Source organism: Nocardioides sp. Leaf285 (assembly GCF_001422955.1).
GTDB classification, from domain to species: domain Bacteria; phylum Actinomycetota; class Actinomycetes; order Propionibacteriales; family Nocardioidaceae; genus Nocardioides; species Nocardioides kribbensis.
Genome location: NZ_LMNH01000001.1, coordinates 342,007 through 398,465, shown reverse-complemented (window position 1 = coordinate 398,465; position 56,459 = coordinate 342,007). Strand labels below are relative to the sequence as shown.

53 protein-coding genes (2 of these 53 only partly in view) are annotated in these 56,459 nt (G+C 75.3%); 15 read left to right on the top strand and 38 right to left on the bottom strand.

Annotated elements, in window-relative coordinates:
• The 5 genes from ASF47_RS01885 to ASF47_RS22060 all read right to left on the bottom strand — a co-directional run.
• Window positions 1–310: the 5' portion of a FecCD family ABC transporter permease gene (locus tag ASF47_RS01885; protein ID WP_082499903.1), read on the bottom strand. The gene continues 836 nt to the left of window position 1, outside the view; 310 of the gene's 1,146 nt are visible here — the first part of the coding sequence; it begins with the start codon at window positions 308–310; its stop codon lies off the left edge, out of view.
• Window positions 307–1,287, bottom strand: coding sequence for a FecCD family ABC transporter permease (locus ASF47_RS01880; protein ID WP_235558578.1), 981 nt, complete (start codon window positions 1,285–1,287; stop codon window positions 307–309). Before ASF47_RS01880 ends, ASF47_RS01885 begins: the two co-directional genes overlap by 4 nt.
• 283 nt (window positions 1,288–1,570) lie before the next feature.
• Window positions 1,571–2,659 (bottom strand): branched-chain amino acid aminotransferase, encoded by a 1,089-nt coding sequence (locus tag ASF47_RS01875; protein WP_056862313.1) that lies wholly within the window; start codon window positions 2,657–2,659, stop codon window positions 1,571–1,573.
• A 172-nt stretch (window positions 2,660–2,831) separates the two neighbouring features.
• Window positions 2,832–3,929 (bottom strand): 3-isopropylmalate dehydrogenase, encoded by a 1,098-nt coding sequence (locus ASF47_RS01870; protein ID WP_056862312.1) that lies wholly within the window; start codon window positions 3,927–3,929, stop codon window positions 2,832–2,834.
• Window positions 3,930–3,939: 10 nt separating this feature from the next.
• A complete protein-coding gene (locus ASF47_RS22060) occupies window positions 3,940–4,065 on the bottom strand; it encodes a hypothetical protein (protein ID WP_264674828.1) in 126 nt (41 codons plus the stop codon).
• Window positions 4,066–4,516: 451 nt separating this feature from the next.
• Here ASF47_RS22060 and ASF47_RS01865 point away from each other — a divergent pair, with 451 nt between their 5' ends.
• Window positions 4,517–5,086 carry an O-methyltransferase gene (locus tag ASF47_RS01865; protein WP_056862311.1) on the top strand — a complete coding sequence of 190 codons (570 nt, stop codon included), beginning with the start codon at window positions 4,517–4,519 and terminating at the stop codon, window positions 5,084–5,086.
• A 19-nt stretch (window positions 5,087–5,105) separates the two neighbouring features.
• On the opposite strand, the gene yczE is transcribed toward ASF47_RS01865, so the two are convergent.
• Complete coding sequence (gene yczE / locus ASF47_RS01860) at window positions 5,106–5,801, bottom strand: membrane protein YczE (RefSeq protein WP_056862887.1); 696 nt, start codon at window positions 5,799–5,801, stop codon at window positions 5,106–5,108.
• Window positions 5,802–5,862: 61 nt separating this feature from the next.
• On the opposite strand from yczE, the gene yczR reads away from it, so the two are divergent.
• Window positions 5,863–7,377: a MocR-like transcription factor YczR gene (yczR, locus tag ASF47_RS01855; protein ID WP_082499902.1), complete on the top strand. Its 1,515-nt coding sequence runs from the start codon at window positions 5,863–5,865 to the stop codon at window positions 7,375–7,377.
• A gap of 22 nt (window positions 7,378–7,399) precedes the next feature.
• Here yczR and serA read toward each other — a convergent pair whose 3' ends face one another.
• Window positions 7,400–8,986, bottom strand: coding sequence for a phosphoglycerate dehydrogenase (serA, locus tag ASF47_RS01850; RefSeq protein WP_056862310.1), 1,587 nt, complete (start codon window positions 8,984–8,986; stop codon window positions 7,400–7,402).
• A gap of 308 nt (window positions 8,987–9,294) precedes the next feature.
• On the opposite strand from serA, the gene ASF47_RS01845 reads away from it, so the two are divergent.
• A complete protein-coding gene (locus tag ASF47_RS01845; RefSeq protein ID WP_235558577.1) occupies window positions 9,295–10,953 on the top strand; it encodes an ATP-binding cassette domain-containing protein in 1,659 nt (552 codons plus the stop codon).
• Here the strand turns inward: ASF47_RS01845 and ASF47_RS01840 are convergent.
• The 10 genes from ASF47_RS01840 to ASF47_RS01795 all read right to left on the bottom strand — a co-directional run bounded on the left by ASF47_RS01840 (window position 10,932) and on the right by ASF47_RS01795 (window position 22,601).
• On the bottom strand, window positions 10,932–11,891 hold the full coding sequence (locus ASF47_RS01840) for an esterase/lipase family protein (protein ID WP_056862309.1): 960 nt from the start codon (window positions 11,889–11,891) through the stop codon (window positions 10,932–10,934). The genes ASF47_RS01845 and ASF47_RS01840 overlap by 22 nt on opposite strands.
• Window positions 11,892–11,993: 102 nt before the next feature.
• Window positions 11,994–12,707 (bottom strand): DsbA family oxidoreductase, encoded by a 714-nt coding sequence (locus tag ASF47_RS01835; RefSeq protein WP_056862308.1) that lies wholly within the window; start codon window positions 12,705–12,707, stop codon window positions 11,994–11,996.
• Window positions 12,708–12,873: 166 nt separating this feature from the next.
• Entirely contained in the window at window positions 12,874–13,902 is a 1,029-nt protein-coding gene (gene ilvC, locus ASF47_RS01830; RefSeq protein ID WP_056862307.1) for a ketol-acid reductoisomerase, read from the bottom strand.
• Between the two features lie 52 nt (window positions 13,903–13,954).
• On the bottom strand, window positions 13,955–14,509 hold the full coding sequence (gene ilvN, locus ASF47_RS01825; RefSeq protein ID WP_056862306.1) for an acetolactate synthase small subunit: 555 nt from the start codon (window positions 14,507–14,509) through the stop codon (window positions 13,955–13,957).
• Entirely contained in the window at window positions 14,506–16,260 is a 1,755-nt protein-coding gene (locus ASF47_RS01820) for an acetolactate synthase large subunit (RefSeq protein WP_056862305.1), read from the bottom strand. The genes ilvN and ASF47_RS01820 overlap by 4 nt, the downstream gene beginning before the upstream one ends.
• A 753-nt stretch (window positions 16,261–17,013) precedes the next feature.
• A complete protein-coding gene (locus ASF47_RS01815) occupies window positions 17,014–17,778 on the bottom strand; it encodes a 4a-hydroxytetrahydrobiopterin dehydratase (RefSeq protein WP_082499901.1) in 765 nt (254 codons plus the stop codon).
• Window positions 17,775–18,191, bottom strand: coding sequence for a VOC family protein (locus ASF47_RS01810; RefSeq protein ID WP_056862883.1), 417 nt, complete (start codon window positions 18,189–18,191; stop codon window positions 17,775–17,777). Before ASF47_RS01810 ends, ASF47_RS01815 begins: the two co-directional genes overlap by 4 nt.
• 129 nt (window positions 18,192–18,320) lie before the next feature.
• A complete protein-coding gene (locus ASF47_RS01805) occupies window positions 18,321–19,562 on the bottom strand; it encodes an FAD-binding domain-containing protein (protein ID WP_056862882.1) in 1,242 nt (413 codons plus the stop codon).
• A gap of 639 nt (window positions 19,563–20,201) precedes the next feature.
• Window positions 20,202–21,209, bottom strand: coding sequence for a S66 family peptidase (locus ASF47_RS01800; RefSeq protein ID WP_056862304.1), 1,008 nt, complete (start codon window positions 21,207–21,209; stop codon window positions 20,202–20,204).
• Between the two features lie 174 nt (window positions 21,210–21,383).
• Entirely contained in the window at window positions 21,384–22,601 is a 1,218-nt protein-coding gene (locus ASF47_RS01795; protein ID WP_056862303.1) for a kynureninase, read from the bottom strand.
• A gap of 70 nt (window positions 22,602–22,671) precedes the next feature.
• Between ASF47_RS01795 and ASF47_RS01790 the strand changes: the two genes are divergently transcribed.
• Entirely contained in the window at window positions 22,672–23,937 is a 1,266-nt protein-coding gene (locus ASF47_RS01790) for a GNAT family N-acetyltransferase (protein WP_056862302.1), read from the top strand.
• Between the two features lie 243 nt (window positions 23,938–24,180).
• On the opposite strand, the gene ASF47_RS01785 is transcribed toward ASF47_RS01790, so the two are convergent.
• The 3 genes from ASF47_RS01785 to ilvD all read right to left on the bottom strand — a co-directional run bounded on the left by ASF47_RS01785 (window position 24,181) and on the right by ilvD (window position 28,204).
• Window positions 24,181–25,350: an FUSC family protein gene (locus tag ASF47_RS01785; protein WP_235558576.1), complete on the bottom strand. Its 1,170-nt coding sequence runs from the start codon at window positions 25,348–25,350 to the stop codon at window positions 24,181–24,183.
• Between the two features lie 143 nt (window positions 25,351–25,493).
• Window positions 25,494–26,519, bottom strand: coding sequence for a hypothetical protein (locus tag ASF47_RS01780; protein WP_056862301.1), 1,026 nt, complete (start codon window positions 26,517–26,519; stop codon window positions 25,494–25,496).
• Window positions 26,520–26,524: 5 nt separating this feature from the next.
• Window positions 26,525–28,204: a dihydroxy-acid dehydratase gene (gene ilvD / locus ASF47_RS01775; RefSeq protein ID WP_056862300.1), complete on the bottom strand. Its 1,680-nt coding sequence runs from the start codon at window positions 28,202–28,204 to the stop codon at window positions 26,525–26,527.
• 103 nt (window positions 28,205–28,307) lie between these two features.
• On the opposite strand from ilvD, the gene ASF47_RS01770 reads away from it, so the two are divergent.
• From ASF47_RS01770 to ASF47_RS01760, 3 genes are all read left to right on the top strand, one after another.
• Complete coding sequence (locus ASF47_RS01770; protein ID WP_235558575.1) at window positions 28,308–29,093, top strand: HAD family hydrolase; 786 nt, start codon at window positions 28,308–28,310, stop codon at window positions 29,091–29,093.
• The gene (locus ASF47_RS01765; protein WP_056862299.1) at window positions 29,090–31,717 is read left to right on the top strand and encodes a glycoside hydrolase family 65 protein; all 2,628 of its coding nucleotides are present in this window, start codon (window positions 29,090–29,092) and stop codon (window positions 31,715–31,717) included. The genes ASF47_RS01770 and ASF47_RS01765 overlap by 4 nt, the downstream gene beginning before the upstream one ends.
• 118 nt (window positions 31,718–31,835) lie before the next feature.
• On the top strand, window positions 31,836–32,330 hold the full coding sequence (locus ASF47_RS01760) for a DUF2505 domain-containing protein (protein ID WP_056862298.1): 495 nt from the start codon (window positions 31,836–31,838) through the stop codon (window positions 32,328–32,330).
• A gap of 29 nt (window positions 32,331–32,359) precedes the next feature.
• On the opposite strand, the gene ASF47_RS20920 is transcribed toward ASF47_RS01760, so the two are convergent.
• Window positions 32,360–32,656, bottom strand: a complete 297-nt coding sequence (locus ASF47_RS20920; protein WP_056862297.1) for a hypothetical protein — start codon at window positions 32,654–32,656, stop codon at window positions 32,360–32,362.
• Window positions 32,657–32,722: 66 nt separating this feature from the next.
• On the opposite strand from ASF47_RS20920, the gene ASF47_RS01750 reads away from it, so the two are divergent.
• On the top strand, window positions 32,723–33,832 hold the full coding sequence (locus ASF47_RS01750; protein ID WP_268778300.1) for an alkene reductase: 1,110 nt from the start codon (window positions 32,723–32,725) through the stop codon (window positions 33,830–33,832).
• 115 nt (window positions 33,833–33,947) lie between these two features.
• Here the strand turns inward: ASF47_RS01750 and pruA are convergent, their stop codons facing one another.
• The 3 genes from pruA to ASF47_RS01735 all read right to left on the bottom strand — a co-directional run bounded on the left by pruA (window position 33,948) and on the right by ASF47_RS01735 (window position 37,614).
• Window positions 33,948–35,576: an L-glutamate gamma-semialdehyde dehydrogenase gene (gene pruA, locus ASF47_RS01745; RefSeq protein ID WP_056862296.1), complete on the bottom strand. Its 1,629-nt coding sequence runs from the start codon at window positions 35,574–35,576 to the stop codon at window positions 33,948–33,950.
• 62 nt (window positions 35,577–35,638) lie between these two features.
• The gene (locus ASF47_RS01740) at window positions 35,639–36,055 is read right to left on the bottom strand and encodes a DUF6912 family protein (protein WP_056862295.1); all 417 of its coding nucleotides are present in this window, start codon (window positions 36,053–36,055) and stop codon (window positions 35,639–35,641) included.
• Window positions 36,052–37,614 carry a WS/DGAT/MGAT family O-acyltransferase gene (locus tag ASF47_RS01735; RefSeq protein WP_082499898.1) on the bottom strand — a complete coding sequence of 521 codons (1,563 nt, stop codon included), beginning with the start codon at window positions 37,612–37,614 and terminating at the stop codon, window positions 36,052–36,054. The genes ASF47_RS01740 and ASF47_RS01735 overlap by 4 nt, the downstream gene beginning before the upstream one ends.
• Window positions 37,615–37,885: 271 nt before the next feature.
• Here ASF47_RS01735 and ASF47_RS01730 point away from each other — a divergent pair, with 271 nt between their 5' ends.
• From ASF47_RS01730 to ASF47_RS01720, 3 genes are read left to right on the top strand one after another with little or no spacing between them, the layout of a single operon-like run.
• Window positions 37,886–38,332, top strand: a complete 447-nt coding sequence (locus tag ASF47_RS01730) for a hypothetical protein (protein WP_056862294.1) — start codon at window positions 37,886–37,888, stop codon at window positions 38,330–38,332.
• 2 nt (window positions 38,333–38,334) lie between these two features.
• Entirely contained in the window at window positions 38,335–39,732 is a 1,398-nt protein-coding gene (locus tag ASF47_RS01725) for a hypothetical protein (protein WP_228943282.1), read from the top strand.
• The gene (locus ASF47_RS01720; RefSeq protein WP_056862293.1) at window positions 39,729–40,568 is read left to right on the top strand and encodes a thioesterase family protein; all 840 of its coding nucleotides are present in this window, start codon (window positions 39,729–39,731) and stop codon (window positions 40,566–40,568) included. Before ASF47_RS01725 ends, ASF47_RS01720 begins: the two co-directional genes overlap by 4 nt.
• Before the next feature lie 75 nt (window positions 40,569–40,643).
• On the opposite strand, the gene ASF47_RS01715 is transcribed toward ASF47_RS01720, so the two are convergent.
• Window positions 40,644–41,981: an AAA family ATPase gene (locus ASF47_RS01715; RefSeq protein WP_056862292.1), complete on the bottom strand. Its 1,338-nt coding sequence runs from the start codon at window positions 41,979–41,981 to the stop codon at window positions 40,644–40,646.
• A 3-nt stretch (window positions 41,982–41,984) separates the two neighbouring features.
• Entirely contained in the window at window positions 41,985–42,581 is a 597-nt protein-coding gene (locus tag ASF47_RS01710) for a hypothetical protein (RefSeq protein WP_056862291.1), read from the bottom strand.
• 218 nt (window positions 42,582–42,799) lie between these two features.
• Between ASF47_RS01710 and ASF47_RS01705 the strand changes: the two genes are divergently transcribed.
• Window positions 42,800–43,039 (top strand): helix-turn-helix domain-containing protein, encoded by a 240-nt coding sequence (locus ASF47_RS01705; RefSeq protein ID WP_056862290.1) that lies wholly within the window; start codon window positions 42,800–42,802, stop codon window positions 43,037–43,039.
• A 49-nt stretch (window positions 43,040–43,088) separates the two neighbouring features.
• Here the strand turns inward: ASF47_RS01705 and ASF47_RS01700 are convergent, their stop codons facing one another.
• From ASF47_RS01700 to sigE, 3 genes are all read right to left on the bottom strand, one after another.
• The gene (locus ASF47_RS01700) at window positions 43,089–44,498 is read right to left on the bottom strand and encodes a S1C family serine protease (RefSeq protein WP_056862289.1); all 1,410 of its coding nucleotides are present in this window, start codon (window positions 44,496–44,498) and stop codon (window positions 43,089–43,091) included.
• 286 nt (window positions 44,499–44,784) lie between these two features.
• Complete coding sequence (locus tag ASF47_RS21420; protein WP_056862288.1) at window positions 44,785–45,393, bottom strand: zf-HC2 domain-containing protein; 609 nt, start codon at window positions 45,391–45,393, stop codon at window positions 44,785–44,787.
• Entirely contained in the window at window positions 45,390–46,025 is a 636-nt protein-coding gene (gene sigE / locus ASF47_RS01690; protein WP_056862877.1) for an RNA polymerase sigma factor SigE, read from the bottom strand. Before sigE ends, ASF47_RS21420 begins: the two co-directional genes overlap by 4 nt.
• A 548-nt stretch (window positions 46,026–46,573) precedes the next feature.
• On the opposite strand from sigE, the gene ASF47_RS01685 reads away from it, so the two are divergent.
• Window positions 46,574–47,215 carry an O-methyltransferase gene (locus ASF47_RS01685; protein ID WP_406603384.1) on the top strand — a complete coding sequence of 214 codons (642 nt, stop codon included), beginning with the start codon at window positions 46,574–46,576 and terminating at the stop codon, window positions 47,213–47,215.
• A 453-nt stretch (window positions 47,216–47,668) separates the two neighbouring features.
• Here ASF47_RS01685 and ASF47_RS01680 read toward each other — a convergent pair whose 3' ends face one another.
• From ASF47_RS01680 to ASF47_RS20475, 7 genes are all read right to left on the bottom strand, one after another.
• A complete protein-coding gene (locus ASF47_RS01680) occupies window positions 47,669–49,273 on the bottom strand; it encodes a leucyl aminopeptidase (RefSeq protein WP_056862287.1) in 1,605 nt (534 codons plus the stop codon).
• A 7-nt stretch (window positions 49,274–49,280) separates the two neighbouring features.
• The gene (locus ASF47_RS20480) at window positions 49,281–49,448 is read right to left on the bottom strand and encodes a DUF3117 domain-containing protein (RefSeq protein ID WP_082499897.1); all 168 of its coding nucleotides are present in this window, start codon (window positions 49,446–49,448) and stop codon (window positions 49,281–49,283) included.
• Between the two features lie 230 nt (window positions 49,449–49,678).
• Window positions 49,679–50,101, bottom strand: coding sequence for a hypothetical protein (locus ASF47_RS01675; RefSeq protein WP_056862286.1), 423 nt, complete (start codon window positions 50,099–50,101; stop codon window positions 49,679–49,681).
• Between the two features lie 15 nt (window positions 50,102–50,116).
• On the bottom strand, window positions 50,117–50,509 hold the full coding sequence (locus tag ASF47_RS01670) for a DivIVA domain-containing protein (RefSeq protein ID WP_056862285.1): 393 nt from the start codon (window positions 50,507–50,509) through the stop codon (window positions 50,117–50,119).
• On the bottom strand, window positions 50,509–51,240 hold the full coding sequence (locus tag ASF47_RS01665; RefSeq protein WP_056862284.1) for a TIGR00730 family Rossman fold protein: 732 nt from the start codon (window positions 51,238–51,240) through the stop codon (window positions 50,509–50,511). Before ASF47_RS01665 ends, ASF47_RS01670 begins: the two co-directional genes overlap by 1 nt.
• A complete protein-coding gene (dapE, locus tag ASF47_RS01660; protein ID WP_056862283.1) occupies window positions 51,237–52,349 on the bottom strand; it encodes a succinyl-diaminopimelate desuccinylase in 1,113 nt (370 codons plus the stop codon). The genes ASF47_RS01665 and dapE overlap by 4 nt, the downstream gene beginning before the upstream one ends.
• Window positions 52,350–52,637: 288 nt before the next feature.
• On the bottom strand, window positions 52,638–52,811 hold the full coding sequence (locus ASF47_RS20475) for a CsbD family protein (RefSeq protein WP_082499896.1): 174 nt from the start codon (window positions 52,809–52,811) through the stop codon (window positions 52,638–52,640).
• A gap of 149 nt (window positions 52,812–52,960) precedes the next feature.
• Here ASF47_RS20475 and ASF47_RS01655 point away from each other — a divergent pair, with 149 nt between their 5' ends.
• Together ASF47_RS01655 and ASF47_RS01650 are read left to right on the top strand one after the other, a co-directional pair.
• Window positions 52,961–53,590, top strand: a complete 630-nt coding sequence (locus ASF47_RS01655; protein WP_056862282.1) for a hypothetical protein — start codon at window positions 52,961–52,963, stop codon at window positions 53,588–53,590.
• Between the two features lie 175 nt (window positions 53,591–53,765).
• Window positions 53,766–54,581 (top strand): TetR/AcrR family transcriptional regulator C-terminal domain-containing protein, encoded by an 816-nt coding sequence (locus tag ASF47_RS01650; protein ID WP_082499895.1) that lies wholly within the window; start codon window positions 53,766–53,768, stop codon window positions 54,579–54,581.
• 10 nt (window positions 54,582–54,591) lie between these two features.
• Here the strand turns inward: ASF47_RS01650 and ASF47_RS01645 are convergent, their stop codons facing one another.
• Together ASF47_RS01645 and ileS are read right to left on the bottom strand one after the other, a co-directional pair.
• Entirely contained in the window at window positions 54,592–55,260 is a 669-nt protein-coding gene (locus ASF47_RS01645) for a VOC family protein (RefSeq protein ID WP_056862281.1), read from the bottom strand.
• A gap of 64 nt (window positions 55,261–55,324) precedes the next feature.
• Window positions 55,325–56,459 carry the 3' portion of an isoleucine--tRNA ligase gene (gene ileS, locus ASF47_RS01640; protein ID WP_056862280.1) on the bottom strand. It continues 2,183 nt past the right edge of the window, so 1,135 of the gene's 3,318 nt are visible here — the last part of the coding sequence; its start codon lies beyond the right edge, outside the window; the stop codon is at window positions 55,325–55,327.

The window sequence follows — 56,459 nt, the reverse complement described above, 5'->3', positions numbered from 1 at the left end:
CGACGAAGCGGGCGGCGAGGTCGTCGTCGCTGCCGACGAGGGCGCCCACGACCTGGCCCACCGAGAGGCGGAAGTCGCCGAGCATGAGGGCGAGCACCGACAGGGTGAGCGCGACGGCGGCCAGGGCCACGGTCACGACGGCGCGACGGCGCAGGCGCCGGCGGCGACTCGTGACCAGCCCCTGGCGCGCGACCTCCACCGGGCCCGGCGTCGACCCGTCGGGCGCGACCTGGCCCGCGGCAGCCCCGGACGGGCCCTGCGGCCGGCCCGCGGAGGCCGGGCCGGGGCGGGTGGAGGACGGGGCGCTCACGCCGCCACCGCCTTCGAGCGGCGCACGAGCGCGACGAGCACGGGGGCGCCGATGACCGCGACGACCAGACCGGCCTCGACCTCGCCGGGGCGGGCGACGAGACGGCCGACCACGTCGGCGAGGAGCAGCACGACGGGGCCCAGCACGGTGGAGAGCACCACGATCCACCGGTAGTCGGGACCGACCACCGCGCGCGCGACGTGGGGCACGACGAGCCCCACGAAGGCGATCGGGCCCACCAGGGAGACCGCGGACCCGCACAGCAGCACGACCGCGGTGACCACCAGCAGGCGGCCCCGGGTGACGTCCTGGCCCAGCCCGCGGGCCACGTCGTCGCCGAGCGCGAGCGCGTTGAGCACCCGACCGGCGGCCAGCGCCAGGGCGAGCCCGACGAGCACGAAGGGCAGGACGGTGGTGAGCACGTCGAGCGGGCGGTTGGCCAGCGAGCCGACCTGCCAGAAGCGGTACTCGTCGAGGGTGCGGCGGTCGGTGAGCAGCACGACGGTGATGACCGAGGTGGCCGTGGCGGTGAAGGCGGCGCCCACCAGCGCGAGCTTGACCGGGGTGACGCCCTCCCAGCCGAGCGAGGCGGCGCCGTAGACGACGAGCGCGGCGACGGCGGCACCGCCGAAGGCGAAGGGGAGGTAGGCGGCGGTCGAGGCCACCCCGAGTCCGGCGATGGCCGCGACCACGGCGAGCGAGGCGCCGGCGTTGATGCCGAGGAGGCCGGGGTCGGCGATGGGGTTGCGGGTGACGCCCTGCATGAGCGCTCCCGCCGCGCCGAGCGCGGCGCCGGCGGCGAGGCCGATCAGGGTGCGCGGCACCCGCAGGTCGCGCACGACGAGGTGGTCGTTGTCGCCGGTCACCGGGTCGACCAGCGCGCGCCACACCTGGCCCGGGGCCACGTCGCGCGCGCCCCACACCAGGCTGGCGAGGGCCACGACGGCCACGAGGAGCAGCAGGACGAGCAGCGCCACGACGCCGCGCAACGTCGTGCGGGGCGCCCGCGGGCCATCCTCGCGACGCTCCCCGCCACCTCGACCCTGCGGCGGTCCCTGGGGGGCGTGGGGCGCTGTGCCGGTCTCCGCGACGACGCTGATGGCTCGACCCTCCGCCGGTGCCCGCACCGTCTGCGCGAGCGACTTAGGTAAGGGTAACCTCACTCGGCAGCGCGCGGCCAGGGCGGTGCCCGCGTCGCGGACGCCGCACCCGGCGTCGGCCGCCGGCCGCCGGTCGGCCGGTCGGCCGGTCGGCCGGTCGTCAGACGATGCGGTGCATCCAGCCGAAGGTGTCCTCGGCGCGACCGAACTGGACGTCGACGAGGGCCTGCCGCACGGCGGTGGTGACCTCGCCGGCCTCGGCGGCGCAGGGCACCTCCCCGCCGTCCCACTTCAGGGCTCCGACGGGGGTGACCACGGCGGCGGTGCCGCAGGCGAAGATCTCGGTGATCTCGCCGCTGGCGACGCCCTCGCGCCACTCGTCGATGGAGAACCTGCGCTCCTCCACGACGTGGCCCATCTCCCGGGCCAGCTCGATGATGCTGGCGCGGGTGATGCCCTCGAGGATCGTGCCGGTCGCGGGGGTGACGATGCGCCCGTCGCGGTGCACGAAGTAGAGGTTCATGCCGCCGAGCTCCTCGACGTAGCGACCCTCCTGGGCGTCGAGGAAGACGACCTGGTCGCAGCCCTGGGCGATCGCCTCCTGCTGGGCGACCAGCGAGCTGGCGTAGTTGCCCCCCGTCTTGGCCGCGCCCATGCCGCCGCGACCGGCGCGGGTGTACTCCTCGGTCAGCCACAGGCTGACCGGCTTCACGCCGCCCTTGAAGTAGGCCCCGGCGGGGCTGGCGATGACCATGAAGGTGACGTGCTGGGCCGGGCGCACGCCCAGGAAGACCTCGGAGGCGAACATGAACGGTCGCAGGTAGAGGCTCTTCTCCCCCGCGCCGGGCGCGGTGGTGTCGGGCACCCAGCGCTGGTCGACCTCGACGAGGGCGTCGACGGCCTGCACGAAGTCGGCGGGGTCGAGCACCGGCAGCGCGAGGCGGTGGCTGGAGCGCGCCATGCGCTTCGCGTTCTCCTCGGGGCGGAAGGACCAGACCGAGCCGTCGGCGTGACGGTAGGCCTTCATCCCCTCGAAGGTCTCCTGCGCGTAGTGCAGCACCGCCGAGGCCGGGTCGATGCTCAGCGGCGCGTAGGGCTCGATGCGGGCGTCGTGCCAGCCGGCCTCGGGGGTCCACTCCACGGTGAGCATGTGGTCGGTGAAGAAGTTGCCGAACCCGGGGTCGCCCAGGATGCCCGCGAGGCGCGCGTCGTCGACGGGGGTGGACGTCAGGGTGGTGCTGATCTGCATGGGGCTCACGGTAGTCGACCTCGATGGTGGGGCCCGGCGCGGTGCGGGCGCGTGCGGGCGGGTGCGGGCGGGCGGGCTGGCACGGGGCGGCGTACGACGCGGTCGCGCGGCTCCGTGACGCGCGGACGCCTCCCCCCGGTCGGGAGGAGGCGTCCGGGAGCGGCGGTGAGGATCAGCCGCCGACGCGTGCGGCGATGGCGTCGCCGACCTCGGCGGTCGGGCGGGAGCCGCCGCGCTCGGCCAGGTCGGCGATGACCGCGGCCTCGATGACGGCGGCCGCCTGCGGGTGCCCGAGGTGGTCGAGCAGGAGCGAGGCGGAGAGGATCGCCGCGGTGGGGTCGGCCTTCTGCTGGCCCGCGATGTCGGGCGCGGAGCCGTGCACGGGCTCGAACATGCTGGGGGCGGTCCGGTCGGGGTTGACGTTGCCGGAGGCCGCGAGGCCGATGCCGCCGGTGATGGCGGCGGCCAGGTCGGTGACGATGTCGCCGAAGAGGTTGTCGGTGACGATCACGTCGAAGCGCGCGGGGTCGGTGGTCAGGAAGATCATGGCCGCGTCGACGTGCATGTAGTCGACGGTGACCTCGGGGAACTCCCGGGCGACCTGCTGGGTCAGGCGCCACCACACCGCGCCCGCGTGCACGAGGACGTTGGTCTTGTGGACCAGGGTGAGCTTCTTGCGGGGCCGGCGCTGGGCGCGGGCGAAGGCGTCGCGCACGACGCGCTCCACGCCGAAGGCGGTGTTGACCGAGACCTCGGTGGCGACCTCCGCCGGGGTGCCGACGCGCAGGGCGCCGCCGTTGCCGGTGTAGGGGCCTTCGGTGCCCTCGCGGACCACCACGAAGTCGACCTCGCCGGGGTGTGCGAGGGGCGACGTCACGCCCGGGAAGATCCGGGAGGGTCGCAGGTTGACGTAGTGGTCGAGCTCGAAGCGCAGCCGCAGCAGCAGGCCGCGCTCCAGGATGCCCGGGGGCAGGTTCGGGTCGTTGGGCTTGCCGCCGACCGCGCCGAGGAGGATCGCGTCGTGCTGGCGGATCTCGCCGAGCACGGAGTCGGGCAGCACCTCGCCGGTGGCGAGGTAGCGCTCGGCGCCGAGGTCGTAGTGGGTCTGCTCGAACGTCACTCCCGCGGGGGCGACCACGTCGAGGACCTTGAGGGCCTCGGCGGTCACCTCCGGCCCGATGCCGTCGCCGGGGATGACGGCGAGGCGCACGGTGCCGGTGGCGGGCCCGGAGGGTGCTCCGGAGGTGGGGGCGGCGTTCGGGTCGGTCATGCGCGGAAGGCTAGTTGTCGTCGGGCCGCTCGCCCCCGTCGTCCCGCTGGTCGAGCGAGCGCTGGAGGGCCTCGCGGCTGCGGGGGTTCTCGGGGTCGTGGCTGGCCGGTCCCCACTCGGGGTACATGTCGTACATCGGTCTCTCCTTCGGTCCTGGGTTCGTTCCCGGGCTCGTTCCCGGGTCGTGACCCGGTCGGTCGCGCCGACCGGCGGGGCGCCGGCCGACGGCGGTGGCGCCGTGCGGCTCGCGGCACGGCTGGAACGACGACACCCCACACGGGCGGGCGGGTCGGCTCGCGGATCGCACGAGGGACGGGCCGTGCGGGGGGCGGGTCGCGCGTGGCGCACGGGCCGCCCGGCAGGGACGTCATCGATCCAGCAGTGCCGAGAGACCACGTACGACGACCACCGCGGCGAGGTGGCCTCTCTGAGCAGATCTACTGCTGGGCCCCGCCGCGGCGCTCGATGAGTACGAGGATGCTCCGCATGGTGCGACCACGGTAGCCCCGCATTCCGGACGCCGGCCACCGCTTTCCGGAATCCGTCCGCGATCCGAGACGGCCGTCCCGCAGTGGGAGACTCGGCCCATGAGCGCCCCTCCCGACCTTCCCGACGTGGTCGCCCGCGCGTTCGCGGTCTCGCGGCGCGCGGGGTACGTGTCGTTCTGCCGCAACGAGACCGGCCGGCTGCTGGCGACGCTCGCCGCCACCCGCTCCGGCACCATGGCGGAGTTCGGGACCGGCTGCGGGGTGGGCACGGCCTGGCTGCGCTCGGGGGTGCGCGACGACGCCACCCGGATCGTCACCGCCGAGCTCGACCCCCGCCTGGCCGGCGCCGCCTCCGAGATCTTCGTCGACGACGGCCAGGTCGAGGTGCTGGCCGCCGACTGGTCGACCCTGCTCGACAAGGGTCCTTTCTCGCTGCTCTTCCTCGACTCCGGGGAGCCCACCGAGGTCGGCGTCGACGCCGTGGCCGACCTGGTCGAGGCCGGCGGCATCGTCGTCCTCGACGACTTCACCCCCTGCGAGGTCTGGCCGCCGATCAGCCACGGCCGCGTCGACACCCTGCGCGAGCAGTGGCTCACCGACCCCCGCTTCACCACCGTCGAAGTGATGGTGGCCTCCGACGCCTCCACCCTCATCGCCACCAGGCGCTGAGGCTCCCGCCCGCCGGACCTCAGGAGCCGCCGGCGGCGGGTCCGGGGGCGGGGGCGAGGCGCAGGTCGACCGTGAGGGACGGCAGCATCGCCTGGGTCAGCGGGCCGATCGCGAGCGCGTAGAGCACGGTGCCGAGCCCGAGCACCCCGCCGAGGGCCAGGCCGAGCAGCACGACGCTCACCTCGAGCCCGGTGCGCACCAGCCGCAGCGACAGCCCCGTGCGCCGGCTCAGCCCGGTCATCAGCCCGTCACGGGGACCCCGACCCAGCTGGGCGCCGATGTAGAGCGCGCTGGCGAAGCCGCACAGCAGGACGCCGCCGACCATGAGGGCGGCGCGGGCGGCCCAGCCCTGCGGCGCCTCGAGCACCGCCAGCGTGGCGTCGGCGGAGAGGCCGACCACGACGGCGTTGGCGACGGTGGCGAGGCCCGGCACCTCGCGCAGCGGCACCCAGGCGAGCAGCAGCAGGAAGCTCACCGCCACGATCACCTGGCCGAGGGTGAGCGGCACCAGGCCCGCCAACCCCGAGTGCAGCACGTCCCAGGGGGCCAGACCCAGGTCGCCGCGGACCATCATGGCCAGCGACACGCCGTAGAGCACCAGGCCGACGGCGAGCTGGGGCAGCCGGCGGCCCAGGCGCCCCGCCCGCAGCTGGGCGACGGGTCCGAGGTCGGCCAGGGCGGGTCGGGGGCGTCGCGAGGCGGTGGTCGTGGGCACCACCCCAGCCTGCGCCCGATTGGCCTGGGAACAAATAGCCAATCGTGGGACAGTGGTCTGCATGACCCAGGCCACCTCCGCCCGCAGCGCGCCCCACCGCCCGGCCGGGGCGCGGCGCTCCGACCCGGGCCCGCTGCCGCTGAGCGCCACGACCGTGTCGGCCTCGCGCCTGGCCGCGCTCGTGGGCGGCTTCGACCGCTCCCCGGCCTACCTCGGCCTCGCCGACGCCCTCACCCTGCTCATCGGCGACGGCCGCATCGGCTACGGCACCCGGCTGCCCAGCGAGCGAGACCTCACCGAGGCGCTGGCCGTCTCGCGCACCACCGTCACCCGCGCCTACGCCGCGCTGCGCGAGACCGGCTTCGCCGAGGCCCGGCAGGGCGCCGGCACCTTCGCCCGGCTGCCGGGCGGGCGCGGCCGGGCCCACGACCGCGCCCTGCTGCCCGGCCCCGACGACGCCGAGGCCCTCGACCTCAACTGCGCCGCGGCCAGCGCGCCGCCGGGCCTGGCCGCCGCCTTCGCCGAGGCCGCGGCACTGCTGCCGGCCCACCTCGGCGGTCACGGCTACTTCCCGGCCGGCATGCCGGCGCTCCAGGCCGCGATCGCCGCGTCGTACGCCGCACGGGGCCTGCCCACCGACCCCGAGCAGGTGCTGGTCACCCCGGGTGCGCTCTCCGCGGCCGCGATCGTGGCCCGGGCCTTCGCCGGGCCGGGCTCGCGGGTGCTGGTGGAGTCGCCGGTCTACCCCAACGCGACCGGCGCCATCCGCAACGCCGGCGCGCGGCTGGTGCCCTGCCCGGTGGACCCCGACGGGTGGGACCTCGACGCCGTCGCGGGCACCCTGCGGCGCAGTCGCCCGGCGCTGGCCTACCTCGTGCCCGACTTCCAGAACCCGACCGGCCTGCTCATGGCCGACGAGGAGCGCGAGCGCTACGCCTCCCACCTGCGCGCCGCGGGCACGGTCGCGGTGGTCGACGAGGCCCACCAGGCCCTGGCCCTCGACGGCCAGGCCATGCCCGCGCCCTTCGCCCTGCACTCCCCCGACACGATCACGCTCGGCAGCGCCAGCAAGTCCTTCTGGGGCGGGCTGCGGCTGGGCTGGATCAGGGCCCCGCACCGCCACGTGGAGGCCCTCACCCAGGCCCGCCTCGTGCTCGACCTCGGCTCCCCGGTGATGGAGCAGCTCGTGCTCACCCGGCTGCTGGCCGGCGGGCCGGTGCTGCCCGAGCACGTCTCCCGGCTGCGCACGCAGCGCGACGCGCTCGCGGCCTCGGTGCGCTCGCGCCTGCCCGGGTGGCGCTTCCGCCTGCCCGGCGGCGGGCTGGCGCTGTGGTGCGAGCTGCCGGCGGCCCGGGCCAGCGCCCTGGCCGACGAGGCGGAGCGCCGCGGCGTGCTCGTGGCCCCCGGCCCGGTCTTCGCCGCCGACGGCGGCCTCGACCGCTTCGTGCGGCTGCCCTGGTCGCGCCCGGCCGACGAGCTCGACGACGCCGTGGCCCGCCTGGCCGAGGCCTGGGACGTCGTCGCCCGCGGCCGCGGCCGCTCCCACACCGCCCGCGACCGCGTCACCGTCGCCTGAGGCCCACCTCGCCCGGGCGTCCTCAGGTGAGGTCGACGGCGCGCACGGAGACCGCGTCGATGGCGCGCCCCATGGCGGCGAGCACGTCGGCGGGCACGGCGGAGTCGACCGAGAGAGCGACGAGGGCCAGGCCCCCGGGGGCGTCGCGGGAGACCTGCATGCCGCCGATGTTGACGCCCGCGTCGCCGAGCACCCGCCCGACGGTGCCGACGACGCCGGGGCGGTCGGCGTAGGTGAGGAAGGCCAGGTGGTCGGTGGGCTCGATGTCGAGGGCGTAGCCGTTGACCTCCACGAGCCGCTCGCGCTGGCCGATGCCGACCAGGGTGCCGCTGACCGAGACCGTGGCGCCGCCCGCGAGGGTGCCGCGCAGGGTGACGAGGTTGCGGTGGTCGGGGCTCTCGGGGTCGACCACGAGGCGCACGGCGGTGCCGCGCTCGGCGGCCAGCAGCGGGGCGTTGACGTAGGAGACGGTCTCCTCGGCGATGTCGGTCAGCACGCCCTTGAGGGCGGCGAGCTCGAGCACGGTGACGTCGTGGTCGGTGATCTCGCCGCGCACCTCCACGTCGAGGCTGGCGGCGGCCTCGCCGGCCAGGGCGCTGAAGATCCGGCCCAGCCGCTCGGTCAGCGGGATGCCGGGGCGCACGTCGTGGGCGATGACGCCGCCCTGCACGTTGACGGCGTCGGGCACCAGCTCGCCGGCCAGCGCCAGGCGCACCGACCGGGCGACCGCCAGCCCCGCCTTCTCCTGGGCCTCGTGGGTGGAGGCGCCGAGGTGCGGCGTGGCCACGACACCCGGCAGCCCCAGCAGCGGGCTGCCCGTGGCCGGCTCGTGCTCGAAGACGTCGAGGGCCGCGGCGGCCACCCTGCCCTCGACGAGGGCGTCGTGGAGCGCGGCCTCGTCGACGACGCCGCTGCGTGCGGCGTTGACGACGATGACCGAGGGCCGCACCAGCCGCAGCTCGGCCTCCCCGATCAGCCCGGTGGTCTCGGGGGTGCGGGGCAGGTGCACCGAGACGACGTCGGAGTCGCGCAGCAGGGTGGCGAGGTCGACCAGGCGCACGCCGACCTGGGCGGCGCGGCCGGGCTGGACGTAGGGGTCGTAGGCCAGCACCTTCATGCCGAAGGCCGCGAGGCGCTGTGCGACGAGCACGCCGATGCGGCCCAGCCCCACCACGCCGACGGTCTTGTCGTAGAGCTCGGTGCCGGTGAAGCTCTCCCGCTCCCACCGCCCCTCCCGCAGCGCCTCCTGGGCCGGTACGACGCACCGGGCGGCGGCCAGCAGCAGGCCCACGGCCAGCTCGGCCACCGAGACCGCGTTGGAGGTGGGCGCGTTGACGACGACCACGCCCGCGTGGGTGGCGGCGCGCACGTCGATGGTGTCGAGGGCGACCCCGGCCCGGGCGACGACCCGCAGGCGGGGCGCGGCCGCCAGGACCTCGGCGTCGACCCGCGTCGCGGAGCGCACGACGAGCGCGGAGGCGTCGGCGACCTCGCGGAGCAGGCGTGCGCGGTCGGTGCCGTCGCAGGTGCGGACCTCGACGTCGGGGCCGAGGGCCTCGAGGGTGGCCGGGCTCAGCGGCTCGCAGATCAGGACGACGGGCTTGCTCACGAGCGGTGACCTCGCTGGTCCTCGACGGGGCTCCCCGGGGCGTGGCCGCGAGAGACGCGGGCCGCCGGGGCGGTGCGCGGCGCGGTCGCGGGACGACGGCGGGGACGGGACGGTGCACGACGCTGTGCGGCCCGCACCCTACCGGCCGCGGGCGACGGGAAAGCGGTGGCACCGCGCCACCGCGGCGACCTACCGTGGACCCGTCCCATCCCCTCCCCCACGGCAGGTCCGGTTGCTCCTCTGAGGCCCACGTCCCCGCGTCGGCGAGCCCCGCTCGCCCGCGATCCGTCACGTCCTCAGGAGGCCCCGTGCCCGCACCCACCCCTCGTACCCCCTCCCCGCCCCCGGACCCGGCGCCCGCGATCAGGCTGGCGGGGGTCGTCCACACCTGGCCAGACGGCACCCCCGCCCTCGGCGGCGAGACTCCGCTCGACCTCGCGGTGCCCCCCGGCCGCTCCGGCCTGGTCGGGGCCAACGGCTCGGGCAAGTCCACCCTGCTGCGGCTGGTGGCCGGTGAGCTGACGCCCACCTCCGGTCACGTCGCGGTGCGCGGGGAGGTCGGGCTGCTGCCGCAGGACCTCACCCTCGACGTCGGCGCGGCCGTCGCCGACGTGCTCGGCGTCGGGTCGGTGCGCCGCGCGCTGCGCGAGCTGGAGGCCGGCGCCTCCGACGAGCGGGCGACCCGGCTGGTGACCGAGGTCGGCGACGACTGGGACCTGCCCGACCGCGCCGAGGCCGAGCTCGACCGCCTCGGGCTGCCCGCCGGGGTGCTCGGGCGCCGCCTCGGCGAGCTCTCGGGCGGTGAGGTGGTGCGGCTCGGGCTGGCGCGGCTGCTGCTGCGCCGACCCGACGTGCTGCTGCTCGACGAGCCCACCAACAACCTCGACGCCGCCGCGCGGCGACGTCTCGGCGAGGTGCTGGCGTCGTGGACCCGGACCCTGGTCGTGGTCAGCCACGACCGCGCGCTGCTCGAGCAGGTCGACCGTGTCGGCGACCTCCGCGCGGGGCGGGTGCGGTGGTACGGCGGCGGCTGGTCGGCCTACGCCGCGCAGCTGCGCGCCGAGCAGGAGGCCGCCGCGGCCGCCGTCACCTCGGCCCGCTCCGAGGTGCGCCGCCAGCGGGCCGACCGGGTCGAGGCCGAGCGCGTGATCGCCCAGCGCCGGCGCCAGGGCGCGCGCGCCGCCCGTGCCGGCGGCATGGGACGCGCCGAGATCGACTACAAGCAGAACCGCTCGGAGCGCTCGGCCGCGGGCTACCGCACGGTCCACGAGGGGCGCCTCGAGGACGCCCGTGCCCGGCTCGAGGAGGCCGAGCGCCGGGTCCACGACGACACCGCGGTCAGAGTCGACCTGCCCGCCACCGCGGTCCCGCGGGGGCGGCGCGTGCTCGCCACCGCCGGGCTGGTGCTGCGCACCGGCGCCGCGGTCGACCTCGCCGTGCACGGCCCCGACCGGGTCGCGGTGGTGGGGCCCAACGGAGCCGGCAAGACCACCCTGCTGCACACCGTGGCCGGGCTGCTGCCGCCCGCCGCCGGCGCGGTGTCGACGTACGTGCCGACGGCGCTGCTGCCGCAGCGCCTCGACGTGCTCGACCCCGCCCGCACGGTGCTCGACGGGGTGCTCGACCGCTCACCGGGCGCCGACGCGCACGAGGCCCGGGCGCGGCTGGCGCGCTTCGGCCTCCGCGGCGACGCCGCCGGGCGCCTGGTGGGCGTGCTCTCCGGCGGGGAGCGCTTCCGCGCGACCCTGGCGGCCCTGCTGCTGGCCGACCTGGCGCCGCGGCTGCTGCTGCTCGACGAGCCCACCAACAACCTCGACCTGGCCTCCTACGACGCCCTCGTGAACGCGCTGGGGGCCTTCCGGGGCGCGCTGCTGGTGGTGAGCCACGACCCGGTGTTCCTCGAGGACGTCGGCGTGGACCGGGTCGTCGACCTGGGCCGGACGCCTCAGAGCAGCGGCGGGGAGTAGACGCAGAGGGAGCGGGCCGTGGAGGGGTCGAGCCGGTTCTTGACCAGCCGCACGACGTTGGGCGAGTAGCTGATGCTGAGGTGGTCGCTCTGGTCGAGCGGACAGCGCGACTGGAGCAGGATGTTGGTGACGCCGGGGTCCTTGAGGAAGGCGTTGCGGTAGGGCGTCACGACGTTGTCGAAGAGGGTCTGGATGACGGTGTAGCGCACGCCGGGCACCGTGTCGCCGCCCTGGTTGAGCCGGGCCAGGAAGTCCGAGCCCTGCCGCTGCTGCGGGATCGCCGGCGCCGCCAGGCCGACGAGCCCCTCGCCCCCGGGCAGCGCGGCGACCAGCGGGAGCACGCCGAAGAAGGTCGTGCCGTAGTTGCTCGACGACAGCCCGATGAGCTGGTCGACCTTGTCGGCGCCGCCGAGGAAGCGCAGGTAGTAGCGCGGCATCATCCCGCCCTGCGAGTGCCCGACCAGGTCGACCTCGGCCGCACCGGTGGCGGCCAGCACCCGGTCGACGTACGCCGAGAGCTCCTGGGCCGACGCGGCGATGTCCGAGAGGCCCCGGTAGGGCGTGCGGGCGTAGCTGCCGTAGTCGAGGGCGAAGACGCAGTAACCGGCCGCGGCGAGGTCGGGGGCCATCTGCGCCCAGTTGTCGTAGCGGTTCTCGACCGTGCCGTGGACCAGCACGACCGGGCGCGGGTGGGCAGCGCTGGGCCGGCAGGCCCAGTCGTTGGCGCCGGGCGGGTCGAGGTCGGGCAGCAGGTTGCTCAGCAGCAGCGCGGCAGGGAACGACGTCAGCCGCGGCCCGACGCCGCTCTCCTGCGCCGCAGCCGTCGCCGCGGGGCCGGGGTCGCCCGCCGCTGCGGGCGGCCCACCGGCGAGCGCGGCCCCCAGGGCGGTCGTGGCGAGCAGGGCGGCGAGGGCGCGCAGCGGCGATCGTCGGGTCACCCGCCGACCGTAACCGCCGTCACACCGTCGGGGCCACACCTGTCCACCGCGACGGGTGGGCGGGGCCCGTCGCCGGCCGCAGCCGCCGGCGCCCGCCGTGGGTCAGAGCGCGCACCCGTCGGGCCCGCAGGCCTCCCCCGCCTCGCCCGCGCCCACGACCTGCAGCGGCGGGTGGGCCTCGGTCCAGGCGGTGCGCAGGACCTGGGCGAAGACGTCGGCCGGCTGGGCACCGGAGATGCCGTAGCGCCGGTCGACGACGAAGAACGGCACGCCGGTGGCGCCGTAGGCCCGGGCCTGCTCGACGTCGGCGGCGACCTCCTCGGCGTGGGCCTGTCCGGCGAGGACCTCGCGGGCCGGCCCCTCCTCGAGTCCGGCGGCCCGGGCGGCGGCCACCAGCACGTCGTGGTCGCCGACGTCCTCGGCCCGGCTGAAGTACGCCGCGAGCAGCTCCTCCTTGAGCGCGCGCTGCTGCGCGGGCCCGCCGACGGCGAGGGCGTGGTGCAGCAGCCGGTGGGCGTCGACGGTGTTGGTGTGCACGGTGTCGAAGAGCCGCAGCTCCAGGCCCTCCTCGGCGCCTGTCTCGACCAGCGAGGCCACCATCTGGCGCATCTCGTCCTCGGGGCGGCCGTACTTGCGCGCCAGCTGCGGCAGGGTCTTCTCGTGGCCGTGGTGCGGCGCGGAGGGGTCGAGCTCGAAGGAGCGGTAGACCACCTCGACCTCGTCGGCGTGCTCGAAGTCGGCCAGCGCCGACTCCAGCCGGCGCTTGCCGACGTAGCACCACGGGCACACGACGTCTGACCAGATCTCGATCTGCATGCCTGCACCAACGGCCCCGGGGCACGGGGCATTCCGCGCGGGCCGCGCGCCGGCCGCGTGGCGGGCGACCGGACGCCACGAGCCGGCGCCCCGGGTGGGGCGCCGGCTCGGCGGGTGCTGCTGGTGCTGCTGGTGGTGTGGGTCGTCCCGGGCGGGGCCGACCGGGTCAGCGGGCGGAGGTGCCCTCGACGTAGTCGGAGTCGTGGCTCTTGACCCAGGCCATCAGCTTGCGCAGCTCGCGGCCGGTGGACTCGATCGGGTGGGCCTCGCCCTTCTTGCGGAACTCGGTGAACTCCGGCGAGCCGTTGTCCATGTCGGTGATGAAGCGCTCGGCGAAGGCGCCGTTCTTGATGTCGGCGAGCACGTCCTCCATGTTCTTCTTCACCTCGGGCGTGATGACCCGGGGGCCCGAGACGTAGTCGCCGAACTCGGCGGTGTCGGAGACCGACCAGCGCTGCTTGGCGATGCCGCCCTCGTACATCAGGTCGACGATGAGCTTGAGCTCGTGGAGGCACTCGAAGTAGGCCACCTCGGGCTGGTAGCCGGCCTCGGTGAGCACCTCGAAGCCGTACTGCACCAGCTGCGAGGCGCCGCCGCACAGCACGGCCTGCTCGCCGAAGAGGTCGGTCTCGGTCTCCTCGGTGAAGGTGGTCTTGATGCCGCCGGCACGCAGGCCGCCGATGGCCTTGGCGTAGGACAGCGCGAGGTCCCAGGTGGAGCCCGAGGCGTCCTTCTCGACGGCGACGAGCACGGGCACGCCGCGGCCGTCGACGTACTCGCGGCGCACGAGGTGGCCGGGGCCCTTGGGGGCGACCATGAAGACGTCGACGCCCTCGGGCGGGGTGATGTAGCCGAAGCGGATGTTGAAGCCGTGGCCGAAGACGAGGGTGTCGCCCTCGGCGAGCGCCGGGGCGATCTCCTCGGCGTAGAGCTTCCGCTGGTGCTGGTCGGGGGCGAGGATGACGATGACGTCGGCCTCCTCCGCGGCCTCGGCGGGGGTGAGCACGCGCAGGCCCTCGGCCTCGGCCTTGGCCCGGCTCTTCGAGCCCGGCTGCAGGCCGATGCGGACGTCGACGCCGGAGTCGCGCAGCGACAGCGAGTGGGCGTGGCCCTGGCTGCCGTAGCCGATGACCGCCACGCTCTTGCCCTGGATCAGGGACAGGTCGGCGTCGTCGTCGTAGAACATCTCAGCCACGGGGGCTTCTCCTTCGGGTTGGTTTCAGTGGAGGTGCGTCGGGGGCGCCGGGTCAGACCGCGGCGGGCGGAGCGGGGGTGGCGACCGGGCGCAGGCTGCGCTCGGAGATGGAGCGGGAGCCGCGGCCGATGGCGACCATGCCGGACTGCACGAGCTCGCGGATCCCGAAGGGCTCCAGCACGCGCAGGAAGTCGGCGATCTTGCCGGCGTTGCCGGTGATCTGCACGGTGAGGGCGTCGGGGGCCACGTCGATGACCTTGGCGCGGAAGAGCTGCACGGTGTCGAGCACCTGGCCGCGGGTCTCCGCGGTGGCGGCGACCTTGACGAGCACCAGCTCGCGGTTGACCGAGGCGCCCTGGTCGAGCTCGACGATCTTGATCACCTCGACCAGCTTGTTGAGCTGCTTGGTCACCTGCTCCAGCGGGGAGCGCTCGACGTCGACCACGATCGTCATCCGCGAGATCTCCGGGTGCTCGGTGGGGCCCACCGCGAGGCTGTCGATGTTGAAGCCGCGGCGGCTGAAGAGCCCGGCGATGCGGGCCAGGACACCGGGCTTGTTCTCCACCAGCACCGACAGGGTGCTGCGGGAGTCGGCGTGTGCGCTCACAGGTCGTCCTCGTCGAAGTCGGGCGCGAGGTCTCGCGCGTACTTGATGTCGTCGTTGCTGGTGCCGGCGGCGACCATCGGCCACACCATGGCGTCGCGGTGCACCCGGAAGTCCACCACGACGGGCACGTCGTTGATCTCCATGGCCTTCTCGATGGTGGCGTCGACGTCGCCGGGGGCCTCGCAGGACAGTCCGACGCAGCCGTAGGCGTCGGCGAGCTTGACGAAGTCGGGGATGCGCACCGGGCCGCCGTGGCGCTGGAGGTTGGTGTTGGAGTAGCGCTCGTTGTAGAAGAGCGTCTGCCACTGGCGCACCATGCCGAGCGACTCGTTGTTGATGATCGCGACCTTGATCGGGATGCCCTCGATCGCGCAGGTGGCGAGCTCCTGGTTGGTCATCTGGAAGCAGCCGTCGCCGTCGATCGACCAGACGGTGGCGTCGGGCATGCCGACCTTGGCGCCCATCGCGGCCGGCACCGAGTAGCCCATGGTGCCGAGGCCGCCGGAGTTGAGCCAGGTGTTGGGGTGCTCGTAGCCGATGAACTGCGCGGCCCACATCTGGTGCTGGCCGACGCCGGAGGTGTAGATGGCCTCGGGCCCGGCGATCGAGCCGAGCCGCTCGATGACGTACTGCGGCGAGAGGCTGCCGTCGGTGGGCAGGTCGTAGCCCAGGGCGTACTTCTGCTTCACCCCGGCCAGGAACTGCACCCACTGCTCGTAGTCGCCGGTCGTGCCCGCGTCGCTCTCGGCGGTGAGCGCCACGACGAGGTCGGAGATCACCTCGCGGCAGTCGCCCACGATCGGGACGTCGGCGTGGCGGTTCTTGCCGATCTCGGCGGGGTCGATGTCGGCGTGCACGACCTTGGCGCCGGGGGCGAAGGAGTCGAGGTTGCCGGTGACGCGGTCGTCGAAGCGGGCACCGAGGCTGATGATGAGGTCGCTCTTCTGCAGCGCCGCGACCGCCGCCACCGTGCCGTGCATGCCGGGCATGCCCAGGTGCTGGGGGTGGGAGTCGGGGAAGGCGCCGCGGGCCATCAGGGTCGTGACCACCGGCATGCCGGTGAGCTCGGCCAGCACGCGCAGCTCGCGGTGGGCGCGGGCGCGGATGACGCCGCCGCCGACGTACAGCACCGGGCGGCGGGCCTCCAGGGCCAGGCGCGCGGCCTCGCGGATCTGCTTGGCGTGCGGCTTGGTCACCGGGCGGTAGCCGGGCAGCTGGAGCTCGGTGGGCCAGCGGTAGTCGGTCATGGCCTGCAGCGCCGACTTGGCGACGTCGACCAGCACCGGCCCGGGGCGACCGGTCGAGGCGATGTGGAAGGCCTCGGCGACCTTCTGCGGGATCTCGGCGGGGTCGGTGACGAGGAAGTTGTGCTTGGTGATCGGCATCGTGATGCCACGGATGTCGGCCTCCTGGAAGGCGTCGGTGCCGATCATCGAGGCCCCGACCTGACCGGTCACGGCGACCAGCGGCACGGAGTCCATGTGGGCGTCGGCGAGCGGCGTGACCAGGTTGGTCGCGCCCGGGCCCGACGTGGCCATGCAGACCCCGACCCGCCCCGTCGCGGCGGCGTACCCCTGGGCGGCGTGGCCCGCACCCTGCTCGTGGCGCACGAGGATGTGGCGGATGGAGGAGTCCATCAGCGGGTCGTACGCCGGGAGGATCGCGCCGCCGGGGATGCCGAAGACGTCGGTCACGCCGGCCGCCTCCAGCGACTTGATCAGGCTCTGCGCACCCGTCACCTGCTCGCTCATGCCTCTGTGCCCCTTGCTCCTGTGTGGCCCGCGGGGGGCCGGTGTGTGGCTCGTGGAAGGTGGCCCCGGAGGGCCGTGCCGCCTGGACCTGCGCGCTGGATCCGCCTGCCGGTGCTGCGTGCTGGATCTGGCGTGCCGCTCGTGGTCGCCTCCGGTGTGCGAGGCACAAAAAAGCCCCCCGGCCCGAGGGCGACGAGGGGTGACACGTGGACTTCGACCGGGTGTGGTGGTCTCAGCTCACGCGTCGCGTGCGTACAAGAAGGTCCTGGCGCATGCTGACCACGGTAGCCCGTGGCCCCTCTCCCGTCACCACACCCTGCCACCCCGTCCCACGATGCGGGACGGCGGTCCCACATCGTGGTCGGGTCGAGGGCGCCGATCGGCGGCCCGGGTGCGCACGCGGCTGGGTGCGGCGTGCTCGTTCACGCAATTGCGCCGGTTGCGCGGTCCCGCGGTGGTGCCGTCCGCGCCGACCGCGCAAACCTCCCCGCCACCGCCCCGCCCGCCCGCGCAATTGCGCCGGTTGCGCAGTCCCGCGGCGGTGCCGTCCGCGCCGACCGCGCAAACCTCCCCGCCACCGTCCCGCCCGCCCGCGCAATTGCGCCGGTTGCGCAGTCCCGCGGCGGTGCCGTCCGCGCCGACCGCGCAAACCTCCCCGCCACCGCCCCGCCCGCCCGCGCAATTGCGCCGGTTGCGCAGTCCCGGTGGCTGAGCGGACCCTCGGCCGCCCCGCCGGGGGCGGCCGAGCCGGGCTCAGGCTTCGTCGGCGGGCGGGGCCGTGGCGGAGCCGTCGCGACCCAGCCAGGTGCAGACGCAGGCGTGGTTGCCCTCGGCGTCGGCGAGCACCCAGAAGGCCGGGGCGTAGCCGTCGTTGACGAGGGTGCCGCCCGCCTCGACCGCGGCGCGCACGCGCTTCTCGGCCAGCTCCGGGGGCACGGTGACGTCGAGGTGGAAGCGCTGACCGGACGCCCCCGCGCGGTCGGCGGCCCCGCCGCCGGCCCCGTCGGCGGAGCGCTGGAACCACAGCGCCGAGCGGCCGTCGCCGTCGAGCACCTCGTCGTCATTCCCGGCGCTCGGGTCGAGACCGAGCACGGCGGCCCAGAAGGGCTTGATGCCCGACGGGTCGGGGGTGTCGAGGGCCCACTCGAGGGCCTGCACCTCGTGCGGCGCCGGCTCAGCGCCGACCTGGCCGGCCAGGTCGGTGATCGTGGCGGCCAGGCGCAGGTCGCGACGGGTGATGCCGCCGACGTCGTGGCTGGAGAGCACCACGTCGACGTGGGGGTAGCGCAGGTCGACGTCGGGGTGGTGGTCGACCGCGTCGGCCGCGTCGGCGATCGCGGCGACCAGGCGGGCGCCGGTGCTGAAGTCGCCGGTGCGGAAGCGCGCGTGGAGGCGCCCGAGCACGAAGCGCCACTCCTCGAGCAGGGCCTCGGCCACGTCGTGGCCGGTGAGCACCTGCTTGTCCGGATCGGTCTGCTGGTCGTCGGTGGTGTCGGTCTGGCTCGTGTCGCTGCTCATGGGAGGACCTCCTGCCCGATCGGCCCGGGGTTCCAGGCGATCTCCCAACGGTAGCCGTCGGGGTCGGCGAAGTAGCCGGTGTAGCCGCCCCAGGCGCGCTCCTGCCCGGGGTGCACCGGGTCGGCGCCGGCGCCGCGGGCGGTGGCGAGCACGGCGTCGACCTCCTCGCGGGTGGCGACGTTGTGGGCCAGGGTGAGCGGCGCCAGACCGGGCCCGCCGGCGAGCGGACCGACCTCGGCCTCGAAGGCGTCGCGGTCCCACAGGGAGAGCACGACCCGGTCGGCGACCTTGACCATCAGCACCTCACCCTCGACGTCGAGCGCGGCCCGCCAGCCGAGGCCGTCGAGGTAGAACCGTCGGCTCGCGGCGAGGTCGCGCGCGGCCAGGGTCACGAAGCTGAGTCGCTGGTCCATCCGCCGACCCTGCCAGAGGGCACCGCCCGAGGCCATGGCTTGCACGGCTCGGCCGGGGTCGAGCCGTGCGGCGTCCCGCACGAGGTGGTCACCGCCGACGGCGCCCGCCCGGACCCGGCCCGGGTCGGCTCAGGCCCGCACATCCTTGCGCCACGAGGAGAAGGACCGCACCGAGGCGCGCCGCGGACGCACCAGCCACGGCCAGGGGTGCACCTCCGCCGGCCCCAGCGCCGCGGCCCGGCGCGCCCATCCGGGCACCGGCGCGTGGGTCGTCGCGAGCGAGCGACCGGCCAGCTCCTCGACCACGTCGCCCCGGCGTACGTCGAGACCGCGGCCCGCGCCGAGCTCGCCCAGGGTCTCGGCGAGGAAGACCAGCCGCTTGCCCGAGAGCCGCAGCCCGCGCAGCAGCGGCTCGTCGAAGACGAACACCGTGGGCCGCTCGGGGTCGGCCGCCAGCGCGGGGTCGGTGTCGCCGAGGGACTCCGCGGTGAGCCAGACCTCCTCGGCCCCGCCGCCCTCGACCGACTCGGGGCCGGCCGGGATGTCGCCGGGACCGAGGTCGGGGGCGCCAGGCCCCTCGACCCGCGCGCCGGTGGAGGCCTCGGGCCAGTCCTGCACGGGGCAGGCGGCCTTCAGCGGGCACGAGCGGCACAGCTGCGGCGCGCGCTTCTCGACCTGCCAGCGGCTGAAGCCGTAGGGCTTGCCGCTGCCCGTGCCGGTAGTCCACTGCCAGCCCAGCCGGTTGGCGGCGCGCGAGCCGTCGAGCAGGTGGGCGAACATCGCGTCCTCGCCGTCGCGCCAGGCCGCACCCTCGCGCACGGCCCACTGGGAGGCCAGCCACATGCGGGTCTGGTTGACCAGCCACCCGTCGTCGTGGAGCTCGCCGACCACGGCCTCCATGCACGCCATCTCCCGCGGCCAGGGGTCGCGGCCGTCGGCGGGTCGGGGTCCGGCGGGCTGCTCGTGGCGCAGCGGACGGCCCAGGGCGGGCCCGACACGGGCGTAGAGGTGGCGGGCGTACTCCTGCCACAGCAGCTCGTCGCGGTACTTGCGGCGGTCGCGCTCGGGGGCGTCGCCGACCGCCGACCACACCGCGGGCAGCGGGGTGAGCCCGTGGCGGATGTAGGGCGACATCCGGCTCGCGCCGCGGCGCCCCACGGGCAGCACCGTGCTGCGGTTGCGGGCGTAGCCGGTGATGTCGAGGGCCGCGAGCGCGGCGTCGGCGGCGCCCTGCCCGCCGGTGAGCGCTCCGGCGCGCACCCCGTCGGGGCCCTCGAGGGTCAGGTCGCCCAGGTGGGCCGCGACCCACGCGACGACGTCGTCGCGGGTCGCGCCGTCGGCGAGGGACGGGGGCGGCGGGAGGCTGGGCACCACCTCAGCATCGCCCGCGCCACCGACACTCGGGTCACCCTCGTGGCTCCGGTCGGCCCGGGGCGGCTCGTGCGGGGCGGCTCGTGCGGGGCGGGTCGTGCGGGGCGGGTGGGGCGAGCGTCATGCGAGAGGTGGATGCGCATCCACTTGTCGCATGACGTCCCGCAGCGGGCGACGGTGCGGGCGGGCGGCGGGTCGGCGGGTCGGCGGGGGCGGCTTGGGCCCCGGCGGCGGACGTCATGCGCACCGTGGATGCGCATCCACTTGTCGTATGACGTCCCGCGGCGGCGGGCAAGCGGCGGGCCGGCGGCTCGGCCCCCCGGCAGCGAGCGTCATGCGCACCGTGGATGCGCATCCACCCTCCGCATGACGTCCCACAGCGGGCGGCAGGCGGGCGGCGGGCCGGCGGGTGGCGGGCGGCGGCTCGGCCCCCCGGCGGCGGGCGTCATGCGCACCGTGGATGCGCATCCTCCCTCCGCATGACGTCCCACAGCGGGCGGCAGGCGGGCGGCGGGCCGGCGGGCAGGCAGGCGGCGGGTCGGGCCCCGGCGGCGAACGTCATGCGCACCGTGGATGCGCATCCACCCTCCGCATGACGTCCCGCGGCGGGGGCGGGGGCAGGGGCGGGCGACGGCGTGGTCAGGCGAAGGTCTGGACGAGGGTGCGGTCGCCGGTGTCGACGTCGGCGAGGGCGCCGTTGACGAGCGGGAGGAAGGGCTGCACGTGGCCGATCTCCACGTCGAGGACGACCGGGAGGTCGAGCATGCCGAGGGCGTCCTTGACCGCCTCGGCCTGGGTCAGGTGCTCGGCGGCGGGGGCGGAGGTGCGCCCGACGAGGATGCCGGTGGCGTGGTCGAACCACCCCGCCAGGCGCAGGCCGTGCAGCGCGCGGGCGACGTCGTAGGCGCCGTGCTCGGCGGCCTCGACGTAGACGACCAGGCCGTCGTCGGCGTGGGCCTCGCCGAAGCCGCGCACGTCGGCGTACGCCGTGCCCGCCAGTGGACTCAGCACCTCCAGGCAGCCACCGACCAGGCGTCCGGAGAAGGAGGCCTCTCCCCCGCCCAGCAGCGACCAGCCGCCCTCGTCGGGCAGCGTCATGCGGTCGACGCCGGGCTCGGCGACGTAGTCGTCCCAGCCGTCGGCGCGGTAGCGGCCCGGGCTGGTCTGGGTGAGGGGGCCGGTGGCGGAGGCGACGTCGACCCAGTGCAGCAGGCCGTCGGGGGCGGCGTAGGGGGTGTCCATGAGGTTCCAGCCGTGCAGGGTGGCCCAGCCCAGCCGGGTGGTGAGCGGCAGCAGCACGGTGTCGAGGTCGCTCCACCCGACCACCCAGGTGGGCTCGGCGCGCTCGACGGCGGCCCAGTCGAGCTCCTCGAGCAGGTCGATGGCCAGCTCGCCGCCCCAGGGCGGCACGACGGCGCGGATCGCGGGGTCGGTGAGCATCGCGCCGAGCTCGGCCGCGCGCCGGGCGCGCGGGGCGGAGGTGACCGACGAGCCGTCGAGGCAGTCGCCGAGCACCACCTCGAAGCCGCGCTCGCGCAGCGAGGCCACGGCGGCGTCGAGGCGCGGGCGCAGCGGACCCGCCACCCCCGAGGAGGGAGCGGTCACGCCGATCGTGTCGCCGGGCTGCAGGGGCGTGGGGTAGCGCATGTCCTCACCCTGCCACGCGGCCCGACGAGCGCCCTGCGGGCGGCCCGACGAGCGCCCTGCGGGCGGGGCTGGGCGGCGCGTGCACCCCGGACGTCATGCGCCACGAGGAGGCGACTCCACCCTCCGCATGACGTCCCGCACAGCACCCGGCAGGCCGGCAGGCCGGCGGCGACCTCAGCCGAGCAGCCCCCCGAGCACGTCGCGCACCTGCTCGAGACCGGCCCGGACCTCGGCGTACGACGTCGACAGCGGCGACAGCCCCAGGCGCAGGCCGCCGGGGTCGCGGTAGTCGGGGATGACGTCGCGGCGCCACAGCTCGGTGGTGACCTCGCGCATCCGCTCGTGCACCAGGGTGACGTGGCCGCCGCGCAGGGCGGGGTCGCGCGGGCTGGCCACGCCCACGCCGAGCGGCGCGAGCAGGTCGTCGGCCAGGTCGAGGGCGTAGTCGGTCAGCCCCACCGACTTCTCGCGCACCGCGGCGATGCCGACCCGGTCGAGCAGCTCGAGCATGTCGCGCACCGGCTGCATGCCGACCACCGGCGGCGTGCCCGACAGCATCCGCCGGATGCCCTCGGCCGGGCGGTAGGTCGGGCCCATGAGGAAGGGGTCGTGCGCACCGATCCAGCCCTGCAGCGGCTGCTCGATCTCGGCGAGCAGCCGCTCGGCGACGTAGACGAAGGCCGGCGACCCGGGGCCGCCGTTGAGGTACTTGTAGGTGCAGCCCACCGCGAGGTCGGCGTCCCAGCCGTCGAGCTCCACCGGCACCGAGCCCACCGAGTGGCTGAGGTCCCAGAGCACCAGCGCGCCCGCGTCGTGCGCGAGACGGGTCAGCGTCGCGCCGTCGGCGAGGTACGCCGAGCGGTAGGCCACGTGGCTGAGCACGACGAGCGCCGTACGCTCCCCCACCGCCTCGGCCAGCAGCTCCTCGCTCACCCCGAGCGCGGTGTCGACCTCGACCCAGCGCAGGGTCAGCCCGCACTCGCGGGCCACGCCCTCGGCGAGGTAGCGGTCGGTGGGGAAGTTGTCGCGGTCGACCACGATCTCGTCGCGGCCCGGACGCAGCGCCACTGCGGCGCGCATCGCCTTGTAGAGCAGCACGGTCGTGGAGTCGCCGATGGTGGTCTGGCCGGCGGCGGCGCCCAGGCAGGTGCGGGCGATGTCGTCGCCGACGCGCTGCGGCAGGTCGAACCAGTCCTCGTCCCAGCCGCGGATCAGCCGCCCGCCCCACTCGTGGTCGACGAAGCCGGCGAGGCGGGCGCCGGTGACGGCGAGGGGGCGGCCCAGGGAGTTGCCGTCGAGGTAGACCAGCGGGCTGCTCGCGCCGACGAAGCGGTCGCGGTGGGGGGCCAGCGGGTCGGCGGCGTCGCGGGGGGCGGGGTCGAGGTCGCTCACGGCGCATGTCTACACGCGCGCCCGCCCCGGGCCCGCCACCGGCCCGGCGCGCCCGGCTAGGTTCGGGGTCGTGGAGATCCGCGAGCTGACCCCCGACGACTGGGAGGGCGAGGCCGCCCTGGCCGAGGAGGCCTTCGGCGCCCCGCCGGCCGGCAGCCCGCCCCGCACGCGCCCCGCCGAGCCGCCGCCGGGTCGCCACGGCTGGGGCGCTCTCGACGGCGGCCGGCTCGTGGCCAAGGTGGTCGCGCTCGAGCAGGCGTCGTGGTGGGGCGGGGTCGAGCTCGCCACCTGCGGCATCGCGGGCGTGGCCGTCGCCGCGGAGCATCGCTCCGGCGGGCTGCTCGCCGCGGTGATGGCCCCGCTCCTCGCGCAGGCCGCCGCGCGCGGCGAGGTCCTCTCGACGCTCTACCCCACCGCCCCCGGCATCTACCGCTCGCTGGGCTGGGAGCTGGTCGCCGCCCTCGACCGGGTCACCCTGCCGACCGCCTTGCTGTCGCGCGTGCGCCCGCCCACCGGCGTCACCACGCGGCGCGCCGAGGTGGGCGACGTGCGCGCGGTGCAGGGGCTGTACGCCGCCTGGGCCGCGGCGCAGAACGGTCCGCTGACCCGCACCGGCCCGCGCTTCGACCGGCCCGACGCCGAGCTCCACGCCGACCGCGGCGCGACCACCCTGGCCGTCGACGCCGCGGGGCGGGTGGTCGGCTACGCGAGCTGGTCGCGCCACGGCGGCTACGGCCCCGACGGCGTGCTCGAGGTGCACGACCTCCTCGCCGTCAGCGCCGACGGCTACCGCGCGCTGTGGCAGGTGCTGGCCAGCTCCGCCTCCGTCGCCCCCACCCTCGCGCTGCGCACCTCCGGTGCCGACCCCGCACGGCTCCTCCTGCCCGGCGTCACCTGGTCACCCGACCCCGCCGCCCACCACCCCTACATGCTGCGGGTGCACGACGTCGCCGGCGCCCTCACCGCTCGACGTCTCGCCCTCCCCGCGGGCCCCGACCCGCGGGGTGGGACCGGGGACGGGGCTGCCGGGTCAGGTGTCGCGATCGACCTCGCCGTGGCCGGCGACCGGCTCGGCGCCGACGGTCGCTACCGGCTCACGCTCGGCGACGGGCCGGGCCGCTGCGAGCGGCTGGCCACCGGTGGGGTCGCGGGCGGTGCGCCGGGCGGGGTCGACGTACCGACCCTCACGCCGCAGGGGCTGGCCCTCCTCTTCGCGGGCGTGCAGACCTGCGCCAACCTGCGCATGCTCGACCACCTCACCGGGCCCGACCACCACGACACCCTGCTCGACCTGCTGCTCGCGGGCCGCCCGCTGCACGTGCGCGACTACTTCTGAGCCGCCCGGTCGGTCCGGTGCGCAACGGCGCAATTGCGCCGGTTCAGCAACCCACGCGACCCACCCCGGCACCAGCCGCGCACACCCCTCACCCGACCGGCGGCGCCACCACGCAATTGCGCCGGTTCAGCAACCCACGCGACCCACCCCCGGCACCAGCCGCGCAAACCGCCCACCCGACCGGCCGCACCACCACGCAATTGCGCCGGTTCAGCAACCCACGCGACCGACGGCGACCGCGGGTCAGGGCCGGCGCCGCAGCGCCCGACCCACCGCCAGCCCGACGGCGACGCCGAGCAGGGTCTCCACGGCGCGGTCGAGCAGCAGCGTGCCGACGGGCACCGGGCTGGCCAGGTGCACCATCAGCAGCGCCAGCGGCGTGATGGCGACCAGCGCGAGGGCGTAGTTGCGCCCGACGAGCAGCTCCGCGCCGACCTGCAGCGCGACCACCACGAGCACGAGGCCCAGCCCCTCGAGGTCGAGGCCGAGCAGGGCCGCGGCGACCAGCAGACCGACGCCTGTGCCGAGGAGGCGGTGCAGCCCCCGCACGGCCTGGGCCCGCGGGTCGCGCGCGGCGAGCGGCACCACGGCCGAGACCATCGCCCAGTAGGGGTGACCGATGCCGGTCGCGGTGGCCAGCGCACCGGCCAGCGCCACGCCAAGGGCGGCCCGCAGCGCGTGGCGTCGTACGTCGGTCGGCGCGACCCGGGCGGCCGCGACGGCCGTCGCACCCCCCGACGCACCCGCCGTCGCGCCCCCTGACGCACCTGCCGCCGCACCCGCCGCCGCTCGGGCACCCGCCGCCGCACCGGACCCACCGGCGGCGGCCGACCCGCCCCGGCTGGCGCGCACCGTCGCACCGAGACCGCCCACGACCACGGCGAGCGCGGCGGAGGCCGCCGCCACGCCCAGAGCGACCGGCACATCGCCCGCGGTGGAGGGCACCGAGGCGGTGGCGCCGAAGGCGAAGACGAGGAAGAGCGCTCCGGGCGGGTGCCAGGCGTGGCGGTCCGACAGCGTGGAGCCGAGCGCGGCGGCGCCGGCCGCCAGCGGCACGGCCAGCCAGGCGCGGTGCGGGGAGGTCGCCACGACCGTGCCGAGCCCGACGGCGAGCACCAGGAGCGTCGCGAGCGTGAGCTGCATGCGGCGTCGCTCGGCGCCGCCGCGGTCGCGGGCGTAGAGCGCGGCGAAGGCGCCGAAGGTGGCGTAGAGCGCCCACTCGAGACGACCCGCGGCCAGCAGCACGAGCAGCGGCACGAGGATCGAGATCCCCGCGCGGGCCGCGACGCGGTGCGCGCCGTCGTGGGGTCCGAGGGCGAGGAGCTGGTCGCGCAGCCGGCCACCGCCACCGCCACCGGGCCGGCGCGGCGTCGTCGTGGGCGGGCGTGATGGCTCGGTCGTCACCTCAGGCACGCCCGGTCGAACCGTCGGGGCCGCGCCACCTTCCCGCGGGCTTCCACTGGGTGGAGGTCGGGGCGGTGGTGCCCGCGGCGCCCGGTGACCCGCCCGGGGTCGGGCTGGAGGGGCCCGAGCCCGTCGGGTGGCTCACGGGTGGCTCACTGGTAGCTCACGAACCTCACCGCGGGCCGGATCGCGTGCACCTCGCGCGGGCCCATCAGGTCGACGTCCTCGTCGTAGAAGAGCTTGAAGCCGCGACGGAACTGCTGCGGTCGCACGACCGCGCGGTAGGTCGCGAGCTTCTCGCGGGGCGCGCCGAAGCCGTCGACGTGCTGCACCGTCGCCAGCTCCCGGCGCGAGGTGACGGCCGCGAGGTCGCGCACCATGTCGGTGCGGAACTGGTGGAGCACGAAGAGCTTCTGCGGCAGCTCCCAGCGGCGCACCAGCCCGGCCAGCCAGGCCGAGGTGCGGTCGACCTCGCGGGCGCCGACGCTGCCGATGACCTGCCCGGGCACCTCGCGGCGCCCCATCCGCCACTCGGGGTCGAGGGCGAGCCCGACGTGGGGCTCGCGCAGCGCCCACTCCCAGCGGCGGGCGGTGTCGAGGAAGCCGGTGCGGCCCGGCTGCAGGTCGAGCAGCAGCAGCGCGTCGTGCCGGTGCGCCGCGGCGACCCAGCGCTCGACCTCGGCGCGCGGCACGTCGTGGGCGTAGTCGCCGTCGTCGCCGGGCCCGGCGTCGGCGATGGTCACGATGAGCTCGTAGACCGGCTGCACGGGCGAGCCGCGGCGGGCGAAGGGCCGCGCCGCGGCGTCGAGGCGCTCGCGCACCTGCTCGGGAGCTCCTTCCCCGAGCACCCCGAGGGCGGGGGTCTGCGCCGTGCCGTAGTAGGCCACCAGGAAGTCGTCGGCGCCGAAGACGCGGCGCGTGCCGTTGGGCAGCAGCGTCGCGGCGTTGGCGGCCCGCACCTGCTCCGGCGTACGCCGGTCGCCGCGGCCGCCGCCCGGGCCCGGGCCCGCCCCCGGGGCCGCACCGGGGCGCCCGACGCCCTCCGCGACCGGGTCGTCACCCGCGAGCCACCGCGGCAGGTGGGTGACCAGGCCCGCGGCGAGCACCAGCGCGACCAGCCCGGCCAGGGCGCCGAGCAGCGCCCGGCGCTCGCTCGGCGCCCGTCGCGGGACGCTCACCCGGCTCAGCCGGTGACGGCGCCGTGCGCGGCGGAGGCGACGGTGCGGGCGTACTTGCCCAGCACGCCGCGGGTGTACTTCGGCTCGCGGGGCGCCCAGCCCTCCTTGCGCGACTCCCAGTCGTCGCCCTGCTCGACCTCGAGGCTGCGGTTGAGCACGTCGAGGGTGATCCGGTCGCCGTCGCGCACGAAGGCGATCGGGCCGCCGTCGACGGCCTCGGGGGCGACGTGGCCGACGCAGAGGCCGGTCGTGCCGCCGGAGAAGCGGCCGTCGGTGAGCAGCAGGACGTCCTTGCCTAGGCCGGCGCCCTTGATCGCGCCGGTGATGGCGAGCATCTCGCGCATGCCGGGGCCGCCCTTGGGGCCCTCGTAGCGGATGACGACCACGTCGCCGGCGGTGATCTGCCCGGCGGTGAGGGCGTCCATGGCGGCGCGCTCGCCGTCGAAGACACGGGCGGTGCCGGTGAAGACCGACTCGTCGAAGCCGGCCGACTTCACGACGGCGCCCTCGGGGGCCAGCGAGCCCTTGAGGATGGTGAGCCCGCCGGTGGCGTGGATCGGGCGGTCGAGACGGCGGATGACGTCGTCGTCGAGGGCCGGCGGCGCGAGGGCCTCGAGGTTCTCGGCCATGGTGCGGCCGGTGACGGTGAGGCAGTCGCCGTGCATGAGGCCCGCGTCGAGCAGCGCCTTCATGACCACCGGGATGCCGCCGATCTTGTCGACGTCGTTCATGACGTAGCGGCCGAAGGGCTTGAGGTCGGCCAGGTGCGGGACCTTGTCGCCGATGCGGTTGAAGTCGTCGATGGTCAGCGGCACCTCGGCCTCGCGGGCGATGGCCAGCAGGTGCAGCACGGCGTTGGTGGAGCCGCCGAGGGCCATGACGACGGTGATGGCGTTCTCGAAGGCCTCCATGGTCATGATCTGGCGCGCCGTGATCCCGCGGCGCAGCATCTCGACCACGGCCTCGCCGGAGCGGTGGGCGAAGCCGTCACGGCGCCGGTCGACGGCCGGCGGGGCGGCCGAGCCGGGCAGCGACATGCCGAGGGCCTCGCCGACGGCGGCCATCGTGTTGGCGGTGTACATGCCGCCGCAGGCGCCCTCGCCGGGGCAGATGGCCCGCTCGATGCGGTCGACCTCCTCGCGGGTGATCTTGCCGGCCAGGCAGGCGCCGACGGCCTCGAAGGCGTCGATGATCGTGACGTCGTTGCCGTCGACCTGCCCGGGCATGATCGAGCCGGCGTAGAGGAAGACCGAGGCCAGGTCGAGGCGGGCCGCGGCCATCATCATGCCCGGCAGCGACTTGTCGCAGCCGGCCAGCAGCACCGAGCCGTCGAGGCGCTCGGCCATCATCACCGTCTCCACCGAGTCGGCGATGACCTCGCGGGAGACCAGCGAGAAGTGCATGCCCTCGTGGCCCATCGAGATGCCGTCGGAGACCGAGATCGTGCCGAACTCCAGCGGGTAGCCGCCGGCGGCGTGCACGCCGTTCTTGACCGCCTTGGCCAGCCGGTCGAGCGAGAGGTTGCAGGGGGTGATCTCGTTCCAGCTCGACGCCACGCCGATCTGGGGCTTCTCCCAGTCGTCGTCGCCCATGCCGACCGCGCGGAGCATGCCGCGCGAGGCCGCTCTCTCGAGGCCGTCGGTGACGTCGCGGGAGCGGGGCTTCAGGTCCGGCTGGTCGTCCATGCCGAGCAGCCTACGTCCGCCGCGGCGTTGCGCCCGTCACCGTCCCGACCTGCGTACGCCGGGCCTTCACACCCGCGACACACGCGCGGCCTACCCTGCTGCGGTGACGACTCCCGCGACCCCGCCCGAGCCCGCCGGCACGACCCCGGTCGACTGGTCGGCGCACGCCGCCGTGCTCTTCGACCTCGACGGCGTGATCACCCCGACCGCCGAGGTGCACATGCGCGCCTGGTCGGAGATGTTCAACGCCTTCCTGTCCGAGCACCGCTCCGAGGACGCCGCGGGCGACTGGTCGGCCTACACCGAGGCCGACTACTTCGCCCACGTCGACGGCAAGCCCCGCTACGACGGCGTGCGCGACTTCCTGGCCTCGCGCGGCATCGCGCTGCCCGAGGGCGAGGCCACCGACTCCGGCGCCCCCGACCGGGCGCCCACGGTCAAGGGCCTGGGCAACCGGAAGAACGACGCCTTCAACGCCGTGCTCGCACGCGACGGCGTCACCGCCTTCCCGGGCTCGGTGGCACTGCTCGACCACCTGCGCGACCTCGGCACGCCGCTGGCGGTCGTGTCCTCCTCGGCCAACGCCCCCGCCGTGCTGGAGGCCGCCGGCCTGGCCGACCGCTTCGCGACCGTCGTGTCCGGCGCGGTGGCCGAGGAGCTCGGCCTGCCGGGCAAGCCGGCCCCCGACACCTTCGTGCACGCCGCCACCGTGCTGGGCGCCGACCCGGGCTCGGCCGTGGTGCTCGAGGACGCCGTGTCCGGCGTGCGCGCCGGCGCGGCCGGCGGGTTCGCGGTCGTGGTCGGCGTCGACCGCGGCGCCGGTGCCGAGGTGCTCACCGGCGCCGGGGCCACGCTGGTCGTCGCCGACCTCGCCGAGCTGGTCCCGTGAGCGCGCGCACCCCCGGGCAGGGTCAGGCCCAGGGCAGCCACGGCCGCCACGTCGCGGCCGACCCCGTCGACCGCAGCCGCTTCCCCGTCGACCCGTGGCGCCTGGTCGAGCGCGCCTACGACCCCGACGACCTCGGGGTCACCGAGACCCTCTTCACCGTCGCCAACGGCTACCTCGGCATGCGCGGCAACCCCGCCGAGGGCCGCGACGCCTACGCCCACGGCACCTTCGTCAACGGCTTCCACGAGACCTGGCCGATCCGCCACGCGGAGGCGGCGTTCGGCTTCGCCCGCACCGGCCAGACCATCGTCAACGTGCCCGACGCCAAGCTGATGAAGCTCTACGTCGACGACGAGCCGCTCACCATCGGCACCGCCGACCTCGAGCACTACGAGCGCAGCCTCGACTTCCGCGACGGCGTGCTGCGCCGCTCGCTGGTGTGGCGCACCCCCTCGGGCAAGCGGGTCAAGGTCGAGTCCTCCCGCATGGTCTCGATGACCCAGCGCCACCTCGCGGTGATGACCTTCGAGGTCACGATGCTCGAGGGCGACGCCCCGATCGTGATCTCCTCGCAGGTGCTCAACCGCCAGGACGGCAAGGACGAGTACCACGTCTCCTCGCAGTCGATGGGCGAGGGCGTCGACCCGCGCAAGGCCGCGTCGTTCGACGACCGGGTGCTGCTGCCGCGGCTCAGCTACGCGCGCCACGACCGGATGATGCTCGGCTACATGTGCGCCAACTCCAAGATGACCATCGCGGTCGGCGCCGACCACCGGCTGGAGTCGGAGGACGAGCCCGAGGTGATCCTGCGCGACGACGAGGACCTCACCAAGATGGTCTTCCGCGTCGAGGCCCGCGAGGGCCGCACCGTGCGCCTAGAGAAGACGGTGGCCTACCACACCTCGCGCGGCGTGCCCGTGCGCGAGCTGGCCGACCGCTGCGACCGCACCCTCGACCGCGCCGCGCTGCACGGCGTGGCCCACTACCACGCCGAACAGCGCGCGTGGTTCGACCGGTTCTGGTCGGCCGCCGACGTCGAGGTGGAGGCCGCCGACGGCACCGACGTCGACGCGACCCTCGCCACCCAGCAGGCGATCCGCTTCAACCTCTTCTCCCTGGCCCAGGCCAGCGCGCGCGCCGACCAGCAGGGCGTGCCGGCCAAGGGGGTGACCGGCTCGGGCTACGAGGGGCACTACTTCTGGGACTCCGAGATCTACGTCGCGCCCTTCCTCACCTACACCCAGCCCCACCTGGCCCGGAACCTGCTGCACTTCCGCACCCGGATGCTGCCCGCCGCGCGCCACCGGGCCCGCGAGATGGCGCAGAGCGGCGCGCTCTTCCCCTGGCGCACCATCAACGGCGAGGAGGCCTCGGCCTACTACGCCGCGGGCACCGCCCAGGTCCACATCGACGCCGACGTCTCCTACGCCCTGACGCAGTACGTCGCGGCCACCGGCGACACCGGCTTCCTCGTGCGCGACGGCATCGACGTGCTCGTCGAGACCTCGCGGATGTACGTCGACCTCGGCTTCTGGCGCAGCAACGGCTCGCTGTCGTTCCACATCCACGGCGTGACCGGCCCCGACGAGTACACGACGGTCGTCAACAACAACCTCTTCACCAACGTCATGGCGCGCTACAACCTCGAGCAGGCCGTGGCCGCCGTCGAGCTGCTGCGCGCCGAGCACCCCGTCGAGCACGCGCGCCTGGTGGGCCGGCTGCACCTCAGCGACGACGAGGTCGAGGAGTGGCGCCGCTGTGCGGCCGGCATGCACATCCCCTTCGACGAGGGCCTGGGCATCCACCCGCAGGACGACTTCTTCCTCGACCGGGAGGTCTGGGACCTCACGCGCACGCCCGACGAGCTGCGCCCGCTGCTGCTGCACTACCACCCGCTGGTCATCTACCGCTTCCAGGTGCTCAAGCAGGCCGACGTCGTGCTCGCGCTCTTCCTCCAGGGCGACCGCTTCACCGCGGCCGAGAAGCGCGCCGACTTCGAGTACTACGACCCGATCACCACCGGCGACTCCACGCTGTCGGCGGTCGTGCAGTCGGTGATGGCCGCCGAGGTGGGCTACCACGAGGTCGCGTTCCAGTACTTCCTGCAGTCGCTCTACGTCGACCTGTGCAACCTGCACGGCAACACCGTCGACGGCCTGCACATCGCCTCGACCGGCGGCGTGTGGAGCGCGCTGGTCTTCGGCTTCGGCGGCATGCGCGACCGCGGTCCGCGACTGTCCTTCGACCCGCGGCTGCCCGACGCCTGGGGCCGGCTGCGCTTCGCGGTCACCTGGCGCGGCACCCGGGTGCGCGTGGAGCTCACCGAGGCCGCGATCAGCTTCACCCTCGACGGCGACGACGCCCCCGACGTGGAGATCGCGGTCGCGGGCCGCGAGCACGTCGTGCGCGCCGGCGCCCCGCTCGTGGTCGCGCTCGACGGCCACGGCGACCGGCTCTCGGGTCACCTGGGCGACGAGCCGCAGCTCGGCGGGGTGCGCTCCGACGGCACCCGCATCACCGCCGGGGTGCCCGACCCGATCTCCTTCGAGGACCCGACGTACGCCGAGATCCTCGCCGAGGAGGAGGAGCTGCCCGCGATCGGGCCGCACGTCCCGCAGAGCTGACCGGGCGCACGTCACCCGGTCGGGCCTGCCGACTCGGTGCACACCCGTGCATGATGTGCACCGACCGATCCGCACGCACGCGGCCCCGCGCCCCCGGCGCGGCCACGAGAGGTGAGAAGTGAGCAAGCGACTCAAGCACGACCTGACCTACGACGCCCCCCTGGCCGAGGTGGCCGCGATGCTGGCCGACCGGTCCTTCCGCGAGGAGGTCTGCGACTACCAGCGGGTGCTCTCGCGCACCGTGACCGTCACCCCCAAGGGCGACCGGCCGGAGGACGGCATGGAGGTCGTCATCGACCAGGTGCAGCCGGCCAAGGGCATCCCCTCCTTCGCCACCAAGTTCGTCGGCGACGAGATCAACATCGTGCAGACCGAGTCGTGGAGCACGATCGACCGCGGCGCCGTGCTGGTGACCATCCCGGGCAAGCCCGGCGAGATGAAGGGCACCGCCACCCTGCGCGAGGCCGGCGGGGTCACCACCGAGACCGTCGACCTGGAGATCAAGGTCGGCATCCCGCTGGTCGGCGGCAAGATCGAGGGCCTGGTCAGCGACATGCTCCTCAAGGCGCTCAAGGCCGAGAACAAGGTCGGCCGGGAGTACCTCGCCCGCTGACCGAGGCCGCCCCGGGTCGCCCCGGTCGCTCAGTCGCGGCCGGGGTCGCGGCCGGGGTCGCGGCCGGGGGCACCTCGGGGTCCGTCGCCGGCGTCGGGTGCCTGGGCCGCCCGGGCGCCGTCGTCGGCGACCTCCTCGCCCGCGGCCTCCTCGGCGGCCCGGTCCGAGCGGCGCCGCAGCGCCACGACGACGCCGAGCACCAGGAAGGGCCCGAACGCCAGTGCCACGGTGAGCGCCTGCTCCACCGGGTGCAGGGCGCCCAGGTGCAGCGCCACCAGCCACACGGTGGCGGTGTCGGCGGTCGGCGCGAGGGCTGCGGTGCTCATCACGCCCCATTCTCACCTCCCCGGGTGAGACCGGGATGAGGTGGGGCGTCCGGGGCGTTCGTCCTCGTGACCGACCGCACCCGACGTACAGGAGCTGACACCACCGTGGCCGACCTCTTCGACTCCCTCACCGTGAAGAACTGGGAGCTCCCCAACCGCCTCGTGATGGCGCCGCTCACCCGCAACCGCGCCGAGGGCACCGTGCCCGGTGACCTCAACGTGGAGTACTACGCGCAGCGCGCCTCCGCCGGGCTCATCATCACCGAGGGCAGCCAGCCCAGCGCCCACGGCCAGGGCTACCTCAACACCCCCGGCTTTCACACCGCCGAGCAGCTCGCCGGCTGGAAGCGCGTCGCCGAGGCCGTGCACGCCGGCGGCGGCCGCATCGTCGCCCAGCTCATGCACGCGGGCCGCGTCGCGCACCCCGACAACACCGGCGGTCAGGAGCTGATCGCGCCGAGCGCGATCGCCACCCCCGACGAGATGTTCACCGCCGAGGGCATGAAGCCCTCCCCCACCCCGCGCGCCATCGAGACCGACGAGATCGCCTCGGTCGTGCAAGAGTACGTCGACGCCGCCCGCGGCGCGATCGACGCGGGTCTCGACGGGGTCGAGGTCCACGCCGCCAACGGCTACCTCATCCACCAGTTCCTGGCCCCGGGCTCCAACCACCGCGAGGACGCCTACGGCGGCTCGCCGGAGAACCGTGCCCGCTTCGCCATCGAGGTCACCCGGGCCGTGGCCGCCGAGATCGGCGCCGACAAGGTCGGCATCCGGATCTCGCCGGCCCACAACATCCAGGGCTGCACCGAGACCGACCCCGCCGACGTGGAGGCCACCTACACCGCCCTGGTGCAGGCCATCGCGCCGCTGGGGCTGGCCTACCTGAGCTTCCTCGCCGACCCCGAGCTCGACCTGATCCAGGGCCTGCGCAAGGAGTTCGGTGGCGTGGTCATCGCCAACGACGGCTTCGGCACTGTCACCACCAAGGAGGACGCGCAGCGCATCCTCGACCAGGACCTCGCCGACGCCGTGGCCGTGGGCCGGCTCTTCATCGCCAACCCCGACCTGCCGCGCCGCTGGCAGACCGACGCCCCGCTGAACGAGCCGAACCCCGACACGTTCTACGGCGGCGGCGCCGAGGGCTACACCGACTACCCCGCCCTCGAGGCCTGAGCCTCCGACTCCCCCGCGGGTCGACCCAGGTCCCGCACCAGGGCCCGACGCAGCACGAGGCCCCACCGGTCGTCCGGTGGGGCCTCGTGGCGTCTGCGGGCGTGCGCGCCGGGGCTCAGCCCATGTAGGGGTAGCGGTAGTCGGTCGGCGGCACGAAGGTCTCCTTGATCGAGCGCGGCGAGGTCCAGCGCAGCAGGTTCACCGCGGCGCCGGCCTTGTCGTTGGTGCCGCTGGCGCGCCCGCCGCCGAAGGGCTGCTGGCCCACCACCGCGCCGGTGGGCTTGTCGTTGATGTAGAAGTTGCCGGCCGCGAAGCGCAGCTCCTCGCGAGCCCAGGCGATGGCCGCGCGGTCCTGGGAGATGATCGCGCCGGTGAGGGCGTAGGGGGCGAAGGACTCCATCTGGTGCACGACCGACTCGAAGTCGGCGTCGTCGTAGACGTGCACGACGAGGATGGGGCCGAAGTACTCGGTCGAGAACATCTCGTCGGTGGGGTCGGTCGACTCCACGACCGTGGGACGCACGAACCACCCGGTGGAGTCGTCGGTCTGGCCGCCGGCGATCACCGTGAGGTGCGGGGTCTCCTGGGCGCGGGCGATGGCGGCACGGTGCTTGGCGAAGGCCCGGTCGTCGATGACGGCGCCCATGAAGTGGGAGAAGTCGGTGGGGTCGCCGACGCTGATCGCCTCGACCTCGGCCACCAGGTCGTCCTTGATCCGGTCCCACACCGAGCGGGCGACGTAGGCGCGCGAGGCCGCCGAGCACTTCTGGCCCTGGAACTCGAAGGAGCCGCGGATCAGCGCGGTGCGCAGCACGTCGGGGTCGGCCGAGGGGTGGGCGACCACGAAGTCCTTGCCGCCGGTCTCGCCGACGATGCGGGGGTAGGAGCGGTAGCCCGCGATGTTCTCTCCCACCGTGCGCCACAGGTGCTGGAAGGTGGGGGTCGAGCCGGTGAAGTGGATGCCGGCGAGGTCGCGGTGGGCCAGGGCCACCTCGGAGACCTCCAGGCCGTCGCCGGGGAGCATGTTGATGACGCCCGGCGGCATGCCGGCCTCCTCGAGCAGCTCCATGGTCAGCGACGCCGCCAGCTGCTGGGTCGGCGAGGGCTTCCACAGCACGGTGTTGCCCATCAGCGCCGGCGCGGTCGGCAGGTTGCCGGCGATGGCGGTGAAGTTGAAGGGGGTGATCGCGTAGACGAAGCCCTCGAGGGGGCGGTGGTCGGTGCGGTTCCAGATGCCCGGGGAGTTGGCGATGGGCTGGTCGGTGAGGATCTGCTTGGCGTAGTGCACGTTGAAGCGCCAGAAGTCGATGAGCTCGCAGGCGCTGTCGATCTCGGCCTGGAAGGCGGTCTTCGACTGCCCCAGCACGGTGGCGGCGTTGATGCGCTGGCGCCACGGGCCGGCGAGCAGGTCGGCGGCCTTGAGGATCACCGCGCAGCGCTCGTCGAAGGCCATCGCGCGCCAGGCGGGAGCGGCGTCCTGGGCGGCGGTGATCGCGGCCTCGGCGTCGGCGCGGGTGCTGTTGCGGGTCACGCCCAGCACGTGCTGGTGGTCGTGGGGCTGCACGACGCGGATCTCGGCCCCGCCGCCGGGGCGCGCCTCGCCGCCGATGTGGGCGGGCAGGTCGCGTTGCTCCGACTCCAGCCGCGCGATCTCGGCCTGGAGCGCCTCGCGCTCCGCCGATCCGGGCGCGTAGGTGAGGTTGGGCTCGTTGACGGGTGCCGGCGGGAAGGTGAGGGCGTCCATGGGCGCGACTCTAACGAGGCCGTGCCCCGGGCTCCGAGTCCCGGCCCCCTCCCCCGCGGGGGTCAGAGCAGGTGGGCGATCTCCTGGGTGGCGTACCACGCGAGGTCGTCGTCGTCGGGCGCGTCGTCGACCGGGTCGACGTGGGCCGAGGCGATGGTGCGCCAGGGCACGTCGGCGGCGACGTCGACCAGTGTCGGGTCGTCGCCGGCGACGGGCTCGACCGCGGGCACGTCGACGGCGAGCACCACGCGTCGCGGCCGGTCGGCGGGGGTGAGCAGCGTGCGCGACGTGGCGGCGGCGGCCATGAGGGCGGCGTACTCCCAGCCCTCCTCGTCGCCGTCGGGCCACTCCGCGCGCAGCGCCTCGGTCACCGCGTGGGCGCGCAGCGGGCCCTCGAGGCGGCCGGCGGCGACGAGGGCGGCGAGCGAGGAGGACGTCAGCGGCACGTAGGCACGGACCGCGCCGGCGCGGGGGCTCACTGCTGCTCCCCCGCGGGGCCGTCGGGCGGGCTGGTGGGCGGGCTGGTGGGCGGGGTCGTGCCGCCGGTGGGGCGGCCGCTCGCGGGCCGGGTGACCCTGCGGGTCGACCGGGGGGCCGTCGTGCCGGCGCCGCCGCGACGGCGACCCCGTGGCACCCGCGAGCGGGCGCCGGTCACGGTGTCGAGCAGCTCGTCGAGGGCCTCGGAGAGGCACTGGCCGAGGACCTCGGCGTCGGGGACCTTGTCGCGGTCGGCGGTGATGCCGTAGTAGACGCCGCCGTCGTAGGAGGTCACGCCGAAGGCGAGGGTCTGGCCCGGCGGGAGCGGCGGCACGGGGTAGGTCGCCTGCATGCGGGCGCCCGCGGCGTAGAGCGGCGACTGCGGGCCCGGCACGTTGGTGATCGTGATCTGCGCACCCCGGCGGGTCTCGGCCGCGGCGACGCGGCTGCCAATGGCGTGGAAGGTCGACGGGGCGAAGCCCGCGATCCCGGCCAGCCGGTTGGCGGCGACGCTGCGGCCGGTCTCCTGGTGGGAGAGGAAGGAGTAGCTCAGCTGGTGCAGCCGCACGACGGGACTGGCCTCGCCCAGGGGCAGCTGCACCAGGTGGGGCGCGATCTGGCTGCCGAGGGAGGTCGCCTCGAGCTCGTGGTCGATGACCGAGACCGGCACGACGGCGCGCACCTGGCTCAGCGACCCGAGCGAGGCGCCCCGGGTCATCAGCCACGCCCGCAGGCCGCCGGCGACCGTGGCCAGGATGACGTCGTTGACCGTGCCGCCGTGCACGTCGCGGATGCGGCGGTAGTCGGCGAGCTGGGTGGTCACCGAGACCACGCGCCGCTGCTGGGAGAGCCGGCCGGCCAGCGGGGTCTCCGGGGCCTGGCCCCGCCCGGTCAGCCCGCCGACGACACGGCCGGCGCGCTCGGCCGCACCGGTGGCGGTGCGGGTCAGGGCGCCGGTGCTGCTGCGCAGGGTGTCGACCACCGTCGCGCGGTCGCGCAGGGAGTCACCGAGCGCCTCCGCCACCAGGCCCGGGGTGGAGCGGCGGGGCTCCGGCGCCCAGTCGTCGTGGCCCAGCGACTTCGGCTCCGCGGAGGAGTCGAGCAGCACCTGGGCCAGGTCGACCGTGCCGACGCCGTCGACCAGCGCCTGGTGGGACTTGTAGAGCAGGGCCACCCGACCACCGGAGAGGCCCTCCACGAAGTAGACCTCCCACAGCGGGCGGCTGCGGTCGAGCGGGCGCGACACGATGCGGGCGACCAGCTCGCGCAGCTGGTCGAGCGAGCCGGGGCGGGGCAGCGCGGAGCGGCGTACGTGGTAGCCCAGGTCGAAGCGCTCGTCGTCGACCCACACCGGGTTGGCCAGCCAGCCCGGCACGCTCTGCACGCGCTGGCGGTAGCGCGGGACGAAGGAGATCCGGTCGGCAATGAGCTCCACCAGCCGGTCGTAGTCGAAGCCCGAGTCGCCCGGCTCGAAGATCTCGACCGTCGCGTTGTGCCTCGGGGTGGTCAACGACTCCTCGGTCAGGAACGCGAGGTCCCGCGACCGCAGACGCTCACTCATCGGTGCCTCTCTGTGCTGACGGGGGTCCCTCCACCGGGACGGGGCGGGACCGGGGCCGATCCGGGCCCTCGGTGCCCCCGGCCGGGGGCGGGCTGAGGACCCGCTGAGACCGCGCTGAGGGGCTGCTGAACCCACCGGCCCGGCTCTCCCCGGAGTTGCTCGTCGTGCGATTCTGTCAGAGGCCCGTGCACCACCGGGCCGTCGACCACGGCCGGCCCCCGGCCGACCTCCCCCGGTCCGTCACGTCCCCGTCTGCGAAGGAAACCGCACCATGCGTCTGCTGGCCTCGTCCGCCGCCCTCACCTGCGTCCTGCTGCTCGCCAGCGGCTGCGGGGACGCCGAGACGGTCTCCGACGACACCCCCGGTGCGGCGACGTCGAGCGCGACGACCGGCGCCACCGAGGGCTCGGGCGCCTCGCCCTCCGGCTCCGCCTCGGAGGGCTCCGAGGAGCCGGCCGGCACCGTCGTCCCGATCACCATCGAGGGCGACACCGTCTCTCCCGAGGCCCAGCGCCTGCCCGTCTCCCTCGACGAGACCGTCACCCTCGAGATCACCGCCGACGCCCCGGGCGAGATCCACGTGCACTCCACCCCCGAGCAGGAGCTGGAGTACGACGAGGGCACCACCGACCTCGAGCTCACCTTCGAGCAGCCCGGCGTGGTCGAGGTCGAGTCCCACGACCTCGGGCTGACCATCCTGCAGCTCGAGGTCTCCTGACCGTGGCGGGCCTGACCGGCCTGCACGCCGGCCTCCAGGCGGCCCTCGCCGCCGGGGTCACCGACGACCGGGTCACCCAGGCGCACGGCATCGGCGGCGCCAAGGACCTGCCCATCTCCCCGGAGCTGGCCATCGCCGGCGCCGTGGCGGCGCTGACGGTCTCCTTCACCGTGCTCGCGGTGGCGTGGCGCAGCCCGCGCTACGACGCCGCCACCAGCGGCCGACCGCTGCCGCTGCTCACGCGCGTGGTCGACTCCGTGCCGTGGCGCGTGGCCCTGCGCGTCGCGGGTCTCGCGGTCTTCGGCTGGGGGGCGCTCGCCGCGGTCTTCGGCCGCGACCTGCTGCTCAACCCCTTCTTCGGCATGTTCTACGTGTGGCTGTGGGTGGGGATCGTGCCCGCCTCGGTGCTCCTGGGCCCGGTCTTCAAGGCCATCAGCCCGGCCCGCACGATCAACCTGGCGCTGGCGAAGATCTCCGGCGGCGACCCCGAGGTCGGCCTGCTGCGCTACCCCGAGCGGCTCGGCTACTGGCCGGCGGCGATCGGGCTCTTCGCCTTCGTGTGGCTGGAGCTGGTCTACCCCTACTCCACCGAGCTGGGGCCGGTGCGGCTGTGGGCGGCGGTCTACGTCGCGGCCATGCTCGTCGGCGGGGCGGTCTTCGGCAACGTCTGGTACGAGCGCGCCGACCCCTTCGAGGTCTACTCCAGCCTCGTCGCCAAGCTCTCGGTGTGGGGCCGGCGCGACGGGGTGGTGCTGCTGCGCAGCCCGCTGGCCAACCTCGACTCCCTCGTGCCGCGTCCGGGGCTGGTGGCCGTGGTGGCGGTGCTCTTCGGGTCCACCGCCTTCGACTCCTTCCGCGACTCCCTGCGCTGGGTCTCCTTCCTGCAGAACACCGCGTGGATCGACTCCCGCTCCTGGGCGCCCGACGTGGCCAACAACATCGGCCTGGTCGTCTTCTGCGCCGGGGTCGGGGGCCTCTTCGCCCTCGGCACGATGACCACCGGCGTCGAGGAGGGCCGGTCGCGGCGGGCGCTGCCGATGCTGTTCGCCCACTCGGTGGTCCCGATCATCGTCGGCTACATCATCGCCCACTACCTGTCCTACTGGGTGGAGTACGGCCAGCAGACCCTCATCCAGGCCAGCGACCCGTTGAGCAACGGCTCCGACCTGCTCGGCACCGGCAGCTGGACGCCGAACTACTGGCTCTCCAACCACCCCACGCTGCTGGCCAACACGAAGGTCGCCGCGGTCGTGCTGGGCCACGTGCTGGGCGTGGTCGCCGCCCACGACCGGGCCATCAAGCTGCTGCCGCGACGCCACCAGCTCACCGGGCAGCTGCCGCTGCTCTTCGTCATGGTCGCCTTCACCGCCGGCGGCCTCTACCTCCTCTTCGCGGCGTGAGCCGCGACGTGGAGCGCCCCGACCGGTTCTTCGACCGGCTCGCCGAGGGCCGCTTCCTGCCCACCGACCTCACCGGCGGCGCGTGGTCGACCGCGGAGCAGCACATCAGCCCCTTCGTGGGCCTGCTGGTGCACGAGGTCGAGCGCGACGCCGCCGCCCGGGCCGCCGGCCCCACCGGTGCTGCCGGCGGCGCGCGGGCGATGACGGTGAGCCGGGTGTCGGTCGACATCCTCGGGGTCATCGGGCCCGAGGAGGTGCAGGTCGACGTCGAGGTGCTGCGCCCGGGCCGCACCATCGAGCTGGTCGAGGCCACCCTGCGCAGCGCCGGCCGGGCGGCGGCCCGCGCCCGGGTGTGGCGGCTGGCCACCGGCGACACCTCGGTGGTCGCCGGTGGGGCCGGGGAGCCGCTCCCACCGCCCCACGACCTGCCGACGCGAGCCATGACCGACGTCTGGCCGGGCGGCTACATCGCCGGCCTCGACGTGCGCGCCGCCGGGGAGGTCGAGCCCGGCCGGGGCCGGTCGTGGATCTCCACCACGGCCGCGCTCGTGGCCGGTGAGCCCGCGAGCGCCCTGGCGCGGCTCCTCGGCCTCGTCGACACCGCCAACGGGCTGGCGGTGCGCACCTCGCCGCAGGAGTGGGCCTTCCCCAACCTCGACCTCACCGTGCACCTCGTGCGCGAGCCGCGGGTGGCCGACGGCGACCCGGTGTGGCTGGGCCTCGACACCACGGTGGTCTTCGGCCCCGACGGCGTCGGGCTGACCAGCAGCGTGCTGCACGACCTCCACGGACCCGTGGGCCGCGCGGCGCAGGTGCTCACCCTCCGCCCGCGCTGAGGGTGCTGCGGGCGCTGAGGTCGCTGCGGAGCGCCGCGGCGGCGGACCCACCGGTCGACGGGTCGCGCCCGGGGCTCACCGGGTGCGTCGGCGCGCCCGCGCGCCCCGGCCCGGGCGGGGTGAGGCGTGCTCGCGCGCCACGTCGGGGACGAGCGCGTCGGCGAGCGGCGCCAGGGCGCGCACGAGCGGGGTGTCCCCCGACTCGGTGAGCGTGCGACCCGCGACGAGGGCGCGATCGACCCCGGCCCGGTCGTCGGGCAGGAAGTGCAGGCCCTCCACCCGGCCGAAGCCGGCCACCATCGCCGCGACGTCCTTCTCGCTCCAGCCGAGGGTCGACCGCATCCGGTTGACCACGACGTGGACGGGACGCCCCCCGGTGTGCTCGTGGAGCTCGGCCAGGCCGCGGGCCAGCCGCGAGAGGCCCACGGGGTCGGGCGTGCCCACCACCACGAGGGTGTCGGCCACGTCGACGGCGGCCAGGGTGAGGTGGTTGCGCCCCGGTCGCCCCGACAGCTCCGCACCGAGGTCGCCCTCGAGGCTCGACCCGGTGTCGACCACCACCTGCGCCTGCTCCCTGCCGACCTCCAGCAGGTGCTCCAGGGCGCCGGCCCTCACCTCGGCCCAGCGGTCGGCACGCGGCAGGCCCGTCACCACCGAGAGGTGCGGCCCCAGGGAGCGCTGCACACTGGCGAACCGCTCCTCGACCATGCCCGCCGAGGCCAGTCGCGCCGCGGCGAGCAGGCCCGAGACCTCGTCGAGGATGCCCAGCTGCTGGGCCACCGCCCCTCCCTGGGGGTCGGCGTCGACCAGCACCGTGCGCGCGCCGCGCCCGGCCAGGACCGCCGCGAGACCGGCGGCGATCGTCGTACGACCCGGGGCGCCGGCGGGGCCCCACACCGTGACCACGCGGCCGGGCGCCGACGGGGACGCGGGGGACGCGGCGGGCCGGTCGCGCGCTGAGTCGGGCTCCGGCGGAGCGGGACGCGGCGCGGTGGGGGCCGCGGGGACCGGGTCGCCGCCGCCGGCCGGGCGTGTGGGCGGCGGCGGCTCCTCCGGCGCGGTGACCGCCTCGGGCAGGGAGTCGAGGCGCGTCTCCGGCACGATCGAGGAGATCGCGATGCGCGAGGCCCGCAGCCGGGCCGCCTCCGGGGAGAGCGCGGAGGGCACGACGGCGACCGGCCGCACGCCGTGGCGGCGCAGGTGGTCGACGGCGGCCAGGTCGAGGCCCGGGGAGTCCAGGCCGAGCACGGCGACGTCGGCCTGACCGGCGGCGGCCGAGGCGAGCAGGTCGTCGACGTCGACGCAGCGCTTGAGCACGACCACGCCGGGGCGGGCGTTGAGGTGCTGCAGCGCCGGGGACTCCCACGCCGCCCCGGAGGCGACGACCAGGACGACGGCGGTGCGGTCAGGCACGGGTCAGCCCCCCAGCAGCACGGTCACGACCGGGTCGCCCAGCGAGGCCAGCAGGGCGAAGTACCGGTCGGCCTGCTCGGGGCTCATCGCGAGGTCGAGACGCTGCTGGCCCGAGGCGGCGAAGCCCTCGGAGTCGGCGGCCACGCCCACCACCGAGAGGCCCTCGATGCGGCTCTCCTCGGCGTCGGCCCCTCCCGCCGCGCCCGCGTCGCCCTCCGCGAGCGCGCCGGCACCGTCGAGCACGTAGATGTCGACGACGACGCCGGGCCCGACCCCGCTCGGCACGAGCCCGGGGTCGACCGCGACGGGCACGACGCGCAGGTCGGCCTCCCCGGCCGGACCGGTGGCCCCGCGCGGCAGCAGCTCCCCCGCCCCGATCCCCCGCACCAGGGTCAGGTCGGCCGGCAGCTCCTCGTCGGCGCTCCAGTAGCGCGCGAGGTCGGTGTCGTCGGCGAAGCGCACCCGCTGCGCCTCGAGGTCGCCGGCGTCGATCCGCTCACCCGGGCCGAGGTCGTCGGCGGCCGCCCAGACCGCGACCGTCTCGTCGGCCGCGGCCAGCAGGCGCGCACCGAGCACGACGGAGCCCGCCACGATGGCCACCCCGATCCACAGCCGCGGGTCGCGCCACCCCGGTGACCGCGTGCGCTGCGCGGCGGGCGGCGCGAGGGCCGCCGACGGCTGGGGTGGTGACGGAGTGCTCCCGAGTTTCCTGGCCACGGCGCCATCATGCCCAGCGGCGCCGGAGACAGACATCGTCTCTCCACAGGTCCGGACCACCGCTCGTGCCGTGCGTCGGAGGCAGGTGCGACGATGGGGCCATGGCGTCGCCTCGCTTCCTCACCCTCGCCGACGTGGCCGAGGTGCTCAACACCTCCAGCGCCCAGGTCTACGCGCTGGTGCGCCGCGGCGACCTGCCGGCGATCAAGATCGGCGGCCGCGGCCAGTGGCGCGTGGAGTCGGAGCAGCTGGAGCAGTTCATCGAGCGGATGTACGCCGAGACCCGCACGTTCGTCGACGAGCACCCCTACGTCGAGGCCGCCGAGCGCCCCGAGCCCTAGCGGTGGTGGTGCGTGGCCGGCCGTCGCCAGGCGGCCGACGCCTCCGGGGTCAGCCGACCTCGGAGCGCAGCACGACGTCGACCTGCCGCTCCTCGCCGCCGCGCTGCACGGTGAGCTCGATGGTCTCGCCGGGCTGGTTCGAGCGGATGCTGACGATGAGGGCGATGCCGTCGGTGACGCGCTCGCCGTCGACCGCGGTGACCACGTCGCCCTCCTCCAGGCCGGCCTCGGCCGCGGCGCCGTCGGCCACGACCCGGCTGATCTCGGCACCGTCGCCGCCCTGCCCGCCGGTCTGCACCTCGGCACCGATCACGGGGTAGCTCGCCTCGCCCGTGCGCAGGATCTGGTCGGCGGTGATGCGCACCTGCTCGACGGGGATCGCGAAGCCGACGCCGATGTTGCCCGACTCCCCGCCCAGCCCGCCGCCGGTGGTGGCGATGGCGGAGTTGACGCCGACGACCTGGCCGAGCAGGTTGACCAGCGGCCCGCCGGAGTTGCCGGGGTTGATGGCGGCGTCGGTCTGCACGGCGTTGATGTAGGAGGACTGGTCGGCCGACTGGCCGGTCGTCACGGGGCGCTGCAGGGCGCTGACGATGCCCGCGGTCACGGTGGAGCTGAGGCCCAGCGGGGAGCCGAAGGCCACGACGGTCTCGCCGACGCGGAGCTTGCCGGAGGCGCCGAGCGAGGCGGGCTCGAGCCCGGTGGCCTCCTCGCTGACGAGGACGGCCAGGTCGTAGACGGGGCTGCGGCCGACGACGGTGGCGTCGTAGCGGTTGCCGTCCTGGTCGACGATCTCGATCGGACCGCCGTCGTCGGCGGCGTCGGCCACGACGTGGTTGTTGGTGACGATGTGACCCTGCCGGTCGAGCACGAAGCCCGACCCGGTGGCGCCACCGTCCTGGCCCTCGAACTCCGCGACGATCTGCACCGTGCTCGGCAGCAGGGCGTCGGCGACCGCCGCGACCGTGCCGTCCTCGGCGGCCAGCGGGGCCTCGGTGACCGTGTCGACGCCCGCGAGGCCGTCGGCGACGGTGCCGGGGGTGTCGTCGGAGCGCAGGTTCTCGTAGCCGACGCTGCCGGCCACGCCGCCGAGCACGCCCACCACCAGCGCGAGCACGGCGACCACGGGCCACACCCAGCCGCTCACGCGTCCCTTGGTCGTCGCGTGGCGCGCGTGCGGCTGGCCCGGGTGACCGCCGGGCTGGGCCGGCTGGCCTGCGAAGCCCCCCACGGGGAAGGGCGTGGTGCCGGGCGCGGGGTAGCCGCCCCACGGCTCGCGGTAGGGCGCCGGCTGCTGCTGCGGGGGCACCCAGGAGGGCGGGGTCGACCGGTCGGCGGGAGCCTCGTGGGGCGCCGGCGCCTGCCAGGACCCCGCCGGGTCGTGCGCGGCAGGAGGCAGCGGACCCACCGGCTGCGTGGGCTCGCCGTCGGCCTGGCCGTGCTGGTGCTCGTCGTTCACCGCACCATCATGACCGGTGGCCCGCAACCGCTGCAGGCCCGGAGGGGTGGACCACCTCCGCGGCCGGCCGCGTCGGTGTCCGGCCGGGCGCGGGTCGGCGCCGGTGCCGGTGCGGCTCGGCGCCGGTCGGGGTCGGTCGGGGTCGGTGCGGGCCAGTGCGCGTCGGCGCCGGTCGGGGTCGGTGCGGGTCGGGCCCTGCGGCTCAGCGCCGGTCGGGGTCGGCGCGGGTCGGGCTCGGTGCGGGTCAGCGCCGGTCGGGGTCAGTGCGGGTCGGGCTCGGTGCGGCTCAGCGCCGGTCGGGGTCGGCGGCGGTGGCCACCGACCAGCCCAGGGCGGGTCCGACCACGGGGCCGAGCCCGGCGGAGGCGATCGAGGCCACGGTGGCGGGCGCGGGGTCGGCGGAGCGCGGCGAGGAGGTCGACGGGGACGCGGTGTCGACCGGCCGGTCGATCGAGGCCGCCGGCGGACGCCGGTCGCCGGTGGGCGCCGTGGCCGGCGCGACACCCAGGGCCAGCACCCCGAGCACGGCCGCCCCGAGGGCGCCGCCTCCCAGCGCGACGACGGCCGGGGCGCGACGCGACCGGGCGGGCGGGTGCGACCAGCCGCGCGGGGCGCCACCCGCGACGTGGTCGGCGCCGATGGCGCCCAGCGACGGGGCCGGCCCGGGCCCGGCGTACGGGGGGACGCCGAGGATGGAGCCCTTGAGCGCCGACGGCGCCGAGCCGGCCGGGTCGCCGGACAGTCCCGAGAGCCGGGTCTTGATCCAGCCCTCGCGCTCGACGAGGTCGCGGCAGGAGTGGCAGCTGTGCACGTGGGCCCAGGCGCGCTCCTCCTCCTCGCCCGACAGCTGGCCGTCGAGGAGGGCGCTGACGCGGGGGCCGAGGTGCCCGATCACCGCTGCGCCCCGCCGGAGACCTGCACCGCGACCGGCGGCGCGTCGGCGGCCGGACCGGAGTAGCGCAGGCGGCCGGCCGAGGGGGCGCGGTGGGACAGGGCGGTGCGGAGCATGGCGCGGCCGCGGTGGATGCGGGAGCGCACGGTGCCGAGCTTGGCGTCGAGGATCTGGGCGATCTCGTCGTAGGACAGGCCCTCGACGTCGCAGAGCACGACCGCGGCGCGGAAGTCGGGGGGCAGCGTGGCCAGGGCCCGCTCGATGTCGTCGTCGAACTGCTGGTCGGCGAAGGCCGCGTCGGGAGCCGGGGAGCTGCTGGTGAGCCGGTCGGCCCGCTCGTCGGAGAGGGCGTCGAAGCGGATCCGCTGCTTGCGACGCGCCTGGTCGAGGAAGAGGTTGGTGGTGATGCGGTGCAGCCAGCCCTCGAAGGTGCCGGGGGTGTAGGAGTCCAGCGAGCGGAAGACCCGCACGAAGACCTCCTGGGTGAGGTCCTCGGCGTCGTGGCGGTTGCCGGTGAGACGGTAGGCCAGGCGGTAGACGCGGTCGGAGTGGCGCTCGACCACCTCGTCCCAGCTCGGCACCTCCGGCGGCGTGCCGGACCCGACGACCGTGTCGTCGACCTGTCGAGCCTCCATCGCGGTCCCCTTCGACCTGAGCAGCATCGCGTCCTCCCCCACACCGTAGGGACCCTGTCTGAGGAAACCCTGTGAGCCGGTGCGCTTCGTGCCTCGCCCTGCTCAACGCGCTCGGGGGGCTGGGCGTTCCCGGCGCGGGTTTCACCGGCCGGCTGGCGAAACCCGCACCTGTCGGCCTACGCGTGGGCCGACAGGTGCGGGTCCGGGCCGACAGGTGTGACGGGTGGTGCCGGTGGTGCGGGCGGCGGGGCCGACGGAGCCGGCCGGGGCCTGCGGGTACGGCCGGGCGGCGGACCCGGCCGGTACGGCGGGGCGGGGCCGGCCGGCGGCCGGGCGGCGGTACGGCCGGGCGGCGGTACGGCCGGGCGGCCGGGCGGCGGGTACGGCCGGGTGGCGGGTACGGCCGGGTGGCGGGTACGGCGGGGCGGGCCCTCGCGCGGGGCGTCGCACCACCCGCACCGCAGGCGATAGGTTGGGCACCCCCACCGTGCCGCGCGGGGCACCCGCCCCGCCGGACCGTCCCTCAGGAGGCCGTCATCACCACCCCGATCACCGCAGCGAGCTGGTCCTACGCCGAGGCCCACGTCGCCGAGGACGAGGTGGTCTCCGCCGCGCGCGCCCGCGCCGAGGAGGTCGGCGTGGTCGCCATCAGCCCCGGCGGCGGCGCGGCCCTGCGCTTCCTGGCCTCGGTGCTCGACGCGCGCGCGGTCGTCGAGATCGGCACCGGCACGGGCGTCTCGGGCCTGTGGCTGCTGCGGGGCATGCGCTCCGACGGTGTGCTGACCACCGTCGACATCGAGGCCGAGCACCAGCGCCTGGCGCGCCAGGGCTTCTCCGAGGCCGGCATCCCCAGCCAGCGGGCCCGCACCATCTCCGGCTCCGCCCTCGACGTGCTCCCCCGCCTCACCGACGGCCACTACGACCTCGTCTTCTGCGACGGCGACAAGTCGGAGTACTCCGCCTACCTCGCCGAGGCCCTCCGCCTGCTGCGCCCCGGCGGCGTGGTGGCCTTCGACAACGCCCTGTGGCACGACAAGGTCGCCGATCCCGCCCAGCGCGACTCCGAGACCGTCGCCATCCGCGAGCTGGGCCGCGAGATCGCCGCCCACGAGGGCCTGCTCTCGGTGCTGCTGCCGGTCGGCGACGGCCTGCTGTGCGCCAAGAAGGTCTGGGACCCCGCCGCGGTCTGACCGACCCGTACGCCGCCGGCGCCCGATCGCCCGCGGCCCCGGCCCGCGGGCCGGTCGTGCCCGCGCGCCCACGACCAGCGCGGCCCGCACGCAGCTGCGCCGCCGGTCGCCGCGGGCGGCCGCCCCGAGCGGAGCCGGACGCTCGTGGATCCCGGCCGCGCCGCGAGTCGCCGGGGACGGCCGCTCCGAGCGGACGAGAGCCCCCGCGGATCCCGGTCCACGCCGCCGGCCACCCCGGACGGAACAGAACCCCCACGGATCCCGGCCCACGCCGCGGGCCACCCCGGACGGAACAGAACCCCCACGGATCCCGCCCCCCGCCGCCGGCCACCCCAGACGGAACAGAACCCACGGATCCCGGCCCACGCCGCCGGCCGCCCGAGCGGAGCCGAGCCCCCGCGGATGCCGGCACGCGCCGCCGGTCGCCGGGGGCGTGCAGCCCCCGGGCGGGCATCAGGCCCCGCGCACCCCGGCGAGCGGGTCGTCGCCACCCAGCCAGGCCAGCAGGGTGCGGGCACCGAAGCCGGTGGGGCCGGCGGTCCACTCGTGGAAGTCGGAGGGGGCGTCACCGGCGGAGGCGATGTCGAGGTGGGCCCACGGCACGTCGCCGACGAAGTGCTGGAGGAAGAGCGCGGCGGTGATGGCGCCCGGGCCCCCGCCCGCGTTGTCGGCGTCGGCGACCTTGGAGGCGATCTTCTCCTCGTAGACCTCGGCGAGCGGGAAGCGCCAGAAGGGCTCGCCCGCCGACTCGGCGGCGTCCTCGAGCGCACCGGCGAGGGCGTCGTCGTTGGCGAAGTAGCCGCCCGTGCGCTGCCCGAGCGCGACCTTCATCGCCCCGGTGAGGGTGGCGACGTCGACCATGGCGGCGGGCTCGATCTCGGCGGCGGCGTAGGCGAGGGCGTCGGCCATGACCAGGCGGCCCTCGGCGTCGGTGTTGGTGACCTCGGAGGTGCGTCCGCCCCAGTGACGCAGCACGTCGCCGGGTCGCACGGAGTCGCCGGAGACGGCGTTCTCGGCGGCGGGCACGAGGCCGACCACCCTGACCGGGCAGCCGACGGCGCCGAGCGCGGCCATGGTGGCGATCACGACGGCACCGCCGGTCATGTCGCGCTTCATCGTCGTCATGGCCTCGCCGGGCTTGATCGAGAGGCCACCGGTGTCGAAGGTGATGCCCTTGCCGACGAGCACCACGGTCGGGGTGCGGCGCGTCGCGCCGTCGGGGGTGTAGTCGAGCCGGATCAGCCGCGGCGGCGTGGCCGAGGCCTGACCGACGCCGACGATGCCGCCGAAGCCCTCGGCGACGAGCTCGCGCTCGTCCCAGACGCGTACGGCGAGCCCGGCCTCCTCGGCCGCGGCGACGGCCTGGTCGGCGAGCCAGGCGGGGCTCTTGAGGTTGGAGGGCACGGTGGCCAGCAGCCGGGCGCGCCACCCGGCGCCGCCGACGGCGATGGCGCGGGCGAGCACGTGGGCCTCGGAGTCGGGCAGGTCGGTGAGGACCACCCTCTCGACGGGGCCCTGCGCGGGCGGCTCGGACTTCCAGTGGAAGACGAAGGAGCCCAGCATCAGGCCGACCACGAAGGCCTCGAGGCCCGCGGAGTCGGCGACGGCCGGCACGGAGGTGGCCACGGCCGAGCGACCCTTGGTCGCCCGGGCGAGCGCCGCGCCGGCGCGGCGCAGGTCGGTGGGGCTCTGCTTGCCGGTGCCGACGAGCAGGACCGAGCGGAGCTCGGCGTTGTCGGGGCCCCCCAGCGGCACCGGCAGACGGGTGATCTCCCCTGCCCTGCCGGTGGCCTTCTCGGCCTCCAGCAGGGCGATCAGGTCGACGCCGAGCAGCTCGGAGAGCTCCTCGGCGCCCGGGCCCAGCAGCAGCCGGGGCCCGGGGTCGTCCGCACGGCGCTCGCCGGCGTCGCGGTCGTCCTCGTCGGTCTGCAGGACCGGGAGGGCGACCACGTCGACGCCGAGGATCGCGTGGGGGCCGAGGTCGCTGAGCGCGAACCCCGGCGGGGTGACCTGGGTGGGGAGGGTGTGACCCGCTGTCGGAGCCGTCGTGGGGGGCATCAGCCGATCAGCCGACGACGTCCTTGAGGGCGTCGCCGAGATTCCCGGCCTCCTCGGCGTTGAGCTCGACCACCAGTCGGCCACCACCCTCGAGCGGGACGCGCATGACGATGCCGCGTCCTTCCTTGGTGACCTCCAGCGGACCGTCGCCCGTCCGCGGCTTCATCGCCGCCATCCGGCACCTCTTCCCCACATGTCGTGAACTCAGGTGTGCGCGCCGGGGTCGCGGGTGCGTCCCGGTCGTGCGTGACCATTATCCCCCATGGACCCTCCGACCGGGAGCACCGCCTCGTGGTTGGTCACGGCCGCGCGGTCGCGGACGCCGCTCGCGACCGTCCTCGTGCGCCCCCGCGCGGGCCTCCGCGCGGCGGCCCGGTCCTCCCCCGACGCCCGCCGGGGGCGGCCTCAGACCGCGGAGCTGACGTAGGCGTAGGTGAACACCACGACCCCCGCGGCCATGCCGAGGTGGGCCAGCAGGGAGAGCCACGGCCCTCCTGCCCACGCGTCGGAGGCGCCGTCCCCCGCGTGGCGCCCCTTGCTCGGCAGCCAGCGGGCCAGCAGCAGCAGCCCGGCGCCGGCCACGACCCACCAGAAGCCGAGCCCGACCACCCCGACCAGCGCGCTGCCGGGAGCGGAGTCGTCGGGCGACACCAGGAAGACCGTCCACACGACCAGCGCGAGGACCCCGGCGAGCAGGTGCACCGTGAGCAGCCGGCGCGGCACGACGTGGCGCCCGCCCCCTCCGGCGGCCCCTCCGAGCCGCAGCCTGGTCAGCACGACGACGAGCGCCGCGAGGGCGGTCAGGACGTAGACGACCGGTTCGAGCACGCGGGAGAGTGTGCCCTACGGCTGTGGGGCGTCGCCACGACCGTTCGCGGCCCGGTCGTGGCCACCGCCGTCGTACGGCGCAGCAGCGTCGCCGTCGGCGGGCCCCGGTCCCTCCGCGGCAGCGACCCCACCCGCGGCGGCCCCACCGGCCCCACCGGCCCCGTCGCGTTGGTCGGCGAGCTGGTCGGCGAGCCGGGCGAGCAGGGCGTCGACCTCGTCCATGCGGTAGCCGCGCAGGGCCAGGGAGAAGCGCACGCGTCGCAGGTCGTCGGGGCGCAGCGGTCCGGCCGCGGGCACGAGGGCGTCGGGCCGGTCGTCGTAGGCCGGGGCGAGCGGGGTGCCGCGGCCCGAGGCGACCACGGCGATCCCGCCCAGGAGGAGCACGCCGAGGACGGCGAGGAACCACATCACGACGCACGCTCCTCTCGGGCACGCACCATGAGGTCGACGGCCTCGTCGAGGTCGTCGGTGAGCACCATCATGTCGAGGTCGGCGGCGGAGATCTTGCCGTCGGCGAGCACGGTGTCGCGCAGCCAGGCCAGCAGCCCCGACCAGTAGTCGACGCCGAGCAGCACGACGGGGAAGCGGGTGACCTTCTGGGTCTGCACGAGCGTGAGGGCCTCGAAGAGCTCGTCGAGGGTGCCGAGGCCGCCGGGCAGGACGACGAAGCCCTGGGCGTACTTGACGAACATCGTCTTGCGGGCGAAGAAGTAGCGGAAGTTGACCCCGATGTCGACCCACTCGTTGAGGCCGGACTCGAAGGGCAGCTCGATGCCGAGCCCGACGCTGAGGCCGCCGGCCTCGCTGGCGCCCTTGTTGGCGGCCTCCATGGCGCCGGGCCCGCCGCCGGTCATCACGGCGAAGCCCGCGTCGACCAGGCGACGGCCGAGCTCCTCGCCCTGGGCGTAGGAGGGGTGGTCGAGCGGGGTGCGGGCGGAGCCGAAGACGCCGATCGCCGGGCCGAGCTCGGCCAGCGCCCCGAAGCCCTCCACGAACTCCGCCTGGATGCGAAGCACCCGCCACGGGTCGGTGTGGACCCAGTCGGAGGGCCCGCGGGAGTCGAGCAGGCGCTGGTCGGTGGTGGAGCCGTCGACCTGGTCGCGGCGCTGGATGACCGGACCCTTGAACTTGTGCCTCACGCGTCCTGCTCCCCGCCCTGCTCCCCGCGCAGCCAGGCGGCGAGCTGCCGCTCGCAGCGCAGCACCTGCTCGACCGGCACGTGCTCCTCCTGCTTGTGGGCCAGGAGCGGGTCGCCGGGTCCGTAGTTGACCGCCGGCACGCCCAGGGCGCTGAAGCGGGCGACGTCGGTCCAGCCGAACTTGGGGTTGGCCACGCCGCCGACGGCCTCGAGGAAGGCCTTGGCGGCGGGCTGGTCGAGCCCGGGCAGCGCGCCGGGGGCGGTGTCGGTGAGGGTGACGTCGTAGCCGTCGAAGAAGTCGCGCACGAAGGCCTCGGCCTCGGCCTCGGAGCGGTCGGGCGCGAAGCGGAAGTTGACCTCGACGACGCACTCGTCGGGCAGCACGTTGCCCGCGACCCCGCCGCGGATGAAGACCGCGTTGAGCCCCTCGTGGTACTCCAGCCCGTCGATGACCGGGCGCCGCGCCTCGTAGCCGGCGAGCCGGGCGAGCACGTCGGCGGCGCCGTGGATGGCGTTGACGCCCTTCCAGCTGCGCGCGGAGTGGGCGCGCTCCCCGCGGGTGCGGACCTCGACGCGCAGCGTGCCCTGGCAGCCGGCCTCGACCACGGCGTCGGAGGGCTCCATGAGGATCGCGAAGTCGCCGGTCATCAGCTCGGGGTCCGACTGGGAGAGCTTGTGGAGGCCGTTGAACTCGGCGTCGATCTCCTCGGCCTCGTAGAGCACGTAGGTCACGTCGCGCACCGGCGCGGTCACGGTGGCGGCCAGGCGCAGGATGACGGCGTCGCCGCCCTTCATGTCGCAGGTGCCGAGGCCGTGCAGCAGGCCGGTGGCCTCGTCGAGACGGCTGGGCATGTTGTCGTTGACCGGCACGGTGTCGAGGTGGCCCGCGATCACGACGCGGTCGCCCAGGCCCAGGTCGGTGCGCGCGACCACCGTGTGACCGCGGCGCACCACCTCCAGGTGGGGCAGGGCCCGCAGCGCCTCCTCCACCGCGTCGGCGATGTCGCGCTCCCCCAGGCTGACCGACTCGATGTCGCACAGCTGGCGGGTGAGGGTGACCGCGTCGGCGGTCAGGTCGAGCACGGGGGTCGTCACGGGCGTCTGCGGCATGGCGCTAGTCAACCAGCCGAGGCGCGCGCCGGGCCCCGGCGGCGCGCGACGCCCCGGCGTACGCCGGACGACCGGGCGGTGTCCGGACGCACCACGACCCCCGACGGCCGTCGGGGGTCGTGGTGGCTGCGCGCGAGCGGCGCTCGGTCGCGGAGGTCTCGGGGACCTCAGCGACGGCGCTCGCCCTGCTTGAGCTTGTCCTTAGCGAACTTGACCCCGAAGAGGGCCAGCAGCTTCCAGACCAGCCAGCCGAGCAGCTGGAGGATCGTGCGCTTGGGCTTGCCCACGTCAGCCCTTGAAGGCGTCCTTGACACCCTCGCCGGTCTTCTTGGCCGAGGCCGCGGCCTGGTCCTTCTTGCCCTCGGCCTCGAGCTTCTCGTTGTTGGTGACGTCGCCCACGGTCTCCTTGACCTTGCCGGCGGCGTCCTGAGCGGCGTTCTTGGCCTTGTCGGCGATACCCATGGCTACTCCTTCGTCTGTGGCCCAGGTCGGGCCTTCGGGGTGAGCAGCCGCGGCGGCCGCTCCGGTTGACTTACGTCGTAAGTCAGTTTCACCGTAGCCCCCCGGTCAAACGGGCGGCCCGGTCACCACTTCGACGAAAGCAGGACGCCATGACCGCCACCTCACCCCTCGGGTCCGGACACGATCACAACCACGACGCGACCCCGACCGAGTCGCGCCGCGACGTCGTCGACCGCGAGCGCGAGCGCTTCGGGGGCATCAAGCCCTTCGTCGCCTTCTTCGGCTGGCTCACCGCCACCGGCATGGCCGTGCTGCTGACCGCCCTCGTCGCGGCCGCCGGCGCCGGCGTGGGCCTGGTCTCCAGCGCCTCCGAGGTCGCCGACGCGGCGACCGGCAACGGCCTCCAGGCCGAGGAGATCGGCTGGGCCGGCGTCATCCTGGTGCTGGTCGTCGTCTTCCTCTCCTACTACTCCGGTGGCTACGTCGCCGGCCGCATGGCGCGCTTCGACGGCATGAAGCAGGGCTTCGCCGTGTGGGCCTGGGCCGTCGTGGCCGCGATCGTAGTGGCCGTCCTCGGCGCCGTCGCCGGCTCGCAGTACGACGTGCTGGGCGACATCAACTCCTTCCCGCGCATCCCGGTCGACGCGGGTGACCTCACCCTGCAGGCCATCGCCGTGCTCGTCGGCGTCGTCGTCGTCAGCCTCGTCGGCGCCCTGCTCGGCGGCCTGGCCGGCATGCACTTCCACCGCAAGGTCGACCGCGCCGGCCTCGGTCGCTGACCCCAGCCGACCCCAGCCCCCCGCACCACCACCGCGACTCCCCCCGGTCGCGTGCTCCACCCCGTCGTCCGGGTCCACCCTCCCTCGCACGTCACCACGTGCCGGAGGGTCGGCCCGGACGACGGCGTCACCGCGGTCGTCGCTACCGTGGAACCCCCAGCCGAGGAGCACCCCCATGTCGTCCGCCGAGCACCCCGACCACGACCGGCCCGTCACCGACGCGGCCGCGGTCGGCCCTGCCCCCGGCGACGGCCAGGAGCCCCCGCTGCCCGACGCCGACGCGGCCATCGTGGCCGGCGGCGCACCCCCCTCGGCCCGTGTGCCGCTCGACCGCGACCGGATCGTCTCCGAGGCGCTGGTCTTCCTCGAGGAGGTCGGTCCCGGCGGACTCTCGATGCGCCGTCTGGGCAAGCGCCTGGGCGTCGAGGCGATGTCGCTCTACCGCTACGTGCCGGGCAAGGAGGACCTGCTCGACGCCGTCGTCGAGTCGCTCATCTCCGGCATGTACGCCGATCCCGAGGTGCTCAGCACCCCCGACAACGGCTGGCAGGACTTCCTCCAGCGCATGGCCCACGGGGTGCGGCGCGTGGCGCTCGCCCACATCCAGGCCTTCCCGCTCGTGGCCTCGCGCCCGCCGGAGGCGCCGTGGCTGCGCCCGCCGCTGCGCAGCCTGGACTGGGTGGAGTCGTTCCTGGCCGGGCTGACCTCCGAGGGCTTCAGCGACGCGGCCGCGGTGGCGGCCTACCGCTCGTTCACCAGCTTCCTGCTGGGCAACCTGCTGCTCGAGGTCGCCTCCCACGGCGCCGACATCGGCCCCCTCGACGTCGTCGACGACGGCGAGGAGGACAACGAGGCGCTGCGGCAGCACCCGACGGTGGCGCGGCTGCGCGCCGACCTGGCCCAGGACCACTCGGCCACCGAGTTCGAGGAGGCCCTTGAGCAGCTGCTCGAGCGGATCGCGGCCACCAAGGTCGAGCTCGCCGACGACTGACCGGTCCCGGTCAGCCCTCGGGGGCGAACACGCAGAACTCGTTGCCCTCGGGGTCGCCGAGCACCGACCAGCGCTCGGTCTCCCACAGCCGGTGCGCGCCCGCGGCGAGCAGGGCCTCGACGTCGCCGGTGACGTCCCAGTGCACCCGGTGCGGCACCGTGCGGGGCTCGGGCACCGCGTTGAAGTCCAGCGTCATCCGCTCGTCGGCGGCCACGCCGGCCACGGTCCACCAGCCGCCCTCGTCGTGCACGGCCTCGGCCCCGAGGACGTCCGCCCACCAGCGGGCCACGCGGCCCGGGTCGACGCAGTCGACCCCGACGCCGTGCAGGCGCACCGCCGGCGGGTCGTCGCGCTCGAAGGCGCAGAACTCGTTGCCCTCGGGGTCGGCCATCACGTGCCACCCGAAGCCGGTGGCGGCGGGCCGCGAGAGCACGCGCGCGCCCAGGGCCACGAGCTCCTCGACGGGGCCGGAGTCGACGTCGAGGTGCAGCCGGTTCTTCGTCACGTGGGGCCGGTCGACGGCGTTGACCCAGATCGTGTGTCGAGGCGTGGGCCCGACCAGGTGGCGGTGCGTGGGGTCGTCGCGCTCCTCCAGGCCCGTGACCGCCGCCCAGAAGCGTGACTGCGCCTCCACGTCGACCGCGTCGAGGCACAGGTCCTTCCACGTCGCCAGCACCATGGGCCCACCCTGCCACGGGCCGGCCACGGGCCGGGGTCACCGGCCCGTGGGGCCCCGGCCGGGCTCAGGCGCGGGCGACGTGCACGCCGGCCTTCTCGCCGTCGCCGACCACCACCTCGGTGGCCCCGGTGGGCGTGCCGCCCTGGTCGGGGTCGACCACCGAGAACGAGGTGGCCAGGGTCTCCCCCGCGATGAGGGCCTCGTGGGTGGCGGCGGCCCCGCGCACGGCCGGGCCGCCGGTGAGGGTCAGCGCGATCCGGTCGGAGACGTCGAGGCCGGCGTCGCGGCGGGCCTGCTGCACCGCGCGCACCAGGTCGCGCGCCAGGCCCTCCGCCGCGAGCTCGGGGGTGACGGCGGTGTCGAGCACCACGAAGCCGCCGCCGCGGGGCAGCAGGCCGACCGCGGTGGTGTCGTCGGCGGCGCCGGCGACGGTCTCGAGGGTGTACTCCCCCTCGACCAGCGCGAGACCGCCCGCGGTGACGGTGCCGTCCTCGGCCACCGACCAGTCGCCCGACTTCGAGCCCTTGATCGCGACCTGCACCTCGCGCCCGAGCCGGGGCCCGGCGGCGCGCGCGTTGACGGTGAGCCGCTGCGACACGCCGTACGACGCCGCCTCGGGCGCGTCGGCGCCCAGCAGCCGCACGGTCTTGACGTTGACCTCGTCGGCGAGGATCGACTCGAAGCCGGCGAGCAGCGCGGGGTCGGCCACGACCACGGTGAGGGCCGGCAGCGGCAGCCGGTTGCGCAGCTGGCCGGCCTTGCGCAGCGCGGAGGTGGCCGAGCAGGCGTCGCGCACCTGGTCCATCGCCGCGACCAGCGCGTCGTCGCCGGGCAGCTCCTCGGGCGTCGGCCAGTCGGTGAGGTGCACCGAGCGGCCACCGGTCAGGCCGCGCCAGATCTCCTCGGTGGTGAGCGGGAGCAGCGGGGCGGTCGTGCGGCAGACCACCTCGAGCACGGTGTGGAGGGTGTCGAAGGCCGCGGCGTCGCCCTGCCAGAAGCGCTCGCGGGAGCGGCGGATGTACCAGTTGGTCAGCACGTCGAGGAAGGAGCGCGTGACGTCGCAGGCCTCGGCGACGGCGTAGTCGTCGAGGGCGCCGGTCATCTGCTCGACGTACTGACGGGTCTTGGCCAGCAGGTAGCGGTCGAGCGGGTCGGTGGAGGCGGTGGAGCGCTGCGCGGTGTAGCCGCCCTCGCCGGCG

Coding starts and splice junctions, on each gene's coding strand:
- ASF47_RS01730 (WP_056862294.1), top strand. CDS start 37,886: ATGCGTCTGCTGGCCTCGTCCGCCGCCCTCACCTGCGTCCTGCTGCTC.
- yczR (WP_082499902.1), top strand. CDS start 5,863: ATGACCCAGGCCACCTCCGCCCGCAGCGCGCCCCACCGCCCGGCCGGG.
- ASF47_RS01705 (WP_056862290.1), top strand. CDS start 42,800: ATGGCGTCGCCTCGCTTCCTCACCCTCGCCGACGTGGCCGAGGTGCTC.
- ASF47_RS20480 (WP_082499897.1), bottom strand. CDS start 49,448: ATGGCGGCGATGAAGCCGCGGACGGGCGACGGTCCGCTGGAGGTCACC.
- ASF47_RS01870 (WP_056862312.1), bottom strand. CDS start 3,929: ATGACCGACCCGAACGCCGCCCCCACCTCCGGAGCACCCTCCGGGCCC.
- ASF47_RS01645 (WP_056862281.1), bottom strand. CDS start 55,260: ATGGTGCTGGCGACGTGGAAGGACCTGTGCCTCGACGCGGTCGACGTG.
- ASF47_RS01835 (WP_056862308.1), bottom strand. CDS start 12,707: ATGCAGATCGAGATCTGGTCAGACGTCGTGTGCCCGTGGTGCTACGTC.
- ASF47_RS01800 (WP_056862304.1), bottom strand. CDS start 21,209: ATGCGCTACCCCACGCCCCTGCAGCCCGGCGACACGATCGGCGTGACC.
- pruA (WP_056862296.1), bottom strand. CDS start 35,576: ATGGACGCCCTCACCTTCCCGCCGGCACCCGTCAACGAGCCCAACCTC.
- ASF47_RS01680 (WP_056862287.1), bottom strand. CDS start 49,273: ATGCCCCCCACGACGGCTCCGACAGCGGGTCACACCCTCCCCACCCAG.
- ASF47_RS22060 (WP_264674828.1), bottom strand. CDS start 4,065: ATGTACGACATGTACCCCGAGTGGGGACCGGCCAGCCACGACCCCGAG.
- ilvD (WP_056862300.1), bottom strand. CDS start 28,204: ATGGACGACCAGCCGGACCTGAAGCCCCGCTCCCGCGACGTCACCGAC.
- ASF47_RS01815 (WP_082499901.1), bottom strand. CDS start 17,778: ATGAGCAGCGACACGAGCCAGACCGACACCACCGACGACCAGCAGACC.
- ASF47_RS01735 (WP_082499898.1), bottom strand. CDS start 37,614: ATGAGTGAGCGTCTGCGGTCGCGGGACCTCGCGTTCCTGACCGAGGAG.
- dapE (WP_056862283.1), bottom strand. CDS start 52,349: ATGCCGCAGACGCCCGTGACGACCCCCGTGCTCGACCTGACCGCCGAC.
- ASF47_RS01820 (WP_056862305.1), bottom strand. CDS start 16,260: ATGAGCGAGCAGGTGACGGGTGCGCAGAGCCTGATCAAGTCGCTGGAG.
- ASF47_RS01655 (WP_056862282.1), top strand. CDS start 52,961: ATGACCGCCACCTCACCCCTCGGGTCCGGACACGATCACAACCACGAC.
- ASF47_RS01875 (WP_056862313.1), bottom strand. CDS start 2,659: ATGCAGATCAGCACCACCCTGACGTCCACCCCCGTCGACGACGCGCGC.
- ASF47_RS01865 (WP_056862311.1), top strand. CDS start 4,517: ATGAGCGCCCCTCCCGACCTTCCCGACGTGGTCGCCCGCGCGTTCGCG.
- sigE (WP_056862877.1), bottom strand. CDS start 46,025: ATGGAGGCTCGACAGGTCGACGACACGGTCGTCGGGTCCGGCACGCCG.
- ASF47_RS20475 (WP_082499896.1), bottom strand. CDS start 52,811: ATGGGTATCGCCGACAAGGCCAAGAACGCCGCTCAGGACGCCGCCGGC.
- ASF47_RS01810 (WP_056862883.1), bottom strand. CDS start 18,191: ATGGACCAGCGACTCAGCTTCGTGACCCTGGCCGCGCGCGACCTCGCC.
- ASF47_RS20920 (WP_056862297.1), bottom strand. CDS start 32,656: ATGAGCACCGCAGCCCTCGCGCCGACCGCCGACACCGCCACCGTGTGG.
- ASF47_RS01650 (WP_082499895.1), top strand. CDS start 53,766: ATGTCGTCCGCCGAGCACCCCGACCACGACCGGCCCGTCACCGACGCG.
- ASF47_RS01670 (WP_056862285.1), bottom strand. CDS start 50,509: ATGTGGTTCCTCGCCGTCCTCGGCGTGCTCCTCCTGGGCGGGATCGCC.